This is a genomic window from Burkholderia sp. AU33803 (assembly GCF_002223095.1).
Lineage (GTDB): Bacteria > Pseudomonadota > Gammaproteobacteria > Burkholderiales > Burkholderiaceae > Burkholderia.
The window spans coordinates 2,685,474-2,735,282 of sequence record NZ_NKFJ01000006.1; the positions used below are offsets into that span (position 1 = coordinate 2,685,474).

36 protein-coding genes and 1 riboswitch are annotated in these 49,809 nt (G+C 67.4%); of the genes, 17 read left to right on the forward strand and 19 right to left on the reverse strand.

The window, feature by feature from the left end; all coding sequences use genetic code 11:
• Positions 1–61: 61 nt before the first annotated feature.
• Positions 62–2,290, forward strand: a complete 2,229-nt coding sequence (locus tag CFB41_RS29390) for a penicillin-binding protein 1A (RefSeq protein ID WP_089458879.1) — start codon at positions 62–64, stop codon at positions 2,288–2,290.
• Positions 2,291–2,336: 46 nt separating this feature from the next.
• Here CFB41_RS29390 and CFB41_RS29395 read toward each other — a convergent pair whose 3' ends face one another.
• The 4 genes from CFB41_RS29395 to CFB41_RS29410 all read right to left on the reverse strand — a co-directional run bounded on the left by CFB41_RS29395 (position 2,337) and on the right by CFB41_RS29410 (position 8,474).
• Positions 2,337–4,250, reverse strand: coding sequence for a WG repeat-containing protein (locus CFB41_RS29395; protein WP_089458880.1), 1,914 nt, complete (start codon positions 4,248–4,250; stop codon positions 2,337–2,339).
• A 54-nt stretch (positions 4,251–4,304) separates the two neighbouring features.
• The gene (locus tag CFB41_RS38800) at positions 4,305–5,567 is read right to left on the reverse strand and encodes a hypothetical protein (RefSeq protein WP_256941260.1); all 1,263 of its coding nucleotides are present in this window, start codon (positions 5,565–5,567) and stop codon (positions 4,305–4,307) included.
• Positions 5,568–5,976: 409 nt separating this feature from the next.
• The gene (add, locus tag CFB41_RS29405; RefSeq protein ID WP_089458881.1) at positions 5,977–7,077 is read right to left on the reverse strand and encodes an adenosine deaminase; all 1,101 of its coding nucleotides are present in this window, start codon (positions 7,075–7,077) and stop codon (positions 5,977–5,979) included.
• Positions 7,078–7,124: 47 nt separating this feature from the next.
• On the reverse strand, positions 7,125–8,474 hold the full coding sequence (locus tag CFB41_RS29410) for an NCS2 family permease (RefSeq protein ID WP_089458882.1): 1,350 nt from the start codon (positions 8,472–8,474) through the stop codon (positions 7,125–7,127).
• Between the two features lie 94 nt (positions 8,475–8,568).
• On the opposite strand from CFB41_RS29410, the gene CFB41_RS29415 reads away from it, so the two are divergent.
• Positions 8,569–9,480 carry a LysR family transcriptional regulator gene (locus CFB41_RS29415; protein WP_089458883.1) on the forward strand — a complete coding sequence of 304 codons (912 nt, stop codon included), beginning with the start codon at positions 8,569–8,571 and terminating at the stop codon, positions 9,478–9,480.
• Between the two features lie 47 nt (positions 9,481–9,527).
• Here the strand turns inward: CFB41_RS29415 and CFB41_RS29420 are convergent, their stop codons facing one another.
• From CFB41_RS29420 to CFB41_RS29435, 4 genes are all read right to left on the reverse strand, one after another.
• Complete coding sequence (locus CFB41_RS29420) at positions 9,528–10,580, reverse strand: nucleoside hydrolase (RefSeq protein WP_089458884.1); 1,053 nt, start codon at positions 10,578–10,580, stop codon at positions 9,528–9,530.
• A 10-nt stretch (positions 10,581–10,590) separates the two neighbouring features.
• Positions 10,591–11,703: a porin gene (locus CFB41_RS29425; protein ID WP_089458885.1), complete on the reverse strand. Its 1,113-nt coding sequence runs from the start codon at positions 11,701–11,703 to the stop codon at positions 10,591–10,593.
• 160 nt (positions 11,704–11,863) lie between these two features.
• A complete protein-coding gene (locus tag CFB41_RS29430) occupies positions 11,864–13,183 on the reverse strand; it encodes a hypothetical protein (protein ID WP_089458886.1) in 1,320 nt (439 codons plus the stop codon).
• A gap of 399 nt (positions 13,184–13,582) precedes the next feature.
• On the reverse strand, positions 13,583–15,001 hold the full coding sequence (locus CFB41_RS29435) for an MFS transporter (RefSeq protein WP_089458887.1): 1,419 nt from the start codon (positions 14,999–15,001) through the stop codon (positions 13,583–13,585).
• A gap of 452 nt (positions 15,002–15,453) precedes the next feature.
• Between CFB41_RS29435 and CFB41_RS29445 the strand changes: the two genes are divergently transcribed.
• On the forward strand, positions 15,454–17,901 hold the full coding sequence (locus CFB41_RS29445) for a DUF3772 domain-containing protein (RefSeq protein WP_089458889.1): 2,448 nt from the start codon (positions 15,454–15,456) through the stop codon (positions 17,899–17,901).
• Between the two features lie 105 nt (positions 17,902–18,006).
• On the opposite strand, the gene CFB41_RS29450 is transcribed toward CFB41_RS29445, so the two are convergent.
• The gene (locus tag CFB41_RS29450) at positions 18,007–19,518 is read right to left on the reverse strand and encodes an aldehyde dehydrogenase family protein (RefSeq protein WP_089441623.1); all 1,512 of its coding nucleotides are present in this window, start codon (positions 19,516–19,518) and stop codon (positions 18,007–18,009) included.
• A 619-nt stretch (positions 19,519–20,137) separates the two neighbouring features.
• Between CFB41_RS29450 and CFB41_RS29455 the strand changes: the two genes are divergently transcribed.
• The 3 genes from CFB41_RS29455 to CFB41_RS29465 all read left to right on the forward strand — a co-directional run bounded on the left by CFB41_RS29455 (position 20,138) and on the right by CFB41_RS29465 (position 23,933).
• On the forward strand, positions 20,138–21,718 hold the full coding sequence (locus CFB41_RS29455) for an amino acid permease (RefSeq protein WP_089458890.1): 1,581 nt from the start codon (positions 20,138–20,140) through the stop codon (positions 21,716–21,718).
• Between the two features lie 155 nt (positions 21,719–21,873).
• Positions 21,874–23,142, forward strand: coding sequence for an FAD-binding oxidoreductase (locus CFB41_RS29460; RefSeq protein WP_089441621.1), 1,269 nt, complete (start codon positions 21,874–21,876; stop codon positions 23,140–23,142).
• Positions 23,143–23,258: 116 nt separating this feature from the next.
• On the forward strand, positions 23,259–23,933 hold the full coding sequence (locus tag CFB41_RS29465) for a TetR family transcriptional regulator (RefSeq protein ID WP_011353990.1): 675 nt from the start codon (positions 23,259–23,261) through the stop codon (positions 23,931–23,933).
• A gap of 72 nt (positions 23,934–24,005) precedes the next feature.
• Here CFB41_RS29465 and CFB41_RS29470 read toward each other — a convergent pair whose 3' ends face one another.
• Both CFB41_RS29470 and CFB41_RS29475 read right to left on the reverse strand, forming a co-directional pair.
• Positions 24,006–25,799, reverse strand: coding sequence for a phospholipase D-like domain-containing protein (locus CFB41_RS29470; RefSeq protein ID WP_089458891.1), 1,794 nt, complete (start codon positions 25,797–25,799; stop codon positions 24,006–24,008).
• Between the two features lie 104 nt (positions 25,800–25,903).
• The gene (locus CFB41_RS29475) at positions 25,904–26,662 is read right to left on the reverse strand and encodes a DeoR/GlpR family DNA-binding transcription regulator (RefSeq protein WP_069252505.1); all 759 of its coding nucleotides are present in this window, start codon (positions 26,660–26,662) and stop codon (positions 25,904–25,906) included.
• A 208-nt stretch (positions 26,663–26,870) separates the two neighbouring features.
• Here CFB41_RS29475 and CFB41_RS29480 point away from each other — a divergent pair, with 208 nt between their 5' ends.
• The 3 genes from CFB41_RS29480 to nadE all read left to right on the forward strand — a co-directional run bounded on the left by CFB41_RS29480 (position 26,871) and on the right by nadE (position 29,220).
• A complete protein-coding gene (locus CFB41_RS29480; RefSeq protein WP_006480515.1) occupies positions 26,871–27,056 on the forward strand; it encodes a hypothetical protein in 186 nt (61 codons plus the stop codon).
• 202 nt (positions 27,057–27,258) lie between these two features.
• Positions 27,259–28,128: a DMT family transporter gene (locus CFB41_RS29485; RefSeq protein ID WP_089458892.1), complete on the forward strand. Its 870-nt coding sequence runs from the start codon at positions 27,259–27,261 to the stop codon at positions 28,126–28,128.
• A gap of 243 nt (positions 28,129–28,371) precedes the next feature.
• Positions 28,372–29,220, forward strand: a complete 849-nt coding sequence (gene nadE, locus CFB41_RS29490; RefSeq protein ID WP_089458893.1) for an ammonia-dependent NAD(+) synthetase — start codon at positions 28,372–28,374, stop codon at positions 29,218–29,220.
• Positions 29,221–29,289: 69 nt separating this feature from the next.
• On the opposite strand, the gene CFB41_RS29495 is transcribed toward nadE, so the two are convergent.
• From CFB41_RS29495 to CFB41_RS29505, 3 genes are all read right to left on the reverse strand, one after another.
• On the reverse strand, positions 29,290–30,966 hold the full coding sequence (locus CFB41_RS29495) for a S10 family peptidase (protein WP_089458894.1): 1,677 nt from the start codon (positions 30,964–30,966) through the stop codon (positions 29,290–29,292).
• Positions 30,967–31,041: 75 nt separating this feature from the next.
• On the reverse strand, positions 31,042–32,649 hold the full coding sequence (locus CFB41_RS29500) for a protease pro-enzyme activation domain-containing protein (RefSeq protein WP_089458895.1): 1,608 nt from the start codon (positions 32,647–32,649) through the stop codon (positions 31,042–31,044).
• Positions 32,650–32,892: 243 nt separating this feature from the next.
• Positions 32,893–33,519: a LysE family translocator gene (locus tag CFB41_RS29505; protein ID WP_089441614.1), complete on the reverse strand. Its 627-nt coding sequence runs from the start codon at positions 33,517–33,519 to the stop codon at positions 32,893–32,895.
• Between the two features lie 134 nt (positions 33,520–33,653).
• On the opposite strand from CFB41_RS29505, the gene CFB41_RS29510 reads away from it, so the two are divergent.
• On the forward strand, positions 33,654–34,118 hold the full coding sequence (locus CFB41_RS29510; protein ID WP_046549763.1) for an Lrp/AsnC family transcriptional regulator: 465 nt from the start codon (positions 33,654–33,656) through the stop codon (positions 34,116–34,118).
• A gap of 136 nt (positions 34,119–34,254) precedes the next feature.
• Here CFB41_RS29510 and CFB41_RS29515 read toward each other — a convergent pair whose 3' ends face one another.
• Positions 34,255–35,172 carry a LysR family transcriptional regulator gene (locus CFB41_RS29515; protein WP_256941261.1) on the reverse strand — a complete coding sequence of 306 codons (918 nt, stop codon included), beginning with the start codon at positions 35,170–35,172 and terminating at the stop codon, positions 34,255–34,257.
• A 134-nt stretch (positions 35,173–35,306) separates the two neighbouring features.
• On the opposite strand from CFB41_RS29515, the gene speB reads away from it, so the two are divergent.
• The 3 genes from speB (at position 35,307) to CFB41_RS29530 (ending at position 39,318) form a co-directional block, all read left to right on the forward strand.
• The gene (speB, locus tag CFB41_RS29520; protein ID WP_089458896.1) at positions 35,307–36,263 is read left to right on the forward strand and encodes an agmatinase; all 957 of its coding nucleotides are present in this window, start codon (positions 35,307–35,309) and stop codon (positions 36,261–36,263) included.
• A 54-nt stretch (positions 36,264–36,317) separates the two neighbouring features.
• Positions 36,318–37,643 carry an MFS transporter gene (locus tag CFB41_RS29525; protein ID WP_089458897.1) on the forward strand — a complete coding sequence of 442 codons (1,326 nt, stop codon included), beginning with the start codon at positions 36,318–36,320 and terminating at the stop codon, positions 37,641–37,643.
• A gap of 172 nt (positions 37,644–37,815) precedes the next feature.
• Positions 37,816–39,318, forward strand: coding sequence for a cytosine permease (locus CFB41_RS29530; RefSeq protein ID WP_089458898.1), 1,503 nt, complete (start codon positions 37,816–37,818; stop codon positions 39,316–39,318).
• A 106-nt stretch (positions 39,319–39,424) separates the two neighbouring features.
• Here the strand turns inward: CFB41_RS29530 and metE are convergent, their stop codons facing one another.
• Complete coding sequence (gene metE, locus CFB41_RS29535) at positions 39,425–41,719, reverse strand: 5-methyltetrahydropteroyltriglutamate--homocysteine S-methyltransferase (RefSeq protein ID WP_089458899.1); 2,295 nt, start codon at positions 41,717–41,719, stop codon at positions 39,425–39,427.
• A gap of 128 nt (positions 41,720–41,847) precedes the next feature.
• On the opposite strand from metE, the gene CFB41_RS29540 reads away from it, so the two are divergent.
• Positions 41,848–42,756: a LysR family transcriptional regulator gene (locus CFB41_RS29540; RefSeq protein ID WP_089433228.1), complete on the forward strand. Its 909-nt coding sequence runs from the start codon at positions 41,848–41,850 to the stop codon at positions 42,754–42,756.
• 22 nt (positions 42,757–42,778) lie between these two features.
• Here the strand turns inward: CFB41_RS29540 and CFB41_RS29545 are convergent, their stop codons facing one another.
• Positions 42,779–43,501 (reverse strand): CbtA family protein, encoded by a 723-nt coding sequence (locus tag CFB41_RS29545; protein WP_089458900.1) that lies wholly within the window; start codon positions 43,499–43,501, stop codon positions 42,779–42,781.
• A gap of 13 nt (positions 43,502–43,514) precedes the next feature.
• Positions 43,515–43,724 carry a CbtB-domain containing protein gene (locus CFB41_RS29550; RefSeq protein WP_006488502.1) on the reverse strand — a complete coding sequence of 70 codons (210 nt, stop codon included), beginning with the start codon at positions 43,722–43,724 and terminating at the stop codon, positions 43,515–43,517.
• 32 nt (positions 43,725–43,756) lie between these two features.
• Positions 43,757–43,899, reverse strand: a riboswitch (cobalamin riboswitch).
• A gap of 45 nt (positions 43,900–43,944) precedes the next feature.
• On the opposite strand from CFB41_RS29550, the gene CFB41_RS29555 reads away from it, so the two are divergent.
• The 3 genes from CFB41_RS29555 (at position 43,945) to CFB41_RS29565 (ending at position 47,372) form a co-directional block, all read left to right on the forward strand.
• Entirely contained in the window at positions 43,945–44,532 is a 588-nt protein-coding gene (locus CFB41_RS29555) for a histidine phosphatase family protein (RefSeq protein ID WP_089458901.1), read from the forward strand.
• Positions 44,533–44,717: 185 nt separating this feature from the next.
• The gene (locus CFB41_RS29560) at positions 44,718–46,310 is read left to right on the forward strand and encodes an inorganic phosphate transporter (RefSeq protein ID WP_089441607.1); all 1,593 of its coding nucleotides are present in this window, start codon (positions 44,718–44,720) and stop codon (positions 46,308–46,310) included.
• A 318-nt stretch (positions 46,311–46,628) separates the two neighbouring features.
• A complete protein-coding gene (locus CFB41_RS29565; protein WP_089459037.1) occupies positions 46,629–47,372 on the forward strand; it encodes a 2OG-Fe(II) oxygenase in 744 nt (247 codons plus the stop codon).
• A 273-nt stretch (positions 47,373–47,645) separates the two neighbouring features.
• Here the strand turns inward: CFB41_RS29565 and CFB41_RS29570 are convergent, their stop codons facing one another.
• Positions 47,646–49,070, reverse strand: coding sequence for a DHA2 family efflux MFS transporter permease subunit (locus CFB41_RS29570; RefSeq protein WP_089458902.1), 1,425 nt, complete (start codon positions 49,068–49,070; stop codon positions 47,646–47,648).
• Between the last annotated feature and the right edge of the window lie 739 nt (positions 49,071–49,809).

A 49,809-nucleotide genomic window follows, 5' to 3' on the forward strand; every position in this document is an offset into this window, starting at 1 on the left:
CGGGCGTCGCACGCGTGCCGTTTGCTAGGATCGCGCCTCTTCCATCCGCGCTCCTGTCGCCTTGAATCGCTTCGTGCCGCTTATCCGTCACGCGTGGCGCCGTTGCCGCGCCCGCGTCGTACCGTTCGCCGCCGCCTGCGGCGCGCGCCTCCGCGCGCTGGGCGCCGGCGCGCTGCATCGCCTGCGCCATCCGACGCGTCGCGGCGTCGCGCTGACGCTCGCCGCGATCCCGGTGCTGGGCCTGCTGGTGCTGCTCGCGTTCGTCCCGTTCACGCCGAGCATCGGCGACATCCGCAAGGCGCGCATCGACCGTCCCGCGCGCGTGCTGTCCGCCGACGGCCAGCTGATCGCCGAGTTCCGGCCCGTCAACCGCGAATGGGTGCCGCTCAAGCAGATCTCGCCGCACATGGTCGACGCGCTGATCGCGACCGAGGACCACCGTTTCTACGCGCATCACGGCATCGACGTGCGCCGCACGCTCGCGGCCGGGCTGCACACGTTCTCGGGCGACCGCCAGGGCGGCTCGACGATCACGCAGCAGCTTGCACGCAACCTGTATCCGGATGAAGTCGGCCGCGCGCCGACGCTCACCCGCAAGGTGAAGGAGCTGATCACGGCGTTCAAGATCGAGTCGGTGTACAGCAAGGACGAGATTCTCGAGACCTACCTGAACACCGTGCCGTTCCTGTACAACGCGTACGGCGTCGAAATGGCCGCGCGCACCTACTTCGGCAAGTCGGCCGACCAGCTCGACATCGTCGAAAGCGCGACGCTCGTCGGGATGCTGAAGGGCAACAGCTACTACAACCCGGTGCTGAACCCGGAGCGCGCGGTACAGCGACGCAACATCGTGCTCGACCGGATGGCGCAGATGCACATGCTGACGCCGCAGCAGCTCGCGAAACTGCAGCGCCAGCCGCTGCGCGTCGACTTCGAGCCGCAGTCGGGGCAGCCCGTCCTCGCCCCGCACTTCGCGGTGCAGTTGCGCAAATGGCTGATCGCGTGGGCCGATCGCAACAACTACGATCTGTACTCCGATGGACTCGTCGTGCGCACGACGCTCGACGCGCGGCTGCAGGACATGGCGACGCAGGCGCTGACGCGGCAGACCGAACGGCTGCAGGCGATCGCCGATAGCGCGTGGCGCGGCCCGTCCGGCTGCGGGCTGCGCAACGACCTGTTCCGCGGCTTCATCCGCCAGACGCCCGACTATCGGCAGGCGCGCGACACGGGGCTGACCGATGTCGTGGCGCTGAAGCGGCTCGGCGCCAATCGCGATTTCATGCGCGCGCTGTGCGAGCGCAAGACGCAGGTGCAGGCCGGCTTCGTCGCGATCGATCCGCGCAACGGCGCGATCCGTGCGTGGGTCGGCAGCCCGGATTTCGGCAGCGAGCCGTTCGATCACGTGTCGCAGGCACGGCGCCAGCCCGGCTCGACGTTCAAGCCGTTCGTCTATGGCGCCGCGTTCGCGGACGGCATGCGGCCGGGCGATACGTTCGTCGACCGCCCCGTGGCGATCCCGATCGACGGACGCGCGGTCTGGCGCCCGACCGATGCCGAGCCGCCGACCGACGAGCCGATGACGCTGCGCGATGCGCTCGCGCTGTCGCGCAACCGCATCACCGCGCAGGTGATGCAGCACGAAGGCGCCACGAAGGTCGCGCAGCTCGCCCGCGCGATGGGCGTGCGCGAGAGCCCGCTCGACGCGGTGCCGTCGCTCGCGCTCGGCACGAGCCCCGTCACGCTGAAGGAGATGGTGTCCGCGTACGGCACGATTGCGAACCGCGGCGTATACGTCGCGCCGCAGATGATCACGCGCATCGAGGATCGCGACGGCAAGGTGCTCGCCGTCTTCGGCAGCGCGCCGCCCGAACGTGCGTTGCCGGAGCCCGCCGCGCAGACGCTGGTCGACGTAATGCGCGATGTCGTCGATCGCGGCACCGGCGCCGACATTCGTTCACGGTATGGCATTCGCGTGGACGTCGCCGGCAAGACGGGCACGACGCAGGACAACGCGGACGGCTGGTTCATCCTGATGCATCCGCAGCTCGTGGCCGGCGCGTGGGTCGGCTTCGACGATGGCAGCGTGACGCTGCGCAGCGACTACTGGGGCGCGGGCGCGCACAGCGCGCTGCCGATCGTCGGCAGTTTCTACGATGCGGCGCTGCGCGCGAAGGCGATCGATCCGCACGCGCAGTTCTCGCCGGATTTCCGGCCGCGCAGCGCGCCGGCGCCGCGCCGGCGCACGCCGCATCCGGGCCTGTTCGACTGGTTGAAGTTCTTCCGCTGATTGGGTTGCCGGTGCGCCACGCCGGCCTCCACGACACCGGCTCGGCCTATCGAAGCGTCGTCGTCGCTTGCCCGTCCGCGTAGAGCCATACGGGCACGCCGTCGTCGCGCAATGCGGCGACCGGCTCGCCCAGGCTCCAGCGCTGCGCGACCGCGACACGGCGGACGAACCACGGCATCAGCATCGCGTGTCCGTCGGCGGCGTCGCGATCGTCGTCGAACAGCGCATCGTCACCGATGCGCGTGTAACGCGCCGGATGCAGCACGGTGCCGTCCGCGCGAAGCACCGTCGCCCGCACGTCGTCGCCGCCCGCCTCCACACACGCCAGCCAGCCGTGATCGGCGCCCCAGAACAGGCCGGCCACGTCGTCGTAGTGCCCCTGCACGAGCGTCGCGCCCGTCTCGAGATCGCAGATCGCGAGTTGCACCGGCTCGCCCGGCAGGACACCGATCGCGTATCGCGTGAACAGCTCGCCCGGCACGGTTTCGTCATCGGGCAACCACGGCAGCGCCCCCATGTTGACGAAGTCGAACGGCGTCAGCACGCGGCCCTGTCCGTCGACGATCGCGCAACGCCCGTCGTCGCGCCGCACGATATGGCGGATCGCGCCGAGCTCGGTCAGCATGTCCGTCCGTTCGTCGTCGGTCAGCCTGGCGACTTCCGCATAATGCGGCTCGACGACGACGCGGCCTTTCGCATCGACGAGGCCGACGTGACCGTTGCGCCGCGCGACGAAGGCGCCGCATTCGGACGACCATTCGAGCGCGTCCCACTCGGGCTGCGCGCACCATTGCCCGTCGCGCCCGATCAGCCCCCACCGTTCGCCTTCGGATACCGCCGCGACGGTGCCGTTCTCGAATTCATGCGCATCGTCGAAACGCGGTGGAATCGCCCACGCACCGCGCGTGTCGACGAAGCCCCAGCGGCCGTCCATGCTCGCGGATGCGACCCCGCCCGTGAAATCGCCGAAGTCGTCGAGCGACGGTTCGAGCACCCACGTGCCGTCCGTGCGCACGAGTCCGAACCGCTCACCGACGCGCACGCAGGCGACGTCGCCGCTGAAATCCCACACGGCGTCGAACGACGGTTCGCGCACGATCCGCATCTCGTCGCCATCGCGGTCGACATCGCCGTCGGCGAACAGCAGACCGACCTTCCCGTCGCGCGCGGCCCACAGCAGCCGGTCGTCACGCGCGCCGCTCGCCCACAGGTTCGTCCACTCGGGCGGCACGATCACGTGCCACGCATCGTCGGTTTCACGTCGCACACCCCACAGCCCGTTGCGTGCACGAAAGCTGAACATGCCGTAGCCGAGCCGGTCGCCGTGCACTTCGCCGGCGTCGAACAGCTCGGCAAACGTCACGCCGCGCGGCGGCTGCTGACGAACGAAATAGTGATGCAACAGGCCGCCGAACCCGAAGCCCCACGCCCAGTCGCGCCAGTCGGGCGGCGACTCGATCTCGAGCGCATCGCGCACGCCGCGCACGTCGCGGAAATCCATGCAGTTCGCGACCTGCCACCACAGCCGCGTGCAGGTATCGCGTTCCTGGTCGATGTAGTCGTTCGGATCGCCGCCGTCGAGCCACGACAACTCGTCGAGATTCGCGGAAAACCGGGGTGCGCCGTGCGCGTCGCCGAGCGCATCGATCGATTCGCCGAGATGCCGCACGACCGCATCGAACTGGCGCGCGAGCGCCGGATCGTCGCCGGGCAGCGGATACGCGACGACGAACGACGCGAGCCGGCTGAGTCGCGCAAGCGCGGTGCGCGCATCGCTGGCGAGATTCGGCGTGCCGGCATCGCCGAATATGCGCTGATCGGTGATCGCGTCGCCCGCGCCGCCGTCGGCGAGCAGCACGCGCCACAGCAGCGGAAAGTGATTGTTGGATTCCGCGAGCGCGATCGTTCGCGCGTCGTCGCCGTCACCGGCCTGGAGATACAGCCATGATCGATTGCCCATTGGAAGGGTCGCCCTCGTTCTTGTTGTCGTCGGATTGCGTCGATTCGCCCGCCATCAGCGTGAGGTGGATGCCTTCAGCAGCCGCAGGATCTCCGGCGTGTCGGCCGCATCCGCCAGCACTTTCGCGGACGGCTTCACGCCGGCGTCGAGCAGGCGCTGCACACCGTCGACGCGGCGCGCAGTCACCTCGCCGTCGAGCAGCGCATCGTCATGCAGCACGTCCGGGTTCGCCTCCTTCGCGAGCAGCACGAAGACCGAAGCCGCCACGGGCGGATTCAATGCGTCCGGCAATGCGACGTCGGCGAGCCGGTACGGGTTGTTGTCATGGAGCTGCCAGCGCAGCACGCCGCGCGCCTGCAACTTGCCGAGCGCGGCGAGTGCATCCGGTTCCGGCAGTTTCACGATTTCGGTGACGAGGTCGCTCGCCTGCTCTTCGCGGCCATCGCGCAGCGTGTCGGGCGGCGGCAGGTTCGGCACCAGCGCGTCGAGCACGAGTGCCTGCCGGCGCGCGCGATCGGGCGACGCCTGCGCGCCTGCGTCGGGCCGGTTCTGCCGCAGCAACTGGCCGGCCACGCGCCAGCGATCGTCGCGGCCGAGTTCATCACGCGGCACCTGATGCGCGCGCAACAGCATGCCGAGCCGGCGCCACATCGCATCGATTTCCTTGTCGTCGTTCGACATCAGGCCGACGCCAACGATCTCGTCGAGCGTCTGGCCGCACACGAACGCGCGCTGCCGCACCGGATCGAGTTCGGCGAAATACATGTGCGCGGGTTCCGGCAGCGCATCGAAGTCGGCCTGGCTCATGTCGGGCGGACGGTGGCCCGGGCACGGGCCCGCGCCGGCAATCTCCCGCCCCGCCACCGCCTTCACGGGCTCCGGCGGCGAATCGCCGCTGCGCGCGACCGGATACAGTTCCATGCCGTTGACCTGAAAGCCCTGCATCGCCAGCATCACGACGCCAGTCGTCGAATGCTTCGTCTCGAAGTTCGTGCCGGCAATCGACGTGACCTGATACGGCGCGCCGATCGGCAGCTTGATCAGTTCGCCGCCCGGCACGTCGAGCACGCAGGTGCCCGGCGGCGCCTTGTCGGGACCGTCGGTTTCCAGCTCGGCCTCGTGCGTCGGCGCCGTTTCGACACTCCACTGGCCGGCGTCGCGCACCCGCAGCACGATCTCGCCGCCCACTTTCTCGACGCGCAGCGTCGCGGGTTTGCCGGTCGCCGGCGCATAATCGCCAAGCAACGCATCACATGCAGTGCCGGCCCGCGCGGATAGCGACGTGAGCAACAGCAGACAGAACAAGGGGGTACGCACGGCTGAAGCCTCTCTCTTCGAATTGTTTTGGGAATATCCGGCGCGACAGCGCACGGCGGCTGCGACACGACCAATCGCTACCGGACGCCAATATAGCGAACGCGGGCGACGCGTGCCAGCCGGCGCGTGCCCATCACGGCGATGTGCAGGGAAATGAAAAGATGTGAAGTGGCGTGTGCCGGCTCAGGCAACCCGGACGAAGCGGACTTGCCGCGCGCCGCGCACCATCGTCGTCATCGCTCAACGAGGGGGAGCCGGCATGACCCACGGCGCAGTCGCGATCGCGATCCTGCTGTACCGCTACGCGGAATTGCTCGACGCCGGCGGCCTGCCGGGCGTCGCGAAGCTGTTCCGGCACAACGAGTCGCCGGCCGGTTGAAGCACCGGCCGGCCTATGACGCAGCCGCGCTCAGGCCGCCGCGAGCGTACCTGCCAACGCATCGAACTCCGACGCCCACGCCGCACGCCACGCCGCCTTCGTCGTGTCGTCCACCCACGCGCCGTCGATCCCGTTCAGCATGAACTGCTTCAGCTCGGCCACGGTGAAGCCGAAATGGCTGAACATCAGCTCCCACGCCTCCGACGGATTGACCTTGTGCAGCGTCGGATCGTCGGTGTTCGGATGAATCTTCAGCCCGAGGCCCGGCATCTTGCGCATCGGATGCTGTTCCGCCCATTGCTCCGGCGGCAGCGTGCGCAGGTAGTACGAATTCGTCGGCACGACGGTGAAGACGATCCCGCGCTCCGCATAGCGCGCGCACAGCTCCGGGTTGTCGACGATCGTGTAACCGTGATCGACGCGATCGACCTGCAACAGATCGACGGCCGTCTCGACGTTGCGCCACGGCATCCCGAACTCGCCCGCATGCGCGGTCGTGCGAAAGCCCGCCGCGCGTGCATTGCGGTAGGCCTTCCAGAACAACTCCGGCGGCCGGTCGTTCTCGCGATAGTCGATCCCGAGCCCCGCGACTTCGTCCGCGCGGTTTGCCTTCATCCATTCGACGAGCGCCACCGCTTCGTCCGGATCCTGCTCGCGGTCGATGCTCGGAATCAGGCGCGCGCCGATCCCGAAGTCGCGTGCGGCGTCGCGAATCCCCGTCACGATCGCGGCCTGCGCATCCGCATACGCGATACCCGACACGCGCACCGTACCGGTCGGATTCCAGAAGAATTCCGCATGCCGGACGTGGTGCGCGGCCGCATCCTCCAGATACTCGTACGCGATCCGCCGCAGGTCGTCGGGCTGCGTGAGCAGATACCGGTCGAGCGCGCGCAGCACGTGCAGCACGCCGACCGGCTTCTCGCCGCGCGCATAGAACGCGTCGATCTCCGCGCGCTCGATCGGCGCGCCGCTGCGCGCCGCGAGCGCGACGAACGTGTCGTGCCGCACCGCGCCGAGCAGGTGGCAATGCAGCTCGACCTTCGGCAGCGCGTGGAAGAAGGCCCGATGGGCCGGCGTGATCTCGATGCCCGTGCGCGCGGCCGGGACGTTACCTGGTGTTCCCTTCATTGCAGTCTCTTTTTGGGGTAGTGCCGATGCGTCGTGAATGCCGTCTCTCAGTGCGGCTTCACGACGGTCCAGAAGTAGTAGCCGAGCGGAAGCGCGAGCACGACGAGCCCCCACGACACGTCGCGCCAGCGGCCGGCCAGCAGCTTGACGAGCACGTAGCACAGCAGCCCGCCCGCGATGCCGGTGCCGAAGCTGTTCGACATCAGCGTGAGCAGCACCATCGACATCACGGGCAACGCATCGGTGAAGTCGTCGAAATGCGTATGGCGGATCGTCGCGAACATCGACAGCCCGATCAGGATCAGCGCCGGCGCGGTCGCCTCTTTCGGGATCGCGAGCGCGACCGGCACGAACAGCAGCATCGCGGCGAACAGCACGGCCGCCGCAAGCGACGACAGCCCGCTGCGGCCGCCGGCCTCGACGCCCGCCGCCGATTCGATCAGCGCGGTCAGCGCGGGAATGCCGAACACGGGCCCGAGCGTCGCCGCAAGCGAATCGACGAGAAACGGCCGGTTGATGTTCGGCAGGTTGCCCTGTTCGTCGAGCAGGTTCGCCTTCGCGCCGACCGCGAGCGCGGTGCCGAGCGTCGAGAAGAATTCCGCCGCGAAGAACGCGAACAGGTACGGTGCGGCCGCGAGGCTCAACGCGCTGCCGATGTCGAGCTTGAACGCGATCGGCGCGATGCTGTGCGGCAGCGACACGAACGACGCGGGCAGATGCGTGACGCCGAGCGGCACGCCGGCCGCGGCTGCCACGAGGATCGCGATCAGGATCGCGCCGGGCACCTTGCGCGCCTGCAGCACGATCGCGACCGCGAGGCCGATCAGCGCAACGAGCGCGCCCGGCCGCGAGAAATCGCCAAGCGCGAACGCGTTGGTCTTCGCGTTCGCGACGACCATCCCCGCGTTGCGCAGCCCGAGCATCGTCACGAACAGCCCGATCGATGCGCCGAGCCCGAGCTTGATCTGCACCGGAATCAGCCGCACCACGACGCCGCGCGCGCCGAGGATCGTCAGCAGGAAGAACAGCACGCCCGACACGCAGGCGATGCCGAGGCCCGTCTGCCAGCCGACGTGCTCGGTCGTCGCGAGCGTCACGCCGATGATCACCGAGCCGCCGATGCCGGGGCCGACGAGGAACGGCAGGTTCGCGTAGAGCCCCATCAGCGTGGTGAACAGTACGAACACGATGATCGTCGCGGTCGTCGCCGCGCCGCGCTCCATGCCGCCCGTCGCGAGCAGCGACGGGATCACGACGAGCAGGTACGCGGCCGCGAGAAACGACGTGACGCCCGCGATCGTCTCCGTGCGCACGCTCGTACCGCGCGCGGCGAGCGCGAAGCGGCGTTCGAGCCAGTGGGCCGGCGCGCGCGCCGGCATCGTGTCAGTCGCTGACATGGTGGTTCTCCTGTGATTCCGAATATTGTCCTGTGTCGATTCACGCAGCGCGGTCTTATACTGCCGCGTACCGCATCCCGACCGTTATTGCCCGATGTCGTCCGACCGCTCGTCGCTGCTGCCCGCGCTTACGCTGCGGCAGGTCCAGCACTTCGTCGTGCTCGCCCACGCACGCAGCTTCACGCAGGCCGCGCAGGCGCTGTCGCTCACGCAGCCCGCGCTCACCGCGTCGATCCGCCAGATCGAGTTCCTGCTCGGCGGGCGCCTGTTCGCGCGCTCCGCGCACCGGCTTACGTTGACGTCCGCGGGCGAAGCCGTGCTGCCGCTCGCCGAACGCCTGCTCAACCAGGCGCGCGGCACCTTCGACGACATGACGCGGCTCATCGGCGAACGCATCCAGACCGTGCGCATCGCGTTTATCCCGTCGGTCGCGGGCCGCCTGCTGCCCGCGCTCAATGCACTGCGCGACGCGCATCCGACGCTGCGCTTCACCCTCACCGACCTGCCGAACAGCGCGCTCGTCGAAGCCGTGCGCGACAGCGTCGCGGATCTCGGCATCGGCGTGCGCGAACCGGACAGCGACGACGGCACGCTGCGCTACCAGCAGCTCTTCGAGGACGAGATCGTGATCGTCGTGCGGCGTGACGATCCGCTTGCCCGCGCGAAGAGCGTCACGTGGGCCAGGCTCGTCGATCGCGAGCTCGCGGTGTTCGTGCGCGGCAGCGTCAGCGAATCGCTGCATCGCACCGGCGGCGCCGAGAAGCTGCGTCTGAACGTCACGTACCGGATGGAATACACCGAGCCGCTCTACGCGCTTGCGCGCAACGGCCTCGCGACCGCCGTGCTGCCGAGCCTCTACACGATGCATCTGCACGATCCCGAACTCGTCGCGCTGCGCGTCGACAAGCCGCGCGTCACGCGCGCGATCTCGCTGATCTCGCTCACCGGCGACGATCGCGGCCCGCACGTGCGGGCGTGCCGCGAATGGATTGCGCAGCACATCTGATTGCGTCCACGTTCACCGTTCATGGTTCGCCGCGTGACTGCCCGCGTTCAGGGCAGCTTCGCGATGCGCTCGACGAGCGCCGCGTAGAAGCGGTCCGCATCGACCTCGTTGATCCACGTCGCGTTCGCCGTGCGGCCGCTGCGCCCGTTCCAGTCGACGACGGTTTCGCCGAGCGTCCACTGCCCGGTCGTCTCGACCATCACGTTCACCTTGCGCCCGCCGAACAGCGTCGGATCGACGAGATAGCCGACCGCGGTCGGGTCGTACATCGGCGCGTCTTCGACGCCGCGCCGCTTCTTGTTGTACGCGAGTTCGGCGTCCATGATGTCCGCGACGATCGCGCCGCAGCGGTTGCCGAGCGCGCGGAACGGTGCGACACGCGCCGGCGTGATCGGCGCTTTCACCGCGACGTCGCGCGGCAGCACGACGATCGGCACGCCGCTGCCGAATACGACTTCAGCCGCCTGCGGATCGACGTAGATATTGAATTCGGCGGCCGGCGTGATGTTGCCGCGCTCGAAGAACGCGCCGCCCATCAGCACGATTTCGCGCAGCGCGCTGCGAATCTGCGGCGCTTCGACCAGCGCGGTCGCGAGGTTCGTCAGCGGGCCGAGCGCGCACAGCGTCACGCTGCCCGGCGCCGCGCGGCTCAGCGTATCGACGAGATACGCCACCGCGTGACCGGCGGCAAGCGGGGCGCGCGGCTCGTGCAACTCGACGCCTTCGAGCCCGGTCTTGCCGTGCACGTTCGCGGCCGTCACGAGATCGCGCACGAGCGGACGCGGGCAGCCTGCGTAGACGGGCAGCGTCTTCGTGCGGCCGGCCCAGTCGCGGATGATCCGCGCATTGCGTTCGGTCAGGTCGAGCGGCACGTTGCCGGCGACGGCGGTCAGCGCGCGCACGTCGAGCCTGTCCTGCGCGCCCAGCGCGAACAGGAGCGCGATGGCGTCGTCCTGCCCCGGGTCGGTATCGATGATCACCGTGCGGCGCGCGGCGTCGCCGCCGGCCGCGAACGCGCCCGTTTCGGGCAGCAGCGCGGTGCCGGCCAGCGCGGCGGACAGTTTCAGGAAGGTGCGGCGGGAGGCGATCGGATGGGTCATGGTCGGGCGCTCAGAAAACATGCCGGACGCCGAGCGTCGCCATCATCTGGCGCGTGCCGGTCGAGCGTGCGTACGCGAAGATCTGCGCATGGTCCGCGTCGCCGGCCGCCTGCTGCGCGATCACCGTCAGCGCGACGTCGGTGCGTTTCGACAGGAAGTAATCGGCCTGCAGGTTCACCTGGTGCCATTTCGGCCGCTTGTCGATCACGTCGTACTTGCCGTTCGTGAACGCATACGCGGCGCCGAGGAAGAGCTGCGGCGTCATCGTGTAGACGACGTTCACGCCGAGGTTCTGCAGGTGCAGGTGCGAATTGTCGAGGTAATCGTAGCGCACGTCGGTAAACATCGCCGCGAACTGCGCGCGGCCGATCGTGTAGAAGCCGCCCGTGCCCGCGATCCGCTGCCGGCTCGCGTACGCCGCCGGCGACATCGCGCTCTTGCTGAAGATCAGCAGCGGCGACGCATAGTCGTTCGCGATCGCGCCGTCCTGGTTCGTCGCGCTGTACGGATGGTTGTACTGCGCGTAGACCACGCTCCAGCGCAGCGGGCCCTGCTCGTAGCCGAGCCCGAAGCTGTATGCGCTGTTGTTCGCGAAGCCGGTCGCGTTGCTGAAGCCGTACAGCGCGGTGAGTTTCAGGCCGTAGTAAACGGGGCTCACGTACTTCACCGAGTTCTGCACGCGGATGTCGTTGTAGCCGTTGTCGTTGTCGCCGATGTTCACGCCGTTGCTCGCGATGATCACCGGCCCGATGTAGTCGTGGATCGCGTCGTACTGGCGGCCGAACGTCAACGCGCCGTAGGTGCGGTCGGCGAGGCCGACGTAGGCCATCCGCCCGAACTCGCGGCCGTTCTGCGCAGCCGTGCCGGTCATCACGTTGAAGCCGTTCTCCAGCTGGAAGACCGCGGACAGCCCCTGCCCGAGATCCTCCTTGCCCTTCAGCCCCCAGCGCGGGTTCTGGTTCGTGCCGGACAACGCCTGCCAGGCGTTCTTGCCGCCCTGGTTGGTCGCGAACCCGACACCGGCCGAAATGAGACCGTACAGCGTGATGCTGCTTTGCGCACAGGCATGCGTCGCGAAGGCGCCGAGCATCGCGAGCGGAGCGAGCTTGTAGAGAGTTTTCATCGGGTCGTGTGATCGGTGGTGGTCCAGGCGCGGCAGGGTTCCGCGAAACTGGCCTCGACTATACGAACCCGGATCGGATAATAAAAGTTTGCTTTTATTATGGTTCAATAAAACGGATTTATTCTCATCCGGATCGCTCCCGTGCCCGCCTCGCCGGCCGTCAATCCGCCGTGTCGCCGCCCTTCGGCAGCTGCGACCACGCCTTGCGCCCCGGCAATGGCGACCATGCCGGCCGCGTCTTGCGTGCGCTGTCGATCACGACCAGGTAGCGGCCCGCGATCGGCGTGACGTCGCGATCGCGGCGCAGCACCCACAGCGACTTGCCGGCCTCGACGCGCGCCTGGTAGTCGTCGTCGAGCAGGCCGTGCCGGTCGAAGAACGTGTTCAGCGACGCGGGAATGCGCACGCACCCTTTCGAGTGCCGGATGCCCAGCAGCGCTTCGAGGCGATCGGGGTCGGTCGCATGCATCTGGAACCGCATCGGCGACACGCCGCCCTTGCCCCACCCGCGCTCGCCGTCCACCCAGCCGAAGTCGTAGATGCGCATGTCGCGGTGCCCATAGCCGCGAATGCCGTTCTCGTTCGTCGTGCCTTCCGCGCGGAAATCCATGTTGTCCGGCGAGTGATGGAACACGCCGAGCGGCGTCAGGAAATGGTCGTACGTGCCCGGCAGCCCGGTGCCGACCGGCGATGCGCCGATCATCATCCACGCGTTGGCCGGCGTCGCGCGGAAGTAGATGAACAGCGCCTGGACGTTCGGCGCGCGGTCGACCATCGCGATGTATTCGCCGGCGAGGTCGCCGAGGTCCGCATCGACGAGCGCTTTCTGGAGCCGCTCGCCGTACGCGCGCTGCTCGCTTGCCGGCACGTTCAGGCGCCGCGTGACTTCCTGCGTGAAGCGCTTGCGCATGTCGATCGCGTGCGCCGTCGCATTTTTTGCCTCTTCGGCCGACAGGGGCGGATGCTGGCGCGGCGGCGTCGGTGCAGGTGCCTCGGCTTCGCTGGCGGGCGCAGCGGAAGCGGCCGATGCAGGTGCGGCGGTGGAAGCTGCGGAAGCAGCGGATGCGCCCGATGCACTCGATGCGCGCGACGCCGGGCTGGCAGGCTCCACGGGATGCGCGTGTGATGCGGCAGACGCGGGCTTGGCCGCCGACGCACCCGACGATGCATGCGCCGCCGAAGCGGGATGCGCCCGAGAAGCTGCCGATGCGGGTGACTCGACTGATGAGGACGACGTAGCGACGGGCGCCGATGCGTCGGACGCCGCAAAGGCTGGCCGCTCGACGAGCATGGAGATCGGCAGTGCCGCGGCGATCCCAATACACGCAGCGGCGACACGGGCAAGGCAACGCGGCTTCGCAAATCGCCGCGTGAAGCTGAAAGGCATCATACGTTCGAAGCCATCGGCCGATCCGGCCGCCGCATGCTGCTGTTGCGGGCGGCGCATCTTCCGCGCGAGCCATCGACACGTCCGGCGCATCGTGTGCGCCCGGCGCCGACGCCTCTTCGCGTCGGAGCCGTTCGCTGTTGCAACGCGGTCGGTCCGATGGCGGCTAATGAGTCGTCAGGCCCTTCATTCTACGCGTCCATGCAAGAATCGGCAGGGGCGAGCGTCGCGGTTTTGCGCTTCGTCACGCTTTGTTTCAACTTTGTTTCAACTCGTTTCCGCTTGCTTTTTCGTTACGTGGCAGCCTGATTCGCTGTGCGTTAGCGATCGATACAGGAAGCGGAGTGCGTCGTGAAGGCACGACTGGATCTACAAATCGATTCGGACACCAAATCACTCGCCACACGCAGTACGCACCCTACGCGCGATGCAATCTACATCGCATCGCACGCACGCCGCACGAACCGTGCGACATGCGTGCGCAACCACCATTTACTTCGAAATAGTTTCGAGCGCGATGCCCTTCGTGCGCGGCCCCATGAATCCGATCGCGGCCATCACGATCACCATCGCGCCCGCGATGAACGCGAACACGCCGAACGTGCCGAATCCCTTCAGCACCGCCGCGATCACGAACGACGAGAAGATCGCCGAGAAGCGGCTCCACGAATAGACGAAGCCGACGGCCCGCGCGCGGATCGACGTCGGGAACAGCTCGGCCTGATACGCGTGGAAGCTGTACGACATGATGTTGCTCGCGAGCGTGAGGCCGATGCCGAGCACGATCAGGAATGCGCCCACCGTCGTCTGACTGAACAGCAGCCCGCAGACGACGATCGCCGCCGCCATCGCGACGATCACCGACTTGCGCTCGAAGCGGTCGGCGATCACGAGGCCGATCAGCGGGCCGATCGGCGCGGCGAGCGCGATCACGCTCGAATACATCAGGCTCGACGTGATCGTGATGCCCTGCTTGATCAGCAGCGTCGGCACCCAGTTCGCGAAACCGTAGAACCCGACCGTCTGGAACACGTTGAAGATCGTCATCATGATCGTGCGGCTGCGATACGGCTGCACCCACATGTCGCGGAAGCTGCCGCGCGGCGGCACGGGCTCGGCAGGCGCGGGCGGCGGCAGCGGCCGGCCGTATTCGGCTTCGACCTTCGCCTCGAGCGCCCGCATGATGCGATCGGCTTCTTCGACCCTGCCCTGCTGCGCGAGCCAGCGCGGGCTTTCCGGCAGTTCGCGGCGAATCCACCACACGAAGAGCGCGCCGTGTGCACCGATCAGCACGACCCAGCGCCAGCCGTCGAGGCCGAACGGGGTGTGCGGCACGAGCAGGTACGCGAGGAACGCGACCACCGGCACCGCGACGAACCCGACCGCCTGCTCGCACGCGAATGCGCGGCCGCGGATCTGCTTCGGGACGAGCTCGGAGATGTACGTGCCGATCGTCACCATCTCGACGCCGAGGCCGAGACCGACGACGAAGCGCCAGAAGTTCAGCCCGGCGGCGGTGTCCTGGAACGCCATCACGACGTTGGCGGCCGTGTACCACAGCAGCGACCAGGTGAAGATCGCGCGGCGGCCGAAACGGTCAGCGAGGAAGCCGCACGCGATCGTGCCGATGAAAAGCCCGGAGAACAGTGCGGCGATGAAGCTCGCGACGCCCGTGGTGCCGAACAGGCCGTGCGTCGTTGCCGACAGGATGCCGCTTTTCACGAGGCCGGGGGCGACGTAGCCGCTATAGAGCAGGTCGTAGAGCTCGAAGAAGAAGCCGAGGCTCAGCAGGACGACGAGTTTCCAGACGGTGCGGGTGGGCGGCAGGCGGTCGAGGCGGGCCGAGATGGAGCCGGGGTCGACGGGTGAGGATTGGGCAGGTGCCTGCGAAAGGCTGTCCGTTGAGGCCATCGTGGGCGCGTCTCCTGATCGTGTCGTGTTGTTGTCCGGCGGCCAGCGAGCCGCCGTCGGGCGAATCGGTGCATTGTACCGGCGCGTCCGTCCGGCGCGCGCACACCACGGCCCCGATATCAAGAACGCGACGACGGGCGGCCACGCGCCGGCCAGGAACCGCTTCGGACACCCCACTTTTGCGCCAGATAATGTGTAACTTGCGTAACCGTCTGTCGGGTACTGAAAACGCGCCGGAACCGCAATCTGTCGCCATGCCGTGGCGGCGCCGGCCCCCCCTCCCGGGCCTGGCGCGCCGTTTCGCGCGGGCACGCACCACCGGAATCGTCAAAAACGGGGTACGCAATCGGGACAACCATGCGTTCCACACCCCGGTAACATGCTACCGGGCCAACCACCGGCTTCCGGGCGCCTTTCGGCGACCGGCATTGTCGGCAAATCGTAAGCATTCCATGTCCATACAACGACTATCCATCTACGCTCGCCGGATCGCCCTGATCGCGCTGCTGCAGTTCGCGGCGATCGCGACCGCGTCGGCGTTTCCGGCGGCCGCCTCGGCCCCGAACGCAAGCGGCGTCGGCGCGCCCGTCCCGGCCATCTCGCTGAACGACGCCATCGCGCAGCTCAAGCAGATGCAGGCCGAACTCGACCGCATCAAGCAGCAGACCTCGAACGCGTCCAACAGCAAGGAGCTGGACGGGCTCAGCGACTCGACGCAGGAGTTGAGCACCGATGTCGAGAAGCTGCAGAGCGATCTCGTGCCGCAGCGTGCGCAGATCCAGGGGCAGCTCGACGTGCTCGGCCCCCCGCCTGCCGAGGGTGCCGCGCCGGAAACGCCGGCCGTCGCGAAGCAGCGGGCCACGCTGAACGCGCGCAAGACACAGATCGACGCGGCGCTGAAGCAGGCCGCCGACCAGAAGGCCAGCCTCACGAACCTGAACGAGCAGTTCGCGAAGCTGCATCGCGGCCTGCTGAAGAACCAGCTCGCGTTCCGTTCGGGCGGCATTTTCAGCGCGCAGTTCTGGCTGCCGCTGTTCCATCTTTCGCCGGACGACGCCCAGCGGCTCGGGGATTTCGACGAAGAAATGCTCGACATGCTGCGCTCGTCGTGGGTGCCCGGGCAAAAGGCGATCACGGTGCTGCTGCTGGTTGCCGCATTCGCGGCATGGATCGGCGGCCGCCGGCTGATCGAGCGCGGGCTCGCGTGGTTCTGCGTGAACCGCCTGCCGGCCACCCGTTTGCGCCGCAGCGCGCTGGCGTTGTCGACCGCGCTGTCGACGCTGCTGGCAACCGCCATCGCCGTCCAGATCTTTTACCTCGCCGTCGCGCGCCATTACGACCTCACGCCGGCGCTGAACGATCTGTGGGACCAGTTCGCGAAACTCGCCGCGACCTGTGCCCTGATCGCCGGGCTCGGCCGCGCGCTGCTCTGCACGAAGCATCCTTCGTGGCGCCTGCCCGCGCTCGCCGATCCCGTCGCGCTCGCGATGAAGCCGTTCCCCGGCATCCTGGCCGCGCTGCTGCTGGTGTCCGGGACGCTCGAGTCGATCAACCGGATCGTCGACACCAGCCTGTCGGTCACGCTGTTCGGCCGCGGGATCGTGTCGCTCGTCGTCGCGGTGACGGTCGGTGCATCGTTGCTGCGCTCGAACCGCGCGCGCAGCGCGCTCGCGGCCGCCGGCGAAGCGCCCGAGCAGCGCTCGACGCTCGCCGGGCTGATCCATGCGGCCGTCACGCTCGCCATCATCGCGACCCTGATCGCACTCCTGATCGGCTACATCACGGTCGCGCGCTTCATTACCTACGAGCTCGTGTGGTTCGAGATCGTGCTGGGCGCCACCTACATCCTGATCCAGCTGACGCGCGACGCGAGCGAAAGCCTGTTCTCGTCGAGCCTGACGACGGGCCAGCAGATCAAGCACCTGTTCGCGCTCGAGGATCGCCACCTCGACCAGGCCCGCACGGTCCTGTCCGGCTTCGGCACGAGCCTGCTGATGCTGATCGCGGCCATCGCGCTGCTGACGGGCGGCTTCGGCACGACACCGGGCGACCTGATGGACAGCGCGGTCGCGATGATCGGCAGCCAGCGGCTGCAGAGCCTGAACATCATGCCCGACCGGATCATGAACGCCGTGATCGGGTTCGCGATCGGCTTCTACCTGCTGCGCTCGCTGCGCCGCTGGCTCGACAGCGAGTTCATGCCCGCGCTCGGCATGGATACCGGGATGCGCGTGTCGCTGATCACGCTGTTCACCAACGTCGGCTACGTGCTGCTCGTGCTGATGACGCTCGGGCTGCTCGGCGTCCGGTGGAACAACCTCGCGTGGATCGTCAGTGCGTTGTCGGTGGGTATCGGTTTCGGCCTGCAGGAGATCGTGAAGAACTTCGTGTCGGGGCTGATCCTGCTGACCGAGCGCCCGGTGAAGGTGGGCGACATGATCAGCATCGCGGGCGTCGAAGGCGACATCCGCCGCATCAACGTACGCGCGACCGAGATCCAGCTCAGCGACCGCTCGACCGTGATCGTGCCGAACTCGCAACTGATCTCGCAGAACCTGCGCAACGTGACGATGGGCAACAGCACGCAGGGCGTCGCGACGCTGGTGCTGACGTTCCCGCTGAACACCGATCCCGAGCAGGTGCGCGACCTGCTGCTCGAAGCCTATCGCTCGCACGCGGCGATTCTCGAGAAGCCGGCGCCGTCGGTCACGTTCAGCCAGCTCACGCCGGACGGCATCACGCTGAGCGTGACGGGCTACGTGTCGAGCCCGCGGATCGCCGGCTCGACCAAGAGCGACCTGCTGTTCGAGATCCTGAAGCAGTTGCGCGCGGCGGGCATCACGCTGTCGAGCCCGCAGATGCTCGTCGTGCAGAACATGCCGGCGGCGGGAGACGCATGACGCGGCTCGCACGCTTGCCGTCGCGCAGATGAACGAAGGGCCGGCACCGCAACGCGGCAGCCGGCCCTTTCTACTCCTACGCAGCGCCCTCCCGGGCGCCCCGCATCACACGTCGAACTTCACGCCCTGCGCCAGCGGCAGCTGACGGCTGTAGTTGATCGTGTTCGTCGCGCGGCGCATGTAGGCCTTCCACGCATCCGAACCCGACTCGCGGCCGCCGCCCGTTTCCTTCTCGCCGCCGAACGCGCCGCCGATCTCCGCGCCGCTCGTGCCGATGTTCACGTTGACGATCCCGCAGTCGCTGCCCGCTGCCGACATGAACTGCTCGGCCTCGCGCATGTCGTTCGTGAAGATCGCCGACGACAGGCCTTGCGGCACCGCGTTGTGCAGTTCGATCGCGTCGTCGAAGTTGTCGTAGACCATCACGTACAGGATCGGTGCGAACGTTTCGCGCTCGACCACCGCCGATTGCTTCGGCATCCGCACGATGGCCGGACGCACGTAGTACGCATCCGCGTGACCGACGTCGACCCGCTCGCCGCCCTTCACTTCACCGCCCTGCTCGCGTGCATCGCCCAGCGCCTTCTGCATCGCATCGAACGACGCGCGATCGACCAGCGGGCCGACCAGCGTGCCTTCTTCAAGCGGGTTGCCGACCTTCACCGACGCGTAGGCCTTCTCGATGCGCGGCAGCAGCTGGTCGACCAGGCTGCGATGCACGATCAGGCGGCGCAGCGTCGTGCAGCGCTGGCCGGCCGTGCCGACCGCCGCGAACGTGACCGCGCGCACCACGAGATCCAGATCGGCGCTCGGCGCGACGATCATCCCGTTGTTGCCGCCGAGCTCGAGGATGCCGCGCGCGAGACGCTGGCTCAGCACCTTCGCGACTTCCTGGCCCATCCGCACGCTGCCCGTCGCGCTGACCACCGGCACCTTCTTCGATGCCGTCAGCACCTCGCCGACATCGCGCATGCCGAGCACCAGCTGGCTCAGCTCCGCCGGCGCGACGCCCGGGTGGGTCTTCTCGAATTCGCGGATCGCCTTCTGCAGCAGCACGTGGCATGCGATCGCGGTCAGCGGCGTCTTCTCGGACGGCTTCCACACGACCGAATCGCCGCACACGAATGCGAGCGCCGCGTTCCATGCCCACACCGCGACCGGGAAGTTGAACGCCGAGATCACGCCGCACACGCCGATCGGGTGCCACGTTTCCATCATCCGGTGGCCCGGGCGCTCGGACGCGATCGTGAGGCCGTAAAGCTGGCGCGACAGACCGACCGCGAAATCGCAGATGTCGATCATTTCCTGCACTTCGCCGAGGCCTTCCGACGTGATCTTGCCGGCTTCGAGCGTGACGAGGCGGCCGAGCTCGGCCTTGTGCTCGCGCAGCACGTTGCCGAACACGCGCACGAGCTCGCCGCGCACCGGCGCCGGCACCGTGCGCCACTTGAGGAACGCGTCGTGCGCGGCGTCGATCTTGCGCTCGGCGTCGGCGGGCGTGTCGACGGCCAGCGTCGCGAGCGTCGCGCCGTCGAGCGGCGAACGCGCGGTCAGCGCATTGCCTTTCCACTGCGCGAGATCGATATCGAGCGCGGCGAGAATGTCGTTGAATTGCATCACTTCCTCTTCAGGGACAGATTGATCGGTGCGGCGGCAATGCCGCCCGCGTGATTCGATTGGAGCGCGTTCGCGCGCCCTGTGCAAGCGGATGCGCCGCGCGGCAGGCCGGTGCGCCGTTGGGCGCATCGCACCGCGCCGCCGCCGGAAACCCGCCGGACGGCGCGCCCTCGCCTCGCAGGGCACGATCCATGAAACACATTGTCGGTGGCCACAAGTCGGGCCGCTATTGATATTAACTCACGACTTCATTCCGAAAACGCAACACCCAGGCGGGATGACACCGTGCGTTTCTTCGCTGATATCAGACTTACCCAAGGCCGGTGACCGGGCATTGGCGATGCCGTGACGGCGCACAAGTTGATGACAAAGCCGCATCACCCTGTTCTGAAATATCGTTTGCCGCCCGAGCACGGCGCACACACAATCGTGGCGACGTCGAGGTGCAACGCACCCGGCGCGCCGCCGGCCGCCATCACGGCTGCCGGACGACAGACGAAGGCGACACGCATCACGGCCCGCTCACCCGGCCCGTTTCAGCACCGCATCACCGCTGCCCGGCAACGCGTCGCGCTTCGTCACCGAAAAACAATCCCGGAGACAGCGCCCAGCGCCCGCCATGCATTCAGATGCCCGCCCCGATTCGCCCCGCCCCTCCGGCTCGCCGCCCGCGAAGCCGTCCCTCCACCGTGCGCTGCAGGCACGCCATCTGCGGATGATCGCGATCGGCGGCTCGATCGGCACGGGCCTGTTCGTCGCGTCCGGCGCGTCGATCTCGCAGGCCGGCCCCGGCGGCGCCATGCTCGCGTACATGGTGATCGGCCTGATGGTCTATTTCCTGATGACGAGCCTCGGCGAGATGGCCGCGTTCATGCCGGTATCGGGCTCGTTCGCGACCTACGGCGCGAAGTTCGTCGACGAAGGCTTCGGCTTCGCGCTCGGCTGGAACTACTGGTACAGCTGGGCCGTGACATTGGCCGTGGAGCTGGTCGCCGGGCAGCTCGTGATGAACTACTGGTTCCCGCATGTGCCGGGCGTCTGGTGGAGCGCGCTGTTCCTCACGCTGATCTTCGCGCTCAACGCGCTGTCGGTGCGCGGCTTCGGCGAAGCCGAATACTGGTTCGCGCTGATCAAGGTGCTGACGGTGCTCGCGTTCGTCGGCGTCGGCCTGCTGATGATCTTCGGGATCATGCAGGGCGGCCCGAGCGCCGGCTGGGGCAACTTCACGATCGGCGACGCGCCGTTCGCCGGCGGCTGGGCGACGATGCTCGGCGTCGCGATGATCGCGGGCTTCTCGTTCCAGGGCACCGAAATGATCGGCGTCGCGGCCGGTGAATCGGAAAACCCGCGCACGACGATCCCGCGCGCGGTGAGCCAGATCTTCTGGCGCATCCTGCTGTTCTACGTGCTGGCGATCTTCGTGATCGGCGTGCTGATTCCCTACACCGATCCGAACCTGCTGAAGAGCGACGTGACCGACATCGGCGTGAGCCCGTTCACGCTCGTGTTCCGCCACGCGGGCCTCGCATTCGCGGCCGGCGTGATGAACGCGGTGATCCTGACGGCCGTGCTGTCGGCCGGCAACTCGGGCATGTATGCATCGACGCGGATGCTCTACAACCTCGCGGTCGAAGGCCGTGCGCCGAAGATCTTCGCGAAGCTGTCGCGCGGCGGCGTGCCGCGCAACGCGCTGTATGCGACGACGGCCGTCGGCGCGTTGTGTTTCCTCACGTCGCTGTACGGCGACAAGACCGTGTACCTGTGGCTGCTGAACACGTCGGGCATGGCCGGCTTCATCACCTGGCTCGGCATCGCGGTCAGCCACTACCGCTTCCGCAAGGGCTTCCTGAAGCAGGGCTACCGGCTCGACCAGTTGCCGTACCGGTCGAAGTGGTTCCCGTTCGGCCCGCTGTTCGCGTTCGCGCTGTGCGCGGTGATCGCGCTCGGCCAGGATTACCAGGCGTTCCTCTCCGACAAGATCGACTGGGTCGGCGTCGCCGCGACCTACATCGGCCTGCCGTTCTTCCTCGCGATCTGGCTCGGCTACGCAATCGTGCGCAAATGCCGTCTCGTGCGCTACGAAGACATGGAGATCGCACCGTGGATCGAACTCAACGCGACGCCCGAGCCCGCCCCCCAAGCTGAAACCGGCTACGCGGGCTACGTCGCCCGTCCGGCCAACCCGACGCCGGGCACCTGATCAGGCGGATCGGCCCGATCAACCCGGATCGCACCGGCCGCCATGCGAGTGCGGCAGCCGGTGCCCAGACACCCCCCATTCGACGCGGCGCGCACGTTCAGGCAAGATCGACGCGCGCCGCCTGTTTTTCCGCCGTCAAGAGTCAACGAAATCGCATGCAGAACTTCTACGAAGCCACCGTTACCCGCCAGCCCTACCCGCAACTGACCGGCACGATCGACACGCAGGTCTGCATCGTCGGCGGCGGCCTCGCCGGCCTGTGCACGGCGCTCGGCCTCGTCGAGCGCGGCGTGCATGACGTCGTCGTGCTCGACAGCGAACGCGTCGGCTTCGGCGCATCGGGCCGCAACGGCGGCTTCGTCTTCGGCGGCTACAGCCTCGACAACGCCGACCTGCTGCGCACGCTCGGCCGCGACGAAGGGCGCCGGCTGTACCGGCTCACCGTCGACGCGGTCGACCTGATCCGCGCGCGGATCGCGCGCTACGGCATCGACTGCGACATCGTCGACCAGGGCGTGATGCTCGCGAACTGGTTCGACGATCCGTCCCGGCTCGACGGCGTGCGCACGCTGATGAAGGACGAACTCGGCGTCGACTGGGAACCCGTTTCGACGGACGCGCTGCGCAAGCGGCTGAAGACGCAGCGCTACTACGGCGGCCTGTTCGAGCCGAACGCCTTCCACTTCCATCCGCTCAAGTACGTGCTCGGCGTCGCGGCGGCCGCGTCGCGCGGCGGCGCGCGGGTGTACGAACGCTCGGCCGCGCTCGGCATCGCGCGCGAAGGCGCCGGTTACGTCGTGCGCACGGCGCAGGGCACGGTGCGCGCGAAGGACGTCGTGTTCGCCGGCGGCGGCTACGCGCGCGGCGTGTCGCCGCGTATCGAGCGCGCGGTGCTGCCGATCGCGACCTACGTGATCGCGACCGAACCGCTCGGCGCGCGCCTGCCGGACGCGATCGACGCACCGTACGCGATCTACGACACGCGTTTCGCGTTCGACTATTACCGTCCGCTGAAAGACACGCGCATCCTGTGGGGCGGCCGGATCTCCGTGCTCGACCGCGGCCCCGACGCGATTGCGCGCCTGCTGCGGCGCGACCTGCTGCGCGTGTATCCGCAACTGGAAGGCGTGAAGGTCGACTACGCGTGGGGCGGGCTGATGAGCTACGCACGGCACAAGATGCCGCAGATCGGCCGCGACGCGGACGGCGTGTGGCACGCGATCGCGTTCGGCGGCCACGGGATGGCGCCGACCACGGTGGCCGGCGAAGTGCTCGCGGCCACGCTGGCCGAAGGCCGGCCGGTGCCGGAAGGCTTCAACGCGTTCGGGCTCACGCGCACGTTCGGGCTGGCGGGCCTCGCTGCCGCCCAGCTTACGTATACGGCATACCAGGCCCGCGACGCGCTCGCGTCCTGCCGCCGCTGAGCGGCGGCCACGGCGGCCGAAACCGCCCTGCCGATTAGAGCGGAAGGTCGGCCGGGCGGGAATTTCCCACATGCTAGAATGGCTTTTCCAAGCCGCCGAAGCCACAATAAGTCCACATGAAAGCAGGAAGCAAGGCCGCCACGTCCGACACCCGCGCGCTTCCGTCCGATGCGCGGCGCAAATACGATCCCGAGCAAACCAAGCGCAACATCCTCGACGTCGCCACGCAGGAGTTCTCCGCGATGGGCCTCGCCGGCGCGCGCGTCGATGCCATCGCCGAGCGCACGAACACGACGAAGCGCATGCTCTATTACTACTTCGAAAGCAAGGAAGGCTTGTACGAGGCCGTGCTGGAGAAGGTGTACGGCGACATCCGCGCGCTCGAGCAGGAGCTGCATGTCGGCGACATGGAGCCGCGCGAGGGCATGCGCCGCCTCGTCGAATTCACGTTCGACTATCACGACAAGCATCGCGACTTCGTCCGCCTCGTGTCGATCGAGAACATCCACGGCGCGAAGTATCTCGAACAGCTCAAGTCGTTCAAGAACCGCAACGTCAGCATCATCAAGACGCTCGAGGAACTGGTCGAGCGCGGCGCGGCCAGCGGCGCGTTCCGCAAGGACATCGACGCATTCGACCTGCACCTGCTGATCAGCTCGTTCTGCTTCCACCGCGTGTCGAACCGCTACACGTTCGGCGCCGCATTCGGCCGCGATCCGTCGGCGCCGCGCCTGCGCGCGCGGCACCGCGACACGATCGCCGACGCCGTGCTGCGCTACGTAGCCGCATAAGCGGCGGCGGCCGGTTTCCCTGCCAGACTCGAGCCGGGCGCGCGACATTCGCGCCCGGCGCTCCCTCGTGAGTCAGTCCGTCGGCGCGGTCGACGCCAGTGCGATTCGCGCCTTCTCTTCCGGGCTTCCCGCCACGTAATACTTCTTCGCCCAGCTCGAATCGGGTGCAAGCGCGAGCCGCGCATGCGTGCCCGTGCCGCCGTCCGTGCCGTGCTGCTTCGCATTGATCGCCAGTGCCCGCGCGCGGTAGTGCTCGTACAGCCGCAGGAATTCCGCGAGATAGATCGCCGCGATGCGCTGGTCGCGGATCTCGAGCAGGTTCTCGTCGTTGTACTGCTCGGAATTGCGGCTCATGTTCGCCGAGCCCGTATAGACGACCGGATTCGCACCTTCCGCATCGATCACGATGAACTTGTGATGGATCACGACAGGCGGAAAGGCCGGCGCCGGCTCCCCCGGAAACAACCGCAATTCCGGCTCGAAACCCTGCGGCACGGTAGCCGGCGAGAAATACTGCGCATCGATCACGTCGTGGTTGTCGCGGCTGCGGTGGTACAGCTCGAGGTTCGCGAGCGTCGCGGCATCGAGCGTCTGGCCGCCCTGCTGCCCGGCATCGGCCTTCGTCGCGCTACCCACGTTGATCTTGTTCACCAGCCCGAACATCATCAGCCCGCGGTCGCCGGCCGCGAAACACGCGTCGCGCAGCGCCGCGTCGGTCGGCATGAACAGGCAGAAGCACACCGAATGCTTCGCGGCCGCGATCGCGGCGACGATCGTGTCGATCTCGGTGCGCTGCCCCGCCGGCTCCGGCGAAAACGCGAGCCGCACCTGCGCGCTGCCGATCGTCATCGGTGCCGACCAGCCCGGCGACAGCTTCGCCGTCTCCGCGATCGACGGATTCCCGGCCAGCGCATGCGCGCGATCGTTGTACAGCGCGGCAAGCGCGGGCGAGTCGAACGCGTGCAGCACGTTCGCCTGCTCCGTGAGCCCTTCGGTCGTGAAGTTCGCGGAACCGGTCAACACGCGTGAGGGCGCGGCATTCGACGACGCATCGGTCACGATGAACTTGTCGTGCATGATGTGCGTCTTGTCGCGCGGCGCGAGCGTCGCGAGACCCTGCAGCGCATCGACGGCCGGCTGGTTCGGCGACGGCAGCGGCGGCTTGCCCTTGCGCGCCGTCGTGTGCGCGTCGTAGACGATCGCGAGCGACGCTTCGCCGTGCTGGCGTCCGAACGCTTCGAACGCGGGCAGCGCCCACAGCGTGTCGGTCAGGTGATAGACGGCCGACGCGGCGCGCGACGCGGGGTCGAGCATCTCCGCGAACACCTGCTCCATGTCGTTCGCGAGCCACGTGCGCAGCTTCAGCGCCTGCGCCGCGCTCGGCGCCGCATTCGGCGCGAGGCCCAGTGCCGCCACCTGCCTCGCGAAAGCCTGCGAGCTGACCACCGCGCGGTTGAACCACGTGCCGATGCCGTCCTCGATATGCGCGGGCAGCACGACGTCGCACACGCCGGCTTGCGCGTCGAGCACCTGCAGGTTCGCCGGCGTGCCGACGACCGGATACACGTCGTAGCGGAACGCCGCGCCGCGATCCTGCGGATCGATGCGTGCATCCCACCACATGAATTTCTGGATCGGCGCCTGGTCGGTCGGCGCATCGCCCTGCGTGTGTGCGGCGGGGCCATCGAACGTCAGGCGGTTCGGTAGCCAGCTGTCCGGCGCGCGCGTCTTGCCGTCGGCCGACCAGAAGCCCGGCGTGCGCCGGATCGCGAAGCCGAGGAAATCGGATCGCGACGCCGCATCGGGCCAGTCGAAGGCCAGCAGGACCAGAGTGGGGGAAAGATAGCTGCGCACGCTGACGGTCATTCGTTGCTCCCTGGCCTTGCGGCCGGTCGAGTGAATGGGTCAGTCTTGACGGTGCATCTTCCCTGCGGATGACGGTTCGATGAACCTTGTATGTCGGACGCGCGTCAGTCGCACACGAGCAGCTCGATCCCGCGCGCGGTCAGCGCACGGCGCACGGCCTTGTCGGGTGCGCGCTCGGTCACGAGATAACGGGCGGCGCCGGTGCCGTTGATCCGCACCGGCGTCACGCGGCCGAATTTCGAATGGTCGGCGACGATCATCGCGGTGCCGGCCGCCGCGATCATCCGGCTGCGCACCTCGGCCGCGAGCCGCGAGTAGTCGGTGCATTCGCCGTCGGGCGTGATGCCGCCGGCGCCGACGAACGCGAAATCGACGTGGTACTGCGCCAGCTGCTGGATCGTGTCGAGCCCGAAGGTGGCGTCCTCGTCGTCGGACAGCTCGCCGCCGAGCAGCGTCACGCGGTTGCCGTTGCGCCGCGCGAGCACGAACGCGGTACGCCAGTCGTTCGTGTAGATCGACAGCCGGTGACGGTCGGCGAGCGCGAGCGCAACCGCATGCGGCGTGCTGCCCGAATCGATCAGCACCGACGCATCGTCGGGCACGAACTCCGCCGCGCGCCGCCCGATCGTGCGCTTCGCCTCCGCGTTCGCGGCTTCGCGTTCGGACAGGCTCGGCTCGCGGCGATCCGCGGCCAGCGCGCCGCCGTGCGTCATCACGAGCAGGCCGCGTGCGGCCAGTGCGTTCAGGTCGCGCCGCACGGTCTCGCGCGACACGTCGAGCGAGCGGACGAGTTCCGCGACCGACAATGCGCCCGACCGTCCGAGTTCCGACAGGATGAATTGATGACGTTGTTCCGCCAGCATCGCGTGTGCGCCCGAGGCGACTGGTTATGGGTAAGCCAGCCATTGTATTACGGCCGTTTGACCGGCATTTGACTGCGGCGGGAAACCCGCCGGGCCGCGTTTCCCGAAAGCGAAATTCTGTATTGCCTGACGCGCGCGAATCGGCGCGGCGCCGGTTGCTACACTTTGCGCTTCGCCGAACGACAGACCAAGCAAAGGGGCTCGCGCCATGTATCGCAAAGGCAGTGTGATCGAAATCCAGTTTCCGCCCGAACGTCTCAACGACGCGGCCGGCGATCCGTACTGGATCGACCTGACGCTCGACGAGGCCCGCCGGCTCTACGAACAGCTCGCCGCGCGCTTCGCGACCGATGCACGCGCCAACCAGCCGCTCGACACGTTCTCGATCGACTGATCTCCGCGGCTTCACGCTCACTCCGCATTCCGGGGCGGCGCCCGCCGCCTTCCCCCCGGCACCGCCCGCCCAACCCGCATCGACAGCCGGCCGCCTGCGCGGCACGCGGCATGAGTGCAGGATTCGACAAGACGCCCGCGTCGCTTCCCCCGATACTGGCCGACTTCACGATTCTGTCCGGCCGCGTCGCGGCCCGCCACGCATGCTGACCTCGCTCGTCGCCGCCGCTTTCGTCGCCCTCTGGTCCACCGGCTTCATCGTTGCGCGGGCAATCAAGCCGTACGCCGATCCGAACCTGTTCCTGCTCGCGCGCTTCGCGGGCACGGCCGCGCTGTTCGGCGCGGTGGCGCTCGTTTCCCGCGCGCCGTGGCCGGCCCGGCGCGAATGGCCGCGCCATCTGATCGCGGGCGCGCTGCTGCAGGGCGTCTATCTCGGCGCGAGCTACTGGGCCGTCGCGCAAGGGCTGAACGCCGGCGTCATGGCGCTGCTCGGCGCACTGCAGCCGCTCGCCACCGCCGTGCTCGCCGTCCCGCTGTTCAACGAGCGCCTGCCCGCGCGCGGCTGGTTCGGCATGGCGCTCGGCCTCGCCGGCGTCGCGCTCGTGCTGGCGCCGAAGGTCACGGGCGGCGTCGCGCCGCCGCCGGGCGCCGCGCCGGCGTGGCTCGTCGTCGCCGTCTCGGTGCTCGCGGTCGGGTCGATCACCGCCGGCTCGCTGTACCAGAAAGGCAAGCTCGCGCAGAGCGACCTGCGCACGGCGGTTGCCATCCAGAACTTCGGGGCAGCCGTCGTCGCGGCCATCTTCGTCGCGCTGCTGCACGAGACGCGCTGGATCGGCGCGCCGGCGCTGTGGGTGTCGCTCGTGTGGGGCATCGTGTTCCTGTCCGGCGGCGCGGTCACGATGCTGATGTGGATGCTGCGGCGCGGCAACGCCGCACGCGCGACGTCGCTGCTGTTCCTCGCGCCGCCGCTGGCCGCGCTGCAGGGCTACTGGCTGTTCGGCGAGACGCTCGCGGCGATCCAGCTCGCCGGCTTCGCGCTCGCGTTGGTGGGCGTCGTGCTCGCGCGGCGCTGACGCGGCCGACCGTGTGGAGGCGCCATGCAGCCGCGCCCACATCAGCCGCCACACGCATCGAATCCCGGCCGCGCGAACGCCCGTCACGCGGCATCGTTGCACCCGCCCGGCCCGCCGTGCACCACGGCGATGCGGCCCGTCTCGCCGAAGCAACGCGAAATCGCCGGATCGCACGCCCGGCGCGGCACCGCGCCGCGATTGCGCTTATGATGGGCGCCTTGATTTCGTTCCGGAACTCCTTTCATGACATCCGCCGATTACGCCAGCCGCCAACGCGCGATCATTGCCGAACTGAACGTCGCCCCGCACTTCGACGCCGAGGCCGAAATCGACCGCCGCGTCGAGTTCCTCGCGCAATACCTTCGTTCGACCGGCCTGCGGACCTACGTGCTCGGCATCAGCGGCGGCGTCGATTCGTCGACGGCCGGCCGGCTCGCCCAGCTGTCGGTCGAAAAGCTGCGCGCCGGCGGCTACGATGCCCGCTTCATCGCGATGCGTTTGCCGAACGGCGTGCAGAACGACGAAGCCGATGCGCAGCGCGCGCTCGCGTTCGTCCGTGCGGACGAGGAACTGACCGTCAACGTGAAGCCGGCCGCCGACGCGATGCTCGCCGCGCTGGTCGCGTCCGGCCATGCGTTCGAGACGCCGGCGCAGCAGGACTTCGTGCACGGCAACGTCAAGGCGCGCGAGCGCATGATCGCGCAGTACGCGGTGGCCGGCGCGCGGCACGGCATCGTGATCGGCACCGATCACGCGGCCGAGTCGCTGATGGGTTTCTTCACGAAGTTCGGTGACGGCGGCGCGGACATCCTGCCGCTCGCGGGGCTGAACAAGCGTCGCGTGCGCGCGGTGGCCCGTGCGCTCGGCGGCGACGAGCTGATCGTGATGAAGGTGCCGACGGCCGACCTCGAGGAACTGCGCCCGCTGCGCCCCGACGAGCACGCGTACGGCGTCACCTACGACGAGATCGACGACTTCCTCGAAGGCAAGCCCGTCGCCGACCACGTGTACGAAACGGTGCTGCGCTTCTACGACGCGTCGCGCCACAAGCGCGCGCTGCCGTACACGATGTTCGACTGGCCGGCCGCGTAAGCCGCCCAGATTAAAAAAACGCCGCGCGCACCGTCCTGGCTGCGCGCGGCGTATTACTGACGGGCACCGTTACGCGTGCCCGCCCGACTTCGTCGCCTGCAGCGCACGAATCCGCATCCGCGCGCCCGTGTCGCTGACCGTCGCGTCGTACATCGCCGCGAGATCGCGCTTGAGCGCGGTACGCGAGCCGCCGTCGAGATACACCATGTGCCCCGACGGATAGAAACGCGCGGACAGGTTCTGCCGCACCTTCTGATCCTCGAGCGGCATTTGCTGCAGGTCGATCACGGTCTGGTAGAACGGCGTGACGAAATCGTAGAGGCCGTTCGCCGACAACACCTTCAGGTCGACGTTCAACGCCATCACCGCCGCGAGATCGCCGGCCGTGTAGAGGATCACGTTCCCCTGCGCATCGATGCCCTGCTGCGCGCCGGTCGGGTCGATGTGGTGGAAATCCCAGTTCTGGAACGCCTGGTCGTTCAGATCGGTGAACGCGGAACTCGACGTGAACTTCAACTGCTCGTTCAGGTAGCTGTTCCACATCGCCGTATAGACGCCCGTCACGGCCGTCATCGTCGGATCGTTGCCGCCGGAGTTCGGGTCGATCTTGCCGGCGATGCCCGACGAGATCCCGGTCACGCGGCCGTCGTACGAACCGAGCGCCAGCCCCTGTGCCTGCAGCAACGTCGTCAGGAACAGCGAATTGCCGCGCGTGTTGTAACCGGCAATATCGAGCCCCCACGTCTGCAGCGTCGCCGTGTCGATGCCCGTGTATTGCGACAGCTTCTTTACGGCGGCCGGGTCGGCATGCGGCACGTTGCGCAATGCGGTCAGGTAGTCGGTGCGCGCGAACTGCGCGACTTCCTCGACGAACGCGCCGAGATCGGTCGGCGCCGGCGTGACGCCGAGTTTCTTGTGATACCACGCATCGGCCGCGGCGGTCGGCAGCGCGCCGACCGGGTTGCCGGCCTGCCGGTAGTCGAGGATCGACGACTGCAGCGTGATGCCGTTCAGGTCGACGCCGTCCTCGTGCAGCTTGTACGCGAGCACGCAGCTGCGTGCGGTGCCGTACGATTCGCCGAACAGGTATTTCGGCGAATTCCAGCGGTTGTTCTTCGTCAGGTAGCGCTTGATGAACTGCTTCAGCGAATCCGCATCCTGGTCGACGCCCCAGAAGTTGCGGTTCTTGTTCGGCGCAACCGCTGCCGAATAGCCGGTACCGACCGGGTTGATGAACACCAGGTCGCTGTGGTCGATCATGCTGTCCGGGTTGTCTTCCATCTGGTACGGCGCGGGCGGCGTGAAGCCCGGCATCGACGTCTTGATGCGCTTCGGCGCGAACGAGCCCAGCAGCACGAACACCGACGACGAGCCCGGCCCGCCGTTATAGAAGAACGTCACGGGCCGCGTTTCTTCCTTCGCGCCGTCGGCCGTGAACGCGACGTAGAAGAGCTTCGCGGCCGGCTGCGAACTGCTCGGGTCGACCGTCACGAGGTGGCCGGCCGTCGCCGTGTACGCGATGCGCTTCCCGTCGATCAGGATCGTGTGATGCGTGATCGCGGCCGCCTCGGTCGTGTCGGTCACCGAGTCGTCGGGACCATTGCCGTACGCGACCGGATCGAAGAACGGCTGGTCGCGCCCGTGGCTCAGCGCGACCGGGTTGATGGTCGGCGGCACGCCATGCGAGTTGTGGTCGCCGTGATGCAGCGGATACACGCCGCCGGAAGATGCGGAATCGATGCCCATCGTGCTGCTCCTGGAGGTGAGAAAAAGGCGCGGACCGGAAGCCCGCGCCATACGGAAAGACGTCTCCCGCGGCCGTCAGCTCGACGGCTTGCGCGTCAGGATCGCGGCGAGCTGCGCGCCGTTCGGGCTGCCGAGGCCCGTACACGCATCCCAGCCCTGCGCGGCCACGTACGTACCGTTCGATCCCTGCGTGATGTCGCGCAGCGCACCCGGATTCTTGTAAAGCACCGGATTGATCCAGCCGGCAGTCGCACCGCCCGCCGCCGCACTCGCCGCCGCATTGATCCGTGCAATCAGCGCGGCCCACAGCGGCGCGACCGCGCTCGTGCCGCCCATCACCGTGGCCGTGCCGGCGATCGACACTTCGTAGCCGGTCTGCGGCGACGCGTCGCCGGCCACGTCCGGCACACCGCGTTTCGCGAGCGGTCCGCTGCTGCCGTCGGCGCGCGTGACGGTGAGCCCCTGCTGCCACGCCGGCAGGTCGAACAGCGTGCTGACGCCGCCCCCGCCCGCGCCGCCGCCGGCCGCCTCGTCGTTCCACGTGACCTCGCTGCGGATGCCCTGCCCGGGCAGCGCGTCGAGCTGCGTGCCGCCGCAGCCGAGCACGTACGGGCTCGAGGCGGGGAAGTCGACATGATCGGCGCCGTCCTGCAGCCCGTCGCCCGAACCGCTGTCGCCCGATGCCGCGCACACCGTGATGCCCTGCGCGGCGGCCGCCTGCAGCACGCGGTTGAACGCCTGCGCGGACTGCGCCTGCCAGATCGCCTCCGGGCCGCCCCAGCTGATCGAGATCACCGACGGCTTGTTGGTCGTGTCGCTGACGGCCGCGTTGACGGCCTGGATGAAGCCCGCGTCGCTGTTCGGCGCGAAGTAGACGGCGATCTTCGCGGCCGGCGCGATCGCGCCGGCGATCTCGATGTCGAGCGCGACTTCGCCGTCCGGGCCGCTCGGGTCGCCGGTCGGCGTGTTGCGGCCGGTGCCGACGTTCACGTCGACGAGCGTCGGCGGCGTCGTGATGCCGAGCCCGCGGAAATACTGCTGGATGTCGGCCGCGCGGTAGCCGCCGCCGAGCTCGATGATCGCGATGCATTGCCCGGCGCCGTCGCCGGCCGGAAAGCCGTACAGCGAGGCCAGCTGGATCGGGGTGAACGTGACGCTCGATGCGCCGCCGCGCGCGGGCTTGAACGGCGGCCGCAGCCGGAAGTGCGGCCGCGCCTGCGGACGGCTGTCGAGGCCGAGCACGGCCGTGACGGCATCGCCGAGTTCGTCGGGCAGCGCGATCGGGCCGGAGCGGCCGCGATACTGGCCGATCGACCGATGCTCGAAGCGCTCGAGCTTGACGCTGAACGCGGCTTCGAACTGCTGGATCGTGCCGGACAGCACGACCACGCTTTCAACGGGATCGACGCGATCGACCGTCAGCTGATGACGACGCGCGAAGTCCTCGGCCTTGCGAATATCGTCGGGATTGGCGGAAAAGCGTTGCGCGAAGGTGGCGCGCGACACCGGTTTCGCTTGCGCGTCGCCGGTGGCGAGCTGGTGAAGCAGCGTATCGAGTTGCCCTTCTTCCTGCCGCCGCAACATGATCGTGACGTGGATGCGTTCTGCCGGATCGCACGGGCCGAGGCACTTGGACTCGGCGACGATTCGGGGTTCACGGTCGGCGTGAAGATGCCTTGCCATGTTCAGACCCTCCTTGGTACCGCGTTGCACGGAACAGCCAGGAAATCGGACAGGGCCGGCGGGAGACGGTTCCGTTCGGTCGGTTCGCGCAGCGCGAAGTAACAGGGAGTTTAGAACAGTCAGACGATTTGCGCGCACGCCGTTCTGCGACGGGGCGCACGCGCGGGCCGACATTGCGCGCGGCCTGCATCGCGTGCGGCGCCGCGCCGCGCGACCTGCGCCGGCGCAACGCCGCATCGGGTCTCAGTCCATCGACAGGCGCAGCGCGAAGCCGATCAGCGCGGCGGAAAACGTCCAGCGCTGCACCGTCTGCGCGAGCGGATGCGCGCGCATCCACGCGGCGATCCGCGACGCGCCGAACACGCACGCGAGGTCGAAGCACACGCCGGCCGCCACCAGCAGCGCGCCCAGCTCGAACATCTGCAGCACGACCGGCCCGGCCTCGGGGCGCACGAACTGCGGCAGCAGCACCGAGCAGAACAGCAGCGCCTTCGGGTTCAGCAGGTTGGTGAGCAGGCCCTTCACGAACGACTGGCGCAGCGCGTCCGCCGAGGCCGCCGCATCGCCGTCGCCGAGCGCGAACACGGGGGAGCGGAACACCTGGATCGCGACATAGGCGAGATAGAGCGCGCCGCCGTAGCGGATCACTTCGTACAGCCACGGCGCGCTGCGGATCAGCGCCGCGACGCCGCAGGCGGACAGCGTCACGTGCGCCGTGCGCGCGAGCGACAGGCCGGCCGCCGCCGCCATCCCCGGCCGCACGCCGCGGCCGATGCTGGTCTGCAGCACGAGTGCCATGTCCGGCCCCGGCACCGCGTAAATGGCCGCCAGCGCGGCGAGATAAATCAACAGCAAATGCGTGGAAATCATGGTCTGCCCCTGTCCTCTTACGACGATATGTTGCCGCCAGAGTACGAGGGATTATTGGCCATCTTTGGTTCAGGATTGGCGAACCGTAGGGGAATCCGCCACAATCATGCAATCCATAAAAGGATTCCGCCAACATGACCGAACTCGACAAAACCGACCGCGCCATCCTTGCCGCGGTGCAGCGCGACGGCCGCCTGCCGATCGCGCGCCTGGCCGATTCCGTGGGCCTTTCCGAGACGCCCTGCGCGCGGCGCCTGAAGCGCCTCGAAAACGACGGCTACATCGAGCGCTACCGCGCGCAGTTGTCACGCCAGGCGCTCGGTTTCGGCGTCGTCGCATTCGTGCTCGTGCGGTTCGCGACGCACGATCGCAAGACCGCCGACCGCTTCGAGCGGGAAGTCCTTGGCATCGAGCGGATTCTGGCGTGCCACAACGTGGCGGGCACGGCCGACTATCTGCTGCAGGTCGTGGCGCGCGATCTCGACGACTACGGCACGTTCCTGCGCGAATCGCTGCGGATGCTGCCGGGCGTGACGTCGATCGAATCGGCGCTGTCGCTGCGCGAGGTCAAGCACGACGCGGGGCTGCCGGTGCCGTGATGCCGGCGGGCGGACGCCACCCGCAAGCCGATCCCGTTGCCCGGTCCGTCACGTCGACGCCGATCGATGTGGACCGCGTCGGGCCGAGTCGGGCCGCGCCGCCGCAACACTCGTCCACATTGTGGAGACCGGCAGCCTATGCGATGTCGGGCGGCTGGTGCGCGCGTTCGAGATCCTCGAGAAACGCTTCCACGAGCGGATTGCCGCGCCCGTTGGGCGCGACGACCATGTGGAACGTCACGTCGTAGCGCAGTTGCTCCGGATTGAGCGGCGTGAGCAGCCCTTGCGCGACGTAAGGCGCCGCGAAGTGCTGCGGCAGGTAGCCGAGGTGATGGCCGGACAGGATCAGCAGCGCGACGGCCTCCATGTTGTCGGCGGTCGCGGTCACGCGGTCGGGCGTCGTCGACATCTGCGCTTCGGGCAGCGGATACGAGCGCCACGCCCATTCGAAGCCCGCGACGTCGGCCGGCGTCAACTCGCCGGCGCCGTCGAACAGCGGATGGCCGCGCCCGCAGTACGCAACCTGGCGCTCGATGAACAGCGGCGTGTAGTGCAGCGACGGCACCCGGTGCCAGAAGTAGCCGACCGCGATCTGGATCTCGTCGCTCAGCAGCTTCTCCTCGAGATCCCCCGGCGCGCGCACGGAAATCGAGAAACGCACGGCCTCGTCGCGGGTGCGAAACGCGGCGATCGCCTCGGCGATCCGCGCGTTCTGGCTCACCGGCGTATGGCCGATCAGGCCGATGTGCAGCGTGCCGACCAGCTGGCGGTCCATGTGCCGCGCGGCCATCCCGAATTCGTCGAGCGCGGCGAGCAACTTGCGGCTCATCGCGTGAAACCGCTCGCCCTTCGGCGTGAGCCGGAAGCCGCTACGGCCGCGCTCGCAGAGCCGGTAGCCGAGCCGCGTCTCGAGCGACGAAAGCTGCGCGCTGATCGTCGACTGCCCGACGTTCAGCACCGCCTGCGCGGCCGAGACGCCGCCCGCGTCCGTGACCGCGAGAAACACGCGGATCAACCGCAGATCGAGGGTCGACAGGTTCCCCAGCACATTCATCCCCTTCCATACATCGATGAAAATCGATGTTTACGTCGATATCTTCGCATTCTTCTTTCCGGGCCGAGCGCGTAAAACTGTGCGTCAAGCCGCGTCGCATGATACGGCAACCCCACATCGGAAGAGACAGCCCCATGAACGACCACACCCATTTCCAGCCGCTCGGCGGCAATGAAATGCCGCGCTGCGGCGGCATCGCGACGATGATGCGCCTGCCGCACGTGGCGAGCGCCGAAGGCCTCGACGCCTGTTTCGTCGGCGTGCCGTTCGATCTCGGCACCTCCAACCGCACCGGCGCGCGTTTCGGCCCGCGCCAGATCCGTACCGAATCCGTGCTGCTGCGCCCGTACAACATGGCCACGCGCGCGGCACCGTTCGACTCGCTGCAGATCGCCGACATCGGCGACGTCGCGATCAATCCGTACAACCTGCACGATTCCATCGCGCGCATCGAAGCGGCGTACGACGCGATCCTCGAGCACGACTGCAAGCCGATCACGCTCGGCGGCGACCATACGATCGCGCTGCCGATCCTCCGCGCGATTCACCGCAAGCACGGCAAGGTTGCATTGATCCACGTCGATGCACACGCCGATGTGAACGATACGATGATGGGCGAAAAGATCGCGCACGGCACGCCGTTCCGCCGCGCGGTCGAGGAAGGCCTGCTGCACGGCGACAAGGTCACGCAGATCGGCCTGCGCGGCACCGGTTACGCCGCCGAGGATTTCGACTGGTGCCGCGAGCAGGGCTTCCGCGTCGTCCAGGCCGAGGAATGCTGGAACAAGTCGCTCGCGCCGCTGATGGAAGAAGTGCGCGCGCGCGTCGGCGGCACGCCCGTCTACATCAGCTTCGACATCGACGGCATCGACCCGGCCTACGCGCCCGGCACCGGCACGCCGGAAATCGCGGGCCTCACGGTGCCGCAGGCGCTCGAGATCATCCGCGGCGCGAAGGGGCTGAACATCGTCGGCTGCGATCTCGTCGAAGTCGCGCCGCCGTACGACCCGTTCGGCACCACGGCGCTGCTCGGCGCGAACCTCGCGTACGAGCTGCTGTGCGTGCTGCCGGGCGTCGCGTACCGCGACTGATCCCCGCGCCGCCACCTATTCCAAATCAGAGGATTCAGAGGAGCACACATAAAGATGGGGACTTCCGTCAAGCAACCCAAGCGGGCGGCGCTCGCGTCGTTCGTCGGCACCACGATCGAGTGGTACGACTTCTATAGCTACGCGACCGCCGCCGCCATCGTGTTCGGGCCGCTGTTCTTCCCCGGCGAAAACCGCTTCATCAGCCTGCTCGCGTCGTTCGGCTCGTTCGCGGTCGGCTTCTTCGCACGGCCGCTCGGCGGCGTGATGTTCGGCTACCTCGGCGACCGCTTCGGCCGCAAGCGCTCGCTGCTCGCGACGCTGATGCTGATGGCCGTGTCGACCGTCGCGATCGGCCTGCTGCCGACGCATGCGCAAGCCGGGGTGATCGCCCCGATCCTGCTCGTGCTGATGCGCGTGCTGCAAGGCATCGCGGTCGGCGGCGAATGGGGCGGCGCGGTGCTGCTCGCCGGCGAGCATGCGCCGGAAGGCAAGCGCACGTTCTTCGCGTCGTTCGCGCAGCTCGGCAGCGCGAGCGGCCTGATCCTGTCGATGCTCGCGTTCGGCGCGATCAGCACGCTGTCGAAGGAAGACATGATGAGCTGGGGCTGGCGCGTGCCGTTCCTGGCAAGCTCCGTACTGCTGATCGTCGGCTTCGTGATCCGCGCGAGCGTGTCCGAGTCTCCCGAGTTCGAGGAAGTCAAGAAGAGCGGCAACATCGCGCAAAAGCCGCTGCGCGAAGCGCTCAAGTACTGGCCGCTGCTGCTGCTCGCGATCGGCGCGAACGTGTACGGCATCGCCGGCGTGTATTTCAGCAACATCTTCATGATCAGCTACGCGACGCAGTTCCTGTCGCTCGACCGGTCGATGGTGCTGCATTGCATGACGGTCGTCGCCGTGCTGCAGTTCGTCGTGCAGCTCGCGGCCGCGTTCCTCGCGCAGCGCTTCGGCACCACGCGCGTGCTGCTGATCACCGGCGCTTGGGCCGCGATCGTCCCGTTCGTCATGCTGCCGCTCGTGCACATGGGCACGCCGCTGTCGATCACGGTCGGCGTCGGCCTCGCGACGCTCGCGGAATCGGGCTACTACTCGGTGGTCGCGGGCTTCGTCAGCGGCATCTTCGTCGCACGCATCCGCTACACGGCGATCTCGATCGCGTACCAGGTGTGCGGCGCGCTCGCCGGCGGCCTCACGCCGCTCGTCGCGACCATCATCGCGCAGAACACCGCGCCGCAATGGTGGCCGCTCGCGCTCCAGTACACGAGCGCGGCGATCCTGTCGTCGCTGTGCGTGTGGCTGATCTCGCGCCGCGTGAGCATCGACGATGCGGGTGCGACAAACCAGAAGGAAACGCCGCTGCCGCGCGGCACACGCACCGCGTAACCGCTCGCAACGGGCAGGCGCCTCGCCTGCCCGTTTTTCGTTGCACGCCTCGGCGGTGCGTCGCACCGCCTCCCGGTTCCACGCTATTCATCGCTTGCCACGCAGACGTCGCGGCAGGCTGGCGCACGCGGTCGCTCTGCCGAACCGCGCACGACCAAGGAGACAAGTCGTCATGACCCGCCCCGACACGCTCGATTTCGGCCGCACCGAATCGGCCGGCCTTGCGATCGAGCACCACTCGATCGACTACATTCCCGAACACGAGCGCCACGCGAAACTCGCCAGCCAGGGCCCGTTCTGGTTCCTCGGCAACTTCCATTTCTTCACGATCTCGATCGGCTTCGTCGGGCCCGGCATGGGCCTGTCCGCCGGCTGGACGACGCTCGCGGGCGCGCTCGGGATCATGTTCGGCACGATCTTCATGGCGTTTCACGGCTCGCAGGGGCCCGAGATGGGGCTGCCGCAGATGATCCAGTCGCGCGCGCAGTTCGGCTATCGCGGCGTGATCGTCGCGCTGCTCGCGACGTTGTTCGTGTTCGTCGGCTTCAATGTCGTCAACGTGTCGTTGATGGTCGACGGCGTGCACAACGTATTCGGCATCGATGGCGGCTTCGTCGCCATCGCCGCCGTGACGACGGGTGCGCTGCTCGCCATCTACGGCCATGACCTGATGCATCGGACTTTCACATGGGCGCTGATCGCGACACTGCCGCTCTATGCGCTCGTGACACTCGCACTCGCGTTCGGCCATGCGACGCCGGCACCCACTACCGTTGCACCGGTTGCCGCTCCGGGCTTCAGCTGGATCGCGTTCGCAACGCAATTCGCGATCGCCGCGAGCTACAACATTTCATATGCTCCGTATGTGTCGGACTATTCGCGTTATCTGCCGAAAAACACGAGCCGCGCGAAGCTGATCGCCGTGATCTTCGCCGGCGCGTCGCTGTCGGGCACCTGGATGATCGGCCTCGGCGCGTGGCTCGCGCAGAAGCTGCATGCGGCCGATGCGCTGGTCGCGATGAACGACGTCGGCACGTCGCTCGTGCCGGGTCTCGGCAAGCTGATCGCGATCGTCTCGCTGGTCGGCTTCCTGCCGATCATCGCGCTCAACGCGTACAGCGCGATGCTGACCGTACTGACCGCCGCCGATTCGATCGTGCCGATCCGGCCGACGCGTCGCGCGCGCGTCGCATCGATCATCGCGATCAGCACGTTCGTGCTGGCCTGCGTATTCGCGATCCGCGGCAACGGCATCGCGCTCCTGCAGACGTTCCTCACGCTGATGCTCTACTTCCTCGTGCCGTGGACCGCCGTGAATCTCGTCGACTATTTCTTCGTGCGCCGCGGTCACTATGCGATCGCGCACTTCTTCATGCCGAACGGGCTCTACGGCGCGTGGCAACCGCGCGGCATCGTCGCCTACCTCGTCGGCTTCGCGGCGATGGTGCCGTTCTTCTACATCTTCGACGCCGAGGCGAACCGCGAGATTTTCGTCGGGCCGTTCGCTCGCCTGCTCGGCGGTGTGGATATCGCGTGGCTCGTCGGCCTGGTGGTCGCGGGCGCTGCGTACTGGCTGCTGTCGCGGTCGCTCGACCTCGCACGCGAACGCCGCATCATTGCCGAGACGCCCTCTCCTGAAACGCTCGCCGGGCCCCTCGAACACGAGCGCGCATGATCACGCAGTGCCCGTGACACCGGGCCAGCCCGTCACGACATAAGTCACGCCGCCGGCCGCGCCGCCCGATCATCGAGCGCGGCGGCCGGCACGCAACCTGCGCGCGTTATTGCACCGCGTTGCGCAGCGTCTTCGCGGCGGCGACCATGTTCGTCAGCGCCGGAATCACTTCCGCCCACTGGCGCGTCTTCAGGCCGCAGTCCGGGTTCACCCACAGGCGTTCAGCCGGAATCCGCTCGGCCGCCTTCTTCATCAGGCCGACGATGTGCGCCTGCGTCGGGATGTTCGGCGAATGAATGTCGTACACGCCAGGCCCGATTTCGTTCGGATACTTGAAGGTGTCGAACGCATCGAGCAGCTCCATGTCCGAGCGCGACGTCTCGATCGTGATCACGTCCGCATCCATGTCGGCGATCGACGCGATGATGTCGTTGAACTCCGAATAGCACATGTGCGTGTGGATCTGCGTATCGTCCTGCACGCCGTTCGCGGCAATGCGGAACGATTCGACCGCCCACTTCAGGTACTCGCCCCACTGCGCGCGGCGCAGCGGCAGCCCTTCGCGCAGTGCGGCCTCGTCGATCTGGATCACGCGCACGCCGGCCTTCTCGAGATCGAGCACTTCTTCACGGATCGCCAGCGCAAGCTGGTAGCACGACACCGAGCGCGGCTGGTCGTCGCGCACGAACGACCAGTTCAGGATCGTCACCGGGCCGGTCAGCATGCCCTTCATCGGCTTGTTCGTCAGCGACTGCGCGTACGTGATCCATTCGACCGTCATCGCCTTCGGGCGGCTGATGTCGCCGAACAGGATCGGCGGCTTCACGCAGCGCGAACCGTACGACTGCACCCAGCCGAACTGGCTGAACGCGTAGCCGTCGAGCTGCTCGCCGAAGTACTCGACCATGTCGTTGCGCTCGGCTTCGCCGTGCACGAGCACGTCGAGTTCGAGCGATTCCTGTTCGCGCACGCTGCGTTCGATCTCGGCCTGCATCGCCGCGCGATAACCGGCTTCATCCAGCGCGCCGGCCTTGAACTGGCTGCGGGCCTGACGGATTTCGCCGGTCTGCGGGAACGAGCCAATCGTCGTCGTCGGGAACGCCGGCAGGTTCAGGCGTGCCGACTGCTTCGGCGCGCGCTGCGGATAGGGGCTCGCGCGGTTGCCGAGCTGCGCGTCGATCCGGGCGATCGCGGCCTTCACCGCCGGGTTGTTCACGCGCGGCGACTGGCGGCGCGAATGAATCGCGGCGGCGTTCGCGGCCAGCGCGTCGGCCACCTTGTCGCGGCCTTCGTTCAGTGCGGTCGCGAGGACCTTCAGCTCGTCGAGCTTCTGCAGCGCGAACGCGAGCCACGAACGGATTTCCGCATCGAGCTTCTCCTCGCTCGCGAGATCGACCGGCACGTGCAGCAGCGAGCACGACGGTGCGAGCCATAGGCGATCGCCCAGTTGCTTCGCGAGCGGCTCGAGCCAGTCGAGCGTCGCGTTCAGGTCGGTCTTCCAGATGTTGCGGCCGTTGATCGCGCCCACCGACAGCACGCGCCCGGCCGGCAGGTCACGCACCAGCGCGTCGACGTCATCGCGTGCGTTGATCGCATCGATATGCAGGCCGTCGACCGACAGCGAGCTCGCGAGCGCCAGATTGCCCTGCAGTTGGCCGAAATACGTCGCGAGCAGCACCTTGATGCGGCGCGTTTCGAGCGCGGCGTATGCGGTCCTGAACGCTTGTTGCCATTCGTCGTCGAGTTCGGTGACGAGGATTGGCTCGTCGATCTGCACCCATTCGACGCCCTGCGCGGTCAGCGTGTCGAGCAGCGCGCCGTACACGGGCAACAGCTTCGGCAGCAGTGCGAGGCGGTCGGAATCATCCTTCGCCTTGCCGAGCCACAGATACGTGACGGGGCCGAGGATCACCGGCTTCGCAGCCACGCCCTGCGCCTGCGCTTCCGCCAGTTGCTGGAGCAGGCGCGACGGGTCGAGCGAGAAGTTCGTGTCCGCGTGAAATTCCGGCACGATGTAGTGGTAGTTCGTATCGAACCACTTCGTCATTTCACCGGCCGCGACGCCGCCGCAGCACGCGGCATGCGCGTCCGCCGACTGCGCCGAACGGCCGCGCGCGACACGGAAATAGTTGTCGAGCACGTCGCCGTGAAAACCCTGCACGCGCTTCGGCAGGTTGCCGAGCGTGAAGCTCATGTCGAGCACCTGATCGTAGAACGCGAAGTCGCCGATCGGCACCAGGTCCAGACCGCGCTGGTCGTTCCAGTGACGCTGGCGCAACTCGGCGCCCAGCGCCTTCAGCTCGTCGCGCGACGATTCGCCTTTCCAGTAGCGTTCGAGACCGAACTTGAGTTCGCGCTTCGCGCCGATGCGCGGAAAACCGAGGTTGTGTGTCGTGACCATGAGCTGCCGTCCAGAAGAGAAATTGAATGTCCGGGAGCCATGATAGGGATTTCAAACCATGAAATAAAATGGCATTATTTCATTCATTCATTAAAGTTATTCATGCATTTGTTGCGCGAGCGATGTCCATGCTGGAACGATTCCATCTCGTCGTCATTCGTGAGGTCGAGCGCCAGGGCTCGCTGACCGCGGCCGCCCATGCGCTGCACCTCACGCAATCGGCGCTCAGCCATACCGTCCGGAAAATCGAGCAGCAGCTCGGCACGCCGATCTGGGATCGGGAGGGTCGCGGCCTGCGGCTCACGCAGGGCGGGCAGTATCTGCTGAAGCTGGCGCACCGGTTGCTGCCGCAGTTCGAGCTGGCCGAGGAGCGGATGAAGCAGTACGCGAAGGGCGAGCGCGGCACGCTGCGCATCGGGATGGAGTGCCACCCGTGCTACCAGTGGCTGCTGAAGGTCGTGTCGCCCTACCTGTCGCGCTGGCCCGACGTCGACGTGGACGTGAAGCAGCGCTTCCAGTTCGGCGGCATCGGCGCGCTGTTCGGCTATGACATCGACGTGCTCGTGACGCCCGATCCGCTGAACAAGCCGGGCCTGCGCTTCGACCCTGTGTTCGATTACGAGCAGGTGCTGGTGGTCGCCGATTCACACCGGTTCGCGAACGCCGACTACGTGACGCCCGAGCAGCTGACCGACGAGATCCTGATCACCTACCCGGTCGAAACCGACCGGCTCGACATCTACAACCAGTTCCTGACGCCAGCCGGCATCGTGCCGAGGCGACACAAGTCGATCGAGACGACCGACATCATGCTGCAGATGGTGGCGAGCGGGCGCGGCGTGGCCGCGCTGCCGAGATGGCTTGCCGACGAATACGCGGACCGGATGCCGGTCGTGCCGGTCAAGCTGGGCAAGAAAGGGATCGCGAAGCAGATCTTCCTCGGCATCCGCGAAGCAGATGCATCGATCGACTATCTGGCCGCGTTCGTCGCGCTCGCGCGCGAATCGACGTGGAGCGCGCCGCGCATGCTGCGCTAGGCGCGCTTCGTTGCGCAGTGCGTCAGGCGGCGCGCATGCCGATGCGTTCGCCGCGCTCGACCCACGCGCCGAACAGCAGGCCGATCGTCGTCCACATGATCACCTGCATGCCGATGGCCGCCACGCGGAACTTCCACAGCAAGGCCGCCGGGAACTCGGCCGGCAACTCGCTGACCGACGGCAACCCGATCTGCACGGCCGCGATGATCGCGACGAACACGAGCCCGGCGACGATCGACGCGTTCCACTGCCCGAGCTTCGCCAGCAGATGGCGGCGCACGCTGACCGAGAACACCATCGTCGCGACCGAGATCGCGATCATCAGGAAGAACAACCCCGTGCGATAGCCGATCGTGTCGGGGTCGCCGACCGACGGCGGATTGGCCGGGTACTTGAGGTTCGGCACGATCACGAGCGAGACGAACGAAGCCAGCGCGAGCCACGCAGCCAGCGGCCGAGCCGGGAGACGGCTGCCGCGGCCATACGCATACGCAAAGACGAGCGAGAACAGCCCGCCGAATGCCGCGCCGTAGGTCACGACGCCCGTCAGCAGACCGAGGCCGGCTTGCGTGTGGCGGCTGACCAGTTCGGGTTCCGGTGCTTCGCCTCGGGCGGCTTCGGTTTTTTCCTCGAAGGAGATTGCCTGATCGACTTGCGGTTCGCCGACTATTTTCGCGAAACCGAACGTGAGGAGGCCTGCGGCGATGCCTGCGAGCATCCCGCGCATGAGCAGCTTTCCGACCATCGTGAACTCCGCGTCAGTGGCAGGGGAAGCCGAGCAGATGGCGGCCGTCGTGGACGAACTCGTGGACATACATGCCCGGCACCAGCGACGTCGCGCCTTGTTCCGCACCGACGAAATACAGCGCGAGCAACAGGATCAGGCCGACGAACACGGCCCACGGCAACAGTTCGCGGACGGGGATGGGTGCCGGCACGACCGCCGGCTTCAGCACTGCTTCGCTCATGGATGCACCTCAGGGGAATCGCGCCCCGACAAATGTTGGATGGGTACGAAGGCAGGTCTGGCTTCCGGGATCATGGATCACCGGTTACAGTGGCGCGACCGCGCCGGAATTGCACCGGCTTCCGCGTTTCGTATCGGGCGAATTGTACGCGCGAACGTTCGCGTATTGAAGCGGCGACCGGCGATCGCATTCACTCGTCCCGGATCATCCGAACAACGACATGAACATGCCTGCCTCGCTGCGCCTGATCGCGCACGCCTCGACCCGGGCAATGCGCACCGGTACGTTTCCCGACGACGACCCGCTCGACGCGCACGGGCTCGCCGACGCCGCGGCGCTGCACGACCGGTGGGCACGCGTGACCGGCGCGCGCGTGCTGTGCAGCCCGGCCCGCTGTGCGGTGCAGACCGCCGATGCGCTCGGCCTGCGTGCCGACATCGACGACGCGCTGCGCGACATCGATTACCGAAACTGGCGCGGCAAGCGGCTGCACGACCTCGCACGCGACCGGCCTGACGAAGTGGCCGCGTGGATCGGCGATCCCTCCGCGTCGCCGCATGGCGGCGAATCGTTCGATGCAGCGATGCGCCGCGTCGGCACATGGTTGAACGCGCTGCAACACGGCCGCGACATCGTCGCCATCACGCATGCGCCGCTCGTTCGCGCGGCCGTCGCGCATGCGCTGCGAATGGATCCCGGCGCGGCAATCCGCATCGACGTCGCACCACTGTCGTGCACGACTTTCGCTGCGTCGCCGCACGGATGGACGTTGATCGCCGCCGACGACCGGCGCGACACTGCGACGTAGCCGCCCGCCGTGTCGCGTTCGCCATATCGGGCACGACCCGAGCCGACGGGTCGCGTCGTATCGCAATTGCCTGGCGATGTTCACCTTACGTCGCTGCAAGACACGCCGTTCGTTGTCCCTGCTGTCATCAAACTGACTGCTAGCCGAAGCTAGGATCGGTCGCGGTTCCCTTACGAGATACCGTCATGAATCAGCCTGCTTCGTCTGCCCCGAACAATTCGGGTTCCGTCGAGCGCACCAGGCAGCTCGGCTACGCCGTCTTCCTGCTGGTGCTCGCGATCGGTGCGATCTATATCGCCACGCACCTGATCGACGATCTGTCGCCGATGCGCGAAGGATCGCTGTTCCCGTACCTGATGCTCGGCGCCGCGCTGCTGATCGCACTCGGCTTCGAATTCGTCAACGGTTTCCACGACACCGCGAACGCGGTGGCCACCGTGATCTATACGCACTCGCTGACACCGAACGTCGCGGTGATCTGGTCCGGCCTGTGGAACTTCCTCGGCGTGATGATCTCGAGCGGCGCCGTCGCGTTCGGCATCCTGCAACTGCTGCCGGTCGAGCTGATCCTGCAGGTCGGCAGCGGTGCGGGCTTCGCGATGGTGTTCGCGCTGCTGATCGCCGCGATCGTCTGGAACCTCGCGACCTGGTATTTCGGGTTGCCGTCGTCGAGCTCGCATACGCTGATCGGGTCGATCATCGGCGTCGGGCTGATGAACCAGCTGATGCACGGGCCGTCCGGCACGAGCGGCGTCGACTGGGGCCAGGCGCTCGGCGTCGGCAAGTCGCTGCTGCTCTCGCCGCTCGTCGGCTTCCTGTGCGCGGCGCTGCTGCTGCTCGTGCTGAAAACCCTCGTGCGGATTCCTGAGCTGTACAAGGAGCCGCCGAAGGACCAGCCGCCGCCGTTCTGGATTCGTTGCCTGCTGATCCTGACCTGCACGGGCGTGTCGTTCGCGCACGGCTCGAACGACGGCCAGAAAGGGATGGGGCTCATCATGCTGATCCTGATCGGCACGGTGCCGACCGCCTATGCGCTGAACAAGGCCGTCACGCCGGCCGAGACGCAGACCTTCGTGGCGGTCGCGAACCAGGCCGCCGCGACGTTCGGGAAGTACACGAACGGCGTTGCACCGTCCGCGAACCCGCGTGCCGACGTCGAGCTTTACGTGCAGCATCGCGAACTGACGCCGGCCGTGATCCCCGCCGTACAGCAGTTGTCCGCATCGCTCGCCACCGCCGTCGGTGCATCGGGCTCGATGGCGGCCGTGCCGCAACGCGACGTCGACAACGTGCGCAACACGATGTATCTGGTCTCCGAAGCCATCCGCCTGATCGAGAAGTCCGGCCGGCCCGCGTTCGCCGCCGACGACAAGCTCGCGATCGACAACTATCGCAAGCAGCTCGACCACGCGACCAAGTTCATTCCGACGTGGGTGAAGGTGGCGGTCGCGATCGCACTGGGCCTCGGCACGATGGTGGGCTGGAAGCGGATCGTCGTGACCGTCGGCGAGAAAATCGGCAAGCAGCATCTGACGTACGGACAGGGCGCATCGGCCGAACTCGTCGCGATGCTCACGATCGGCGCGGCCGACGTGTACGGATTGCCGGTGTCGACGACGCACGTGTTGTCGTCGGGCGTCGCAGGCACGATGGCGGCGAACGGATCGGGCTTGCAGTGGGGCACGGTGCGCAGCCTCGTGCTGGCGTGGGTGCTGACGCTGCCGGCGTCGATCGTGCTTGCGGGCGGGCTCTACTGGCTGTTCCGGTCGGTGGCGTAAGCGGTGATGCAGCGGGTGTCCGGGAGGAGCCGGCTACCTGCTGGAGATGATTCGACCCTCGTCCCTCGCTGTTCCGTCTCTCCGCCTCCCCGTCTCGCCAATCCGACTCGTCGAGGCATTCGGTGCGTCCATGCCGTCGCGAATGCTCACCCTCTCCCTTTCCCGAATTGAAGCGCAAGATCTGGAGCGCGCCGGCGCATCGATATCCGTAGACTGGGCTCATCAACATTTAGCGTGGACTCGACCGTGCGGACGACGTGCCCGAAGCATTCCGCACGACTGCATGGCGCCACATTGCTGACGAACCGAGGTATGCCCGTGAACATTGCCGACCTGCAACCTGCCGTCGAGTCACTGGAAATTGCGCAACGCGTCGACGCGATCGACTGGACGACTGTCGACGCCGATCTCGATCGCTACGGATGCGCGCGCGTGCCGGGCCTGCTCTCGGCCAGCGAATGCGCGACGCTCGCATCGCTCTATTCACACGATGCGCTCTATCGCTCGCGCGTCGTGATGGCGCGGCACGGCTTCGGTCGCGGTGAATACAAGTATTTCGCGTATCCGCTCCCCGCGGTCGTCGCCGAGCTGCGTGCGACGCTCTACCCGCATCTCGCGCCCATCGGGAATCGCTGGAACAAGGCACTCGGAATCGACGTCCGCTATCCGGCAGACCACGCGACCTTCCTCGATCGCTGCCACGCAGCAGGACAGACGCGACCGACGCCGCTGATCCTGCAATACGACGCCGACGACTACAACTGCCTCCATCAGGACCTGTATGGCGAGCACGTCTTTCCGCTCCAGGTCGCGATCCTGCTGTCGGCGCCTGGCCGCGATTTCACGGGTGGGGAGTTCGTGCTGACGGAACAGCGACCACGCATGCAGTCGCGCGCGGAAGTGGTGCCGCTGACACAAGGCGACGCCGTCATCTTCGCCGTGCATGGCAGGCCCGTGCAGGGAACGCGCGGCGTCTATCGCGTCAACCTGCGTCACGGCGTCAGCCGGATTCGGAGCGGCCATCGCCACACGGTCGGCATCATCTTCCATGACGCGCAGTGACGGCTGACGGAACGTGCACGACGCTGCCGCGCCATCTGCCACGCAGGCGAATTCTCGCGGGACATGCTGCGCATCCGACGGGCCAATTGCGCGTGATCGATCAGGGTTCTTCGCGAACGGGTATCACCAGACGATCCGTTCAGGCAGCCACCACGACAGATGACCGTTTCGTTTCTCGTCAGACGGTCGCTGCGCGCTGGGCCCCTGTCTGGAGTGAGCGACAGAGCGCCCATACGCTCACCTGTCGCGGCACGCGGTCGACGGGAACCCGGCCTACCCGCGCGCCACATTCGCCCGCAATCGATCACCCGCATCGGAGGCGAGCCGAGCATAGCCCGGCAACGTCAGCAACGCGAGCACGCCCGCTGCGACGAACGCCCAGCGAAAGTCGTCGAGCACGTAGTGCATGCCGGCCGCATCGCCCCGCACCAACGCCGCGAGTCGAAGCGACAACGCACCGAACGCAATGCCCATCCCGATCGTCATCTGCTGAGCAGCGCTCCACAGCGTGCTGGCCGCGCTTGTCTGCTGGGCCGGGATATCCGCATAGGCCAGCGTCGCGAGCGTCGTGAACTGCATCGACCGCGTCAGTCCGTAGACGAATACGACGAACAGCGTGATCGCCAGTGGCGTCGATGCAGTCAGCCAGCCGCATGCGATCGTGAAGAGGCCGACTATCGTCACGTCGACGAGTGCGACGCGCCGAAAGCCGTAGCGGTCGAGAATCCACGACGTTCCCGCCTTCATCCCGAGATTGCCGAGCGCACTCGCGAGCAGCAGCAGGCCGGACTGGAACGGCGACAGCCCGAAACCGATCTGGAACAACAGCGGCAGCAGGTACGGCACGGCATTGATGGCCATCCTCGTGATCGACCCGGTCATCACGGTCACCGAGAACGTCGGCACTTTCAATGTCGTGAAGTCGAGCAGCGGATGCGCGCAACGCTGTGCATGCCACCAGGCGGCGATGCCGAACAGCACGCTCGCGCCCACCAGGACGGCTGCGCGCGTAAAGTGGACGTCCTGCTGGCCGGCCGCTTCGGTGCCGATCAGCAGACAGGTCAGCGCGCCCCCGGCGAGCACGAAGCCGCCCCAGTCGAGCGGTCGCTGCTCGTCGGCCCGCGTGTTCCGGACGATCAGCCAGGTGCAGACCAGTGCGGCAATGCCGAACGGGACGTTCAGCAGGAAGATCCACCGCCATGAAGCATAGGTCGTGATGAAGCCGCCGATCGGCGGCCCGACGACAGGAGCGACGATGCCTGGCCACGTGATCGTGGCGATCGCGCGCATCAGCTTCGCCTTCTCGGTGCTGCGAACGACGATCATACGCCCGACCGGCACCATCATCGCCCCGCCGACGCCTTGCAGCAGGCGCGCAGCGGTGAAGGTCACGACACCTTCGGACAACCCGCACAGCACCGACGCACCGGTAAAGACGACGATTGCACTGGCGAACACCGTGCGCGAGCCATAGCGGTCCGCAATCCAGCCGCTGATCGGGATGAACACTGCCAGCGCCAGCATGTAGGCCGTCATCCCGAGGCTCAGCGCGTTCGGCCCGACACCAAACGAGCGCGCCATTTGCGGTAGCGCAGTCGCGATCACGGTCGTGTCGAGGTACTCCATGAAGAACGTTGCGGCGACGAGATACGGCAAGAAGTCGGTCGTCCGACCACTTTGGGCAGGGCTGTCAGTCATGAACGGTGCGGGAGACGGAATACGGCGGACCCCGACCGCCAACGGATGCCTGGAAGCACCGGGAATCGGGACGAATGGTGATATTACCCCGAAGGGCTTGCGCCCTGCTCTGTAGGGCATGTCGCGCGAATGGACTTTATGCGCATAGATTTTTACGATGACTTAGCACTGTGTGCGTTGCGTGCGTCGATGATCATGTTGGCGCAACGTGTCGAATGATCTGTGGATGGTCTGGAGGGCTTTCGTCCAGACTTATCAATTTCCGGTAATTTTCGACGAACATCGCTCATCGTCGGCCATTGTTGGGCCATTTATGGATGGTTCGACGTTAGATGAGCACTCACTGCGTGTCGGTTGATGTAGCGAGCGCACCGGGAGATGTCGGTGGCACCGAGCTGTAGATCGCTTAAGACTAACCGAGGCGCCGGAGAGAGAAATTGCAGCTTTGATCGGAGATAGCAGCAATAGGCTAAGGGATCGCGGATGATAATGGCCGATTGGCGTGCCGGGAGCGGCGAGTTCTCGGGAACGGCAGGTGTCTGAATCGACGTATTCGGCGCCTGGATATGGCCAGGCCGGCCACTCCGCGCCCCCATGCATTTCTGCCGCGCCAATGCAAAAACCCCCGCCTTTCGGGCGGGGGTTCTTGGCTTAGGGAGCCTGACGATTACCTACTTTCACACGGGAATCCGCACTATCATCGGCGTAGAGTCGTTTCACGGTCCTGTTCGGGATGGGA

Excerpts from the sequence above, each read along its gene's own strand:
- CFB41_RS29395 (WP_089458880.1), bottom strand. The coding sequence starts at position 4,250 with ATGGGCAATCGATCATGGCTGTATCTCCAGGCCGGTGACGGCGACGAC.
- add (WP_089458881.1), bottom strand. The coding sequence starts at position 7,077 with ATGAAGGGAACACCAGGTAACGTCCCGGCCGCGCGCACGGGCATCGAG.
- CFB41_RS29410 (WP_089458882.1), bottom strand. The coding sequence starts at position 8,474 with ATGTCAGCGACTGACACGATGCCGGCGCGCGCGCCGGCCCACTGGCTC.
- CFB41_RS29415 (WP_089458883.1), top strand. The coding sequence starts at position 8,569 with ATGTCGTCCGACCGCTCGTCGCTGCTGCCCGCGCTTACGCTGCGGCAG.
- CFB41_RS29420 (WP_089458884.1), bottom strand. The coding sequence starts at position 10,580 with ATGACCCATCCGATCGCCTCCCGCCGCACCTTCCTGAAACTGTCCGCC.
- CFB41_RS29425 (WP_089458885.1), bottom strand. The coding sequence starts at position 11,703 with ATGAAAACTCTCTACAAGCTCGCTCCGCTCGCGATGCTCGGCGCCTTC.
- CFB41_RS29430 (WP_089458886.1), bottom strand. The coding sequence starts at position 13,183 with ATGCGCCGGACGTGTCGATGGCTCGCGCGGAAGATGCGCCGCCCGCAA.
- CFB41_RS29435 (WP_089458887.1), bottom strand. The coding sequence starts at position 15,001 with ATGGCCTCAACGGACAGCCTTTCGCAGGCACCTGCCCAATCCTCACCC.
- CFB41_RS29445 (WP_089458889.1), top strand. The coding sequence starts at position 15,454 with ATGTCCATACAACGACTATCCATCTACGCTCGCCGGATCGCCCTGATC.
- CFB41_RS29450 (WP_089441623.1), bottom strand. The coding sequence starts at position 19,518 with ATGCAATTCAACGACATTCTCGCCGCGCTCGATATCGATCTCGCGCAG.
- CFB41_RS29455 (WP_089458890.1), top strand. The coding sequence starts at position 20,138 with ATGCATTCAGATGCCCGCCCCGATTCGCCCCGCCCCTCCGGCTCGCCG.
- CFB41_RS29460 (WP_089441621.1), top strand. The coding sequence starts at position 21,874 with ATGCAGAACTTCTACGAAGCCACCGTTACCCGCCAGCCCTACCCGCAA.
- CFB41_RS29465 (WP_011353990.1), top strand. The coding sequence starts at position 23,259 with ATGAAAGCAGGAAGCAAGGCCGCCACGTCCGACACCCGCGCGCTTCCG.
- CFB41_RS29470 (WP_089458891.1), bottom strand. The coding sequence starts at position 25,799 with ATGACCGTCAGCGTGCGCAGCTATCTTTCCCCCACTCTGGTCCTGCTG.
- CFB41_RS29475 (WP_069252505.1), bottom strand. The coding sequence starts at position 26,662 with ATGCTGGCGGAACAACGTCATCAATTCATCCTGTCGGAACTCGGACGG.
- CFB41_RS29480 (WP_006480515.1), top strand. The coding sequence starts at position 26,871 with ATGTATCGCAAAGGCAGTGTGATCGAAATCCAGTTTCCGCCCGAACGT.
- CFB41_RS29485 (WP_089458892.1), top strand. The coding sequence starts at position 27,259 with ATGCTGACCTCGCTCGTCGCCGCCGCTTTCGTCGCCCTCTGGTCCACC.
- nadE (WP_089458893.1), top strand. The coding sequence starts at position 28,372 with ATGACATCCGCCGATTACGCCAGCCGCCAACGCGCGATCATTGCCGAA.
- CFB41_RS29495 (WP_089458894.1), bottom strand. The coding sequence starts at position 30,966 with ATGGGCATCGATTCCGCATCTTCCGGCGGCGTGTATCCGCTGCATCAC.
- CFB41_RS29500 (WP_089458895.1), bottom strand. The coding sequence starts at position 32,649 with ATGGCAAGGCATCTTCACGCCGACCGTGAACCCCGAATCGTCGCCGAG.
- CFB41_RS29505 (WP_089441614.1), bottom strand. The coding sequence starts at position 33,519 with ATGATTTCCACGCATTTGCTGTTGATTTATCTCGCCGCGCTGGCGGCC.
- CFB41_RS29510 (WP_046549763.1), top strand. The coding sequence starts at position 33,654 with ATGACCGAACTCGACAAAACCGACCGCGCCATCCTTGCCGCGGTGCAG.
- CFB41_RS29515 (WP_256941261.1), bottom strand. The coding sequence starts at position 35,172 with ATGAATGTGCTGGGGAACCTGTCGACCCTCGATCTGCGGTTGATCCGC.
- speB (WP_089458896.1), top strand. The coding sequence starts at position 35,307 with ATGAACGACCACACCCATTTCCAGCCGCTCGGCGGCAATGAAATGCCG.
- CFB41_RS29525 (WP_089458897.1), top strand. The coding sequence starts at position 36,318 with ATGGGGACTTCCGTCAAGCAACCCAAGCGGGCGGCGCTCGCGTCGTTC.
- CFB41_RS29530 (WP_089458898.1), top strand. The coding sequence starts at position 37,816 with ATGACCCGCCCCGACACGCTCGATTTCGGCCGCACCGAATCGGCCGGC.
- metE (WP_089458899.1), bottom strand. The coding sequence starts at position 41,719 with ATGGTCACGACACACAACCTCGGTTTTCCGCGCATCGGCGCGAAGCGC.
- CFB41_RS29540 (WP_089433228.1), top strand. The coding sequence starts at position 41,848 with ATGCTGGAACGATTCCATCTCGTCGTCATTCGTGAGGTCGAGCGCCAG.
- CFB41_RS29545 (WP_089458900.1), bottom strand. The coding sequence starts at position 43,501 with ATGGTCGGAAAGCTGCTCATGCGCGGGATGCTCGCAGGCATCGCCGCA.
- CFB41_RS29550 (WP_006488502.1), bottom strand. The coding sequence starts at position 43,724 with ATGAGCGAAGCAGTGCTGAAGCCGGCGGTCGTGCCGGCACCCATCCCC.
- CFB41_RS29555 (WP_089458901.1), top strand. The coding sequence starts at position 43,945 with ATGAACATGCCTGCCTCGCTGCGCCTGATCGCGCACGCCTCGACCCGG.
- CFB41_RS29560 (WP_089441607.1), top strand. The coding sequence starts at position 44,718 with ATGAATCAGCCTGCTTCGTCTGCCCCGAACAATTCGGGTTCCGTCGAG.
- CFB41_RS29570 (WP_089458902.1), bottom strand. The coding sequence starts at position 49,070 with ATGACTGACAGCCCTGCCCAAAGTGGTCGGACGACCGACTTCTTGCCG.